The organism is Simplicispira metamorpha, assembly GCF_004341365.1.
GTDB classification, from domain to species: domain Bacteria; phylum Pseudomonadota; class Gammaproteobacteria; order Burkholderiales; family Burkholderiaceae_C; genus Simplicispira; species Simplicispira metamorpha.
In genome coordinates this window covers 110695-168365 of sequence record NZ_SLXH01000004.1, presented here as the reverse complement: position 1 = coordinate 168365, position 57671 = coordinate 110695, and the positions used below count along the sequence as shown (strand labels likewise).

Sequence of the window (57671 nt, the reverse complement as noted above, 5' to 3'; positions counted from 1 at the left end):
AAGTTGTTGAGTTTTGAAGATGGGGAGGTGGAGTGGAAGACGCTGGGGGATCTGTGCAGCATTGGCGTGGGGCAGGCTCCGGTTGAAAATGAGCCAGGCGAATACGCTTTTGTTAATGCAGGAACAACACCATCAGGTTATGTGTCCGCGTACAACACCGAGCCGAATACGATTACAACACCTTCACGTGGGCAAGGCGGCATTGGATATGTTGGATATCAAACTGATCGTTTTTGGTGTGGCCCCCTCTGCTACAGAATCCGCAGCACGAGTGAGACGCTTTCGACCCGCTTTCTGTATCACGTCATGGCCAATGCAACGCAGGAGATCGTAGGGCTTGCGAATATGACGGGAGTGCCAGCATTAAACAAAAAGGATTTGGTTGGGTTTCCCGTGCCCGTTCCTTCCTACGCGGAACAAGCCCGCATCGTCGCCATCCTCGACAAATTTGACGCCCTGACCAACTCAATTACGGAAGGCTTGCCCCGCGAAATGGAGTTGCGTCAGAAGCAATACGAGCATTACCGCGATCTTCTGCTGAGCTTCCCGAAGCCTGAAGAGGTAGCCTCCTGACATGAACAAAACGCTGTCCGCCATTGCCGAGCAGCTCAGAGATGCCAACAAGAAGGTGCAACTGATTTACGCCTTCAACGGCACGGGCAAGACGCGCCTGTCGCGGGCCTTCAAGGAGTTGATGGCACCAAAGGCGGGGGGCGAAGAAGCTCAGGCCTCTGATTTGGCAGACAAGAGGGTTCTCTACTACAGCGCCTTCACGGAAGATTTGTTCTATTGGCAGAACGATCTGGAGCGGGATGTTGAACCCAAGTTGATCATCCAGCCCAACGCCTTCACCCGGTGGGTGCTAGAAGAACAAGGCCAAGACCAGAGCATCACCACCACCTTTCAGGGCTACACCAGCGACAAGTTGATGCCGCATTTCAGCAACGACTTTTCGTCAGTCAGTTTTTCATTTGAACGCGGCAACGAACAGCCGGAGCCGCACATCAAAATCTCTAAAGGCGAAGAAAGCAATTTCATCTGGAGCGTTTTCAATGCGCTATTAGAGCAGTTGATTTCTGAACTGAACATCGTCGAAACCGAAAACCGCTCCACGGATGACTTCAACAAGCTGGAGTACGTTTTCATTGATGACCCGGTCAGTTCACTGGATGAAAACCACTTGATCGAGCTGGCTGTCAACCTGGCGGGGTTGATCAAATCCAGCCAGTCCACGGATCTCAAGTTCATCATCACCACGCACAGCCCGCTGTTCTACAACGTGCTGTTCAACGAGTTCAGCAACAAAGCCTGCTACATGCTGGAACGCCTGGAAGACGGCAGCTTCACGCTGACGGAAAAGTCCGGCGACTCCAACAAGAGCTTTTCCCACCATCTGCACCTATTGCAGACTATCGAGCAGGCGATTGCCGATCAGAAGGTGGAACGCTACCACTTCACGCTGCTGCGCAACCTCTACGAGAAGACCGCCAGCTTCTTGGGCTACCCGAAGTGGTCAGAGCTGTTGCCAAATGACAAGCAGCTTTACTACAGCCGCATCATCAATTTCACCAGCCACAGCACGCTGTCCAACGAGGCCGTTGCACAGCCCACGCCAGCGGAGCAAGCCACGGTCAAACTGTTGCTTGATCACTTGAAGAGTAAGTATGGTTACTCGCATCAGAAATCATAAAATGGAAAAAATCAACAAAGTACAGCAGTTGGTCAGTGAAATCAATCGTTTGCACCACGAATTTTCACTTGATTATTTTGAAACTGGGAGAATAGAAAAAATCAACCTTTCCAGAACTATTGCACATGTGCCTGCCCCGCACATTTATCGCTACCGCTTGACCCTGCACGAGTGCATTAACGATTATTTGATGACCGCAGACATTGACATCAAATACTTCTATCGTGTTAAAACCCGCGAAAGCATTGACGACAAAATAGAGCGCTACGCCAGCCGCGAAGACCAATATCCCGTCAACAATTGGTTAAACGATGTTTTTGGTGCCCGCATTATTTTGACCGCCGCTGAAATTGATGTCGTCATGAGCCTGCTGGACGACTGGCAAGATGAATTAAGCCTAAAAAACTGGTATCTGCGCGACAAGGCCGGTTATCGCGGTTTGCATGTGTATTTTAAAAACAGAAGCAATTTTTATTTTCCGTGGGAGCTGCAAATCTGGGATGTGGCAGATATGCACAACAACATCGAAAACCACGAAAAATTCAAGCGAAATTTTTTGTGAGGCTACATCCAGAGAACGCCCATGCCAGACTACAAGACCATTGCGGAATCCAACAACTTCATTGTTCTCGACAAGTACACCCCCGAGTGGAAATCGGCAGAGGGCTACCAAAGCGAAGATGCCCTTGAGCGCGAGCTGATTCAAGATTTGGTAAACCAGGGCTATGAGTTTTCCCCCAGTCTGAACACGCCAGAGAAGCTGCTGGCCAATGTGCGTGTGCAGTTGCAGCTGCTCAACCACATGCAGTTTGCCGATGCCGAGTGGGATCGCTTTGTGAAGACTTGGCTGGATACCTCCAGCGAAGGCATCGTGGACAAGACGCGCAAGGTGCATGACGACTATGTTCATGACTTTGTGTTTGACGATGGTCACATCCAGAACATTTACCTGTTCGACAAAAAGCACATTGCCCGCAACAAGGTGCAGGTGATCAAGCAGTTTGAGCAAAAAGGCAGCCACGCCAACCGCTATGACGTGACGATTTTGGTCAACGGTTTACCGATGGTGCAGGTGGAGTTGAAGAAACGCGGCGTAGCCATTCGCGAAGCCTTCAACCAGGTACACCGCTACAGCAAGGAGAGCTTTAACAGCGATAACTCCCTGTTCAAGTACCTACAGCTGTTTGTGATTTCCAATGGCACGGACAGCCGCTACTTTGCCAACACCACCAAGCGCAATAAGAACAGCTTTGACTTCACCATGAACTGGGCGAAGTCGGACAACAGCCTGATCAAGGACTTAAAGGACTTCACCGCGACGTTCTTCCAAAAGCACACCTTGCTCAATGTGCTGCTGCATTACGCGGTGTTCGATGTCAGTGACACGCTGCTGGTGATGCGTCCCTACCAAATTGCCGCTACCGAACGCATTTTGTGGAAGATCAAAAGCAGCTATGAGGGTAAGAGCTGTAGCACCACGGAAAGCGGTGGCTTTATTTGGCACACCACAGGCTCAGGTAAGACACTGACCAGCTTCAAGGCGGCACGGCTGGCGACCGAGCTGGAGTTCATCGACAAGGTGTTTTTTGTGGTGGATCGCAAGGATCTGGATTACCAGACCATGAAGGAGTACCAGCGGTTTTCTCCCGACAGCGTCAATGGCTCTGACAGCACAGCAGGACTCAAGCGCAACTTGGAAAAGGATGACAACAAGATCATTGTCACCACCATCCAAAAGCTCAACAACCTGATCAAGGGTGAAACCGACCTGCCCATTTATAGCAAGCAGGTAGTGTTTATTTTTGATGAGTGCCACCGCAGCCAGTTTGGTGAAGCACAGAAAAATTTGAAGAAGAAGTTCAAGAAGTTCTATCAGTTTGGTTTTACTGGCACGCCTATTTTTGGCGATGTGATTGAGAACGGTCAACTCATTCGCAAGGGCAATGCCCTGGGGGCAGAAACCACGGCCAGCGTGTTTGGCCGTGAGCTGCACTCTTATGTCATCACCGATGCGATCCGTGATGAGAAGGTGCTGAAGTTCAAGGTGGACTACAACGATGTGCGCCCCAAGTTCAAGGCGATAGAAAGCGAGCAGGATGAGAAAAAGCTCAGTGCTGCCGAGAACAAGCAAGCCCTGCTGCACCCCGACCGCATCAGCGAGATAACGCAATACATCCTGAACCACTACCGCCAAAAAACCCACCGCCTGCTGCCTGGTGCCAAGGGTTTCAACGCCATGTTTGCGGTCAGCAGCGTGGATGCAGCCAAGCTGTACTACGAGTGCTTCAAAGCGCTGCAAAAGGACAGTGATAAGCCGCTGCGCGTGGCGACCATCTTCTCGTTTGCTGCCAACGAAGAGCAGGATGCGATTGGCGACATTCAAGACGAGAGCTTTGAAGTGTCGGCCATGAACACCAGCGCCAAGGAGTTTTTGGATGCAGCGATTGCGGACTACAACGCGCTGTTCAAAACTAACTTCAGCGTGGACAGCAACGGCTTTCAGAATTACTACCGCGATCTGGCCAAGCAGGTCAAAGCCAAAGAGATCGACTTGCTGATTGTGGTGGGCATGTTCTTGACGGGCTTTGATGCCCCCACGCTCAACACTTTGTTTGTGGACAAGAACCTGCGCTTTCACGGCTTGATGCAGGCGTACTCACGCACCAACCGCATTTACGACGCCACCAAGACCTTTGGCAACATCGTCACCTTCCGTGACCTGGAACAGGCCACGGTGGATGCCATCACGCTGTTTGGTGACAAGAACACCAAGAACGTCGTGCTGGAGAAGAGCTACAAGGAGTACATGGAGGGCTTTACCGACGTGGCGACCGGTGCTGCAAGGCGTGGCTTTGTGGAGGTGGTTAAAGAGCTGGAAGAGCGCTTTCCTGACCCTGCCGCCATCGAGAAAGAGGCTGACAAAAAAGCCTTTGCCAAGCTGTTTGGCGAGTATCTGCGCATAGAAAACGTGCTGCAAAACTACGATGAGTTTGCCAGCCTGAAGGCTTTACAGGAGGTGGATCTGAACGATCCTGCTGCGGTAGAAGCGTTCCAGACCAAGCACCACCTGGGCGATGAGGATTTGCAAGCGCTGCAAGCCGTCACCCTCCCGCCTGAGCGCAAGGTGCAGGACTACCGCTCCACCTACAACGACGTGCGCGACTGGCTGCGCGGGCAGAAGCAGGGCGAAGACAAGGCTGCCTCTACCGTTGACTGGAGCGATGTGGTGTTTGAGGTGGATTTGCTCAAATCCCAAGAGATTAATCTGGACTACATCCTGGGATTGATTTTTGAGAACCACAAAAAGCTCAAAGACAAAGCGACCCTGGTGGAGGACGTACGCCGCGTGATCCGTGCCAGTTTGGGCAACCGTGCCAAAGAAGGGCTGGTGGTGGACTTTATCCACCAGACCAACCTGGATCAAATTGGTGACAAGGCCAGTGTGATTGAAGCGTTTTTTCAGTTTGCTCAGGCCGAGCTACAGCGCGAAGCACAAGCCTTGATTGATGAGGAAAAGCTCAATGCCGATGCGGCTAAACGCTACATCACCAGCTCCCTCAAGCGAGATTTTGCCAGCGACAACGGTACGGAGTTGAACGCCGTGCTGCCAAAGATGAGTCCGCTGAACCCGCAGTACCTCACCAAAAAGCAGACCGTTTTTCAAAAAATTGCTGCGTTTGTGGAGAAGTTCAAGGGTGTGGGAGGACTGCTTTGAGTTCAGCTAAGCTGCGCTGAAGGCTGCGGCGCAGCAACGTCAATCATCCAACCTTTGATTCCCACCTTACATGAGCCTGTTACTTAGCTACGTGACACTGGAAGAATTAGCGCAGGAATTGGGTCTCAGCAGCGCTGCACAGGTGCTGCAAAAAATGCTCAAGGCCCGAATCTTCCCAGTGTTACCTTTGCGCCGTGATTGGCATGTGTTTGTCACGCCTCACTTTCCCGACACGAGATACCAGGTTATCAAGAGTACGGTAGTACATCGGCCCGATGTGCAGGGGATCGAACTGGACGAGGCCATCTGCATAGAACTGCTTGCATGTCCGGTTAGTAAAACGCCGCTTACATCAGCTGATGCGGCGTGGGTCTTGCCTCATAAGCCCGGACAAGAATCAGTAGCTGCATCGTCGTCTCATCTCCACAGGCAAACGCTCCCCGTGTTGTTGCAACACGATAAGGATGCGCGTGATTGGTCAATGCCAGATCAATGCTTCATCGCTCTACCACGCTTTACAGTCTTCGATGTATCGAATCACCCGGTTAGCGAGGTACAAAAGTGGCGCTTTTCTGAAGACATCCAGTGCTCACCGGGTGTGCTGATTAAGCTCAGCGAACTGCGGGTGAGGCCTGAGGATGAGGCCAAACTCAGGCAATCGCTGACCCAGCCAAAGCCAACCCCCAAGCATTTACCAACTTCGGGGCAGCACATTTCCGTGCAACTGGGACAGCTTTTGGATGTGTTCAATGAGCACCGTGATGACATAAAGCAAGTCCTGACAAAAAACACTCCCAGCGCACAGCGAGAGCAGTTGAGCCGGGATTTGCACAACGCCTTGCAAACAAAAGACCCGGCCAGGTGGCAGGGCGAAACTTTGCGCGGGTATGCCGTTGGGCTGATTTTTCCCACGCCTTCATATGGACGGCGATCCAAAAAGCCTGCCCTATACACAGGCGATGGTATTCCGAAGAAGTTAGCCACCTTGTTGGAAAACTTGGCAAACCAGCTACAAGAGGTGAGGACGTTTGAGACTGGGCAGTGGAAGGACTGGCTGATTGCGCAATTGGGCATGTCAGAAAAAGAGGCCAGCAACGTCACCACCATCGTGCGCTTGACGCTCCCGCCTCGCGGTGGGAACCGCCTGCCAGTTCAGTCCAGCCCTAAAGTGCAGTAGCAACTGCCGTCTCCAACTGCTCCCCAGTAAGCACCTCGTGCGTACCTTGATGGCTCCAACATAGGCATGTCGGAGCCGCTCAAAAATTAATCTTTACCCCTTGCTACTTGGCTACGCTGGCTACGCTAGCCAGCGTAGCCAGGCTACACGTCAAGGTGATTTCACTGCAATCCTTGGCAGTGCCTTCCGAACCCACCTTTTTCCGTACTCTGGATCACACAGGGACTGGTTTGCTTGCTCAAGTCTCTCGGGCGGAGTTTTGCTTTCCAGCAGCGCAGGTGAGAGAAAGCAAAAAGTCGTTGTAAATCAACTGCTTGAAAAAGAAGTTTGCAGTGCAAAAAGCACCAGAAAGCAAATTCTGCGTTTGATCGGGTGGAGGGCTTACGAGACGATCGGGGCATCAGCAATCAACGGAGTGCAAAAAATGCTCGCAACAATTTCACCAAACACCACCTCGCCCCAGGCGATCTGCCGTCTGCCTCAGCTTCTGCAATTGGTCGGCCTGGGCAGGTCGAGCATCTACGCGCGCTTCAACCCGCGCAGTCGATATTTTGACCCGAGCTTTCCCCGGCCCGTGCCGCTTCATGGCCCGTGCCAGATGCGTGGTGCCGTGGGCTGGCGTCTGGGTGAGGTTTTGGCATGGCTGGACGCACAAGCTGGGAAGCGCACACAACAGGGGGCACACCATGGCTGATGGCGTGTTCATCCTCCATGAGGACGACTACCCTCTGGACGCGCTCCCTGCCGCCATGCGCGCGGCGGTCGAAGACGTCAAGGCTATCACCCAAGCCCCCCTCGCACTGATCGTGGCGTCGGCATTGGCCAGCGCAGCAACGGCTTGCCAGGGGCTTGCAGATGTGCAACGTCCCACCATCCCAGGTGCCGTGCCGCTTTCGCTCAATTTTGTGACAGTGGCCGAATCGGGAGAAAGAAAGTCGGCTGCCGATCACTTTTTCTTCGCACCTGTGGCGCAATTCGATCGCGATCAGCGGGCTGAGTTTGAGTTGAATCTGCGGAAATTTCAAACCGACGAGCGGGTGTGGCGCGTCAAGCTGAAGGGCATGGAGCGCAACCTGCAAAAGGCTACAGCGATGGGCGACCCGACCGACGACCTTGAGGAACTGCTGCGCGCACACCATGATGCGGCCCCCAAGCCGCCTCAGCGCTTGCGCATCGCGCTGTCCGACATCACCCCTGCTGCCCTTTGCGGGGAATTGGAAGTCAACATTTGCACGGCGGTGCTGCACTCCAACGAGGCGGCAGACCTGATGCGAGGCCGCACCATGGGCAATTTGCCGCTGCTCAACCGTTGTTGGGACGGCCAGGTTATCGAAGTAGACAGGCGCGACAAGACCAAAAGTGCGTTCATCTCCGGTGCGCGGCTCTCGATTTCGTTGGCCGTGCAACCAGACTCGTTCGAGGCAATGAGCCAAGGCAGGGACGAACACGCCCGCCACAGTGGCTTTCTGGCGCGCGCGTTGCTGTCGTTTCCGACGTCCACGGCGGGCAAGCGGGCGGTGTCTGAGTGGGGCCACGCAAGTGATTTGTCTGCTGCGATTGTGGAATTTCAAAATCGCATTCGCACCCTGCTGGAGTTTTCTTTTGATCGTCACAGCCAGGGCGTTGCGCGGCAGGTTCTCACTTTCGATGACGACGCGCGCCGCTATTGGGTGCAATTTTTCAATCAGGTGGAAGCCGAGCTGAAGCCTGATACAGGTGCCTGGTGCTCGATCAAGGACTTCGCCGCCAAGGCAGCCGAGCATGCGGCGCGTCTGGCCGCCGTGTTCGAGGTTTTCCAAGATCCTGAGGCCTGCAAGATTTCGTTGAAATCCATCCAGCATGCTGTGGGGATAGTGCGCTGGCACCTGTATGCGTTTGATCGCCATCTGGGCAAAGGTGCCTCAGCGCTTCGGGTGAAAGAAAACGCCAGTGCGCTTTTGCAATGGATGCAAACCAAGGCGCAGAGCCAACTAGGGGGAGGCTGCCGCAAGTACACGCGGCGCGAGCTGCTGCAATTTGGGCCACGCGCTATCCGTAACGCGGCAAGCCTGGAGCTAGCGATCGAAATGCTGGTGAACGAACGCAAGCTCATCTGCGAAAACACGAAACGCGGACTACTGGTGCATTTTCCTTTTGATCTGAGAGCGAATATTTTCGGTGCTCCCGCAAGCACTCCCTGGAGCAAAGAAATGAATGGATTCACCCCCTGTCTGAGTGGGCTGGATGGCAGTCGCGGGTTATCCTCTGATGATGTAAGAAGTTTTATTGAAGTTGATCATACTGGAAAACAAGATTTTTATAATTGATATTTTCACAGAGTGATTATTTTTATTGAGGAGGTGTTGCTTTATATAGATTGAATTTATTTTCAATAGAAATATATGAAATTGGCTGCATGTTTAAGTAATATATATATAATATATTTAACACTATAAAATAAATAGGTCAGATATGAAATAAATACACTAAATAAGTTTAAATAAACATCAATTGATAAAATTATGAGTAGCGAAGTTGTTTTGTTTGCAACGCTAGTCATCTCAATAATTTATAAGTTGCTCATTGAAATAAAATAGTTAAATTTTAAAATGAAGAGAAATCCATACAACACCAATCAAAAGCTTCACTCAGGTGGCCATTTTCAGAACTTCAAGGTTCAAGAAGAACATGGCCCCCTCATCGCCAACTACTTGAACAAGACATTGAACTGCTTTGTCAGGTCGTTGCAGCACTACCCGAGAGTATGCATGATGCGTTTTGACTTGCACGTACCAGATAACTACGCAATGTCAGCGCTTACTGATAATTCTCTGATGGCTCGTTTCTTTGCATCGCTGAAGAGCAAAATTACCTGCTCTCAGGTTCACAGCATCCGTGCAGGCAACCGAGTCAATGAAACCGAATTGCGCTACATCTGGTGCAGAGAGTCCAGCGCTGTTGGACGTACACATTTTCACGTTGCTATTTTGGTGAATCAAGACGCCTACGCTTTTATCGGTAAATTTGATCTGAACAGCAACAATATGTTCACCAGAATCCACGAAGCTTGGGCGAGTGCTTTAGGTGTTTATGTCGATGATACGTTGGGCTTGGTCAATATACCTTCCAATCCGGTGTACTCCATTCATCGAAGTGATAAACAGTCTATACAGGAAGCATTTTATCGTGTCAGCTATTTATCCAAATTAAACACGAAACAATTTGGAGAAGGAATTCACTCCTTTGGAACGAGTCGAATTTAGCTGGTGTTCTACTGTTGGTCGCTTGCTTTGTATTGAGGCAAGCGACTAAAAAAGAGTGGTTACAGCAGTAGTGTATAAAGAGCGCCACAAAATCGCTTGTGAGCGCTTTTTTGCATATGAGGCTACCTACCCATTAACCCCATGCCGAAGTCTTCTCTATAGGGCTTTTGGTAGCTTTGTTGATATAAATTCTTTGATATTTTCTTGTGATTTTTAAAACAAGAAGAAAATAATGTCAAGTATCCTTGCAATACTGGGGCTGGTGTTGTCAGGAAAACAGCTCAGGAACTCAAAGGCAAGAGTTCCAAGTGCTTCTTCAGCACTGAAAAAATAGACATCCACTGCAAGCCTACTTGTCATGCCCTACGGGCAAGGTGCTCCATTGTCTTGCCCAGGTGGAATGATCAAGGCACAGGGTGTTCTGGCTGGCAGGAATGTGTAAACACCAGGGGGCGCAACATGTACTTTCATGTGTACGACCCTGTCCGTTTGATAGAGCAGGTTGTTGATCAACGTCTGGATCGGTACGTTGGTTTTTTTGTACTGTCGCCGTCTTGGGCTTGGCATAGCGTTATCTGGTAAGACACATGCCGGTGAGTCGATCAGCCGCAGCAAGGGCTGAGAGTGCGCTAGCAAGGCGCTTGCGGCCTATCTATTGGACTATGACGACCAACCGCAGGAGAAATGTGTGGCTGTGGTCATTGGTCTGCATAGCGCGTGAGTTGTGCCGCTGTGGTGGCAAACCTGTAGATTAAGAGGTGCGTGAGTGCGTTGGATACGTTGAGGTCGTCAGTCTGTTGAGCGGTAACGCTTCCAGGCTTGTCCAAAAACGTCTAGTCCAAGCCAGCATGCCATGGCATACCAGATGGCATACCGAACAAGGTACAAAAGAAAAAACCCCAAGTAAATCAATTACTTAGGGCTGAATGCTGGCGGAGACTGTGAGATTCGAACTCACGGACGGTTGCCCGTCGGCAGTTTTCAAGACTGCTGGTTTAAACCACTCACCCAAGTCTCCGGGGTTGGAAGCTGCGTATTTTAGCTGGTTGCGCGCGCGATTTTGACGAGCCTGTAGCGCGTTTCGATGAACTGGGCCACTTCAGTTGGTTGTCCAGGGTGTTGAGGTAGATCATGGTGAAGGGTCTGAGCCCCTGGCCCTTGGTATGCATGGGGCACTTCCAGGTTGGAACCTGCATGGGAGCTGCCGACTGGGTGCCAAGAAGTGAAGTTGGACTTGCCTGATTTGCCGCGTGAGACGCACGGGTTCAGCAATGCCTTGAATCGCCGCGCTCACGCTGTCCTAAAATAAGCACTCTATCGAAAGAACCGTCATGGCCGCAGCCATGAAAGGCTTTCATTCTTGCAGCCAAATGTGGTGAAGATGACCAAGCCTTTCATATCTCTGTGTCCCGAGATCACTCGGGCAGACGCATTCAATCTCATGGACTGGTTGGAAGACGAGCACGTGACCCGCTACCTGAGCGATTCGCGCCACGTCTCGCGCTTCATTGAGCAGGTCATTGGGCGGGTTCAGTTGCCTATCCTGACGCATCTGTTCAACCAAGGTGGCCGGTTCTTTATGGCCTACGACCGGGATGATGTGCCGGTCGGCTTTGTGCGTCTCGTCAAGGCAGGTACGGACTGCGAGATGGTCTTGGTCATCGGCAACCGCGACAACTGGGGCCGCAAGCTCGGGGCCAGCGCCATACGCGAAGGCATGAAGCTCGCGTTCTTCGACATGCGGGCCGAGAAACTCATCGCCAAAATCCACGCGGACAACGAGCGCTCGCTGAAAGCCTTTGAACGCTGCGGTTTCCTGCTGGAAAGCCAGACGCCTGCCCTGCATTCCTTTGCCATGACCTCGGATCGGTATCTCCGGCTGTTGCGCGAAAGCCCCGCAGATTACGTCACCGATATCCACATTACCGAAGTCGATAAAGCGCGGCTCAGGAGCCTGCTTGCGTTCGAGCACACCTCCACTGTGTTCGAGCTGGAGCACGAGATTGAGCGGGCCATCGTCGTTGATCCGCACCAAGTGGCGCAGGATGTTGTCACGATGAATTCCAGGGCCTTGGTGCAGCTGGACGATGAAAAAGTAGAAGTGGCGCTGGTTTATCCAGAAGATGCGGACGGTAGTGCGGGGAAGCTGTCGGTTTGCTCCGGCATTGGCACCGCGATCCTGGGCTACAAAGAGGGTGATGCCTTCGACTGGCGCATGACGAACCGAACCCGCCACATCCGGATTGAGAAGGTGCTGTACCAACCGGAAGCCGCAGGCGATTTCCACCTGTAGGTTTGCACGCTGCGCTACAGCCGCTAGCGGCGCCTGAGCGCCCGGGGCGACCAGGAGCAGGTGGTCAAGCTGACTTCGTCCAGCGCGGACAAGTCACTTACCCTGCGCTTCGTCGCTGAAGACGAGTATTTCATGCAACTGCCGGGGCCTGTTGGGCCTTGCTGGCATGCGTTGGTTGCGCTTTTTTGTCTTTGAACCCCCATCGCCAGGCCGGTGACTTGTGTGTAATTGTGTAGAAGACCCAGGGGGGGATACGGCACAAGAATTGCGCAGGCAGTGTGCTGTCGCATAGACTCGCACCACTGTATGCACAGTGATTCATAACCGACAGCTTTTGGAGACAACGATGCAGGATCGCCCGCACACCCCCTCTCGCCGCAGTTTTTTTGCTGGAGCCGCTGCTGCCGGTGCCGCTGCCACTGCGGTGGTGGCTCTGCCACGTGCAGTGGGTGAGCCCGCTGCTGCGCCTTCTTTGCCTGCCCGTGAGATGCCTGAGCGTGGTGGTGGTTACCACCTGTCTGAGCACGTGAAGCACTACTACAAGACCACACAAATCTGACAGGAGGGCAGCGCCATGTTGCTGACCAAAAAAACTTCTTCTGCGGCGCCGGTATCAGGCGCTTCGCCTTTTGTTCACAGCTTGCGCAGAGGCTTGGCACAAGCGCTGCCAACAATGGACCGCCGCGCGTTTTTGCGCCGCTCGGGTTTGGGTGTGGGCGTGGGCCTGGCAGCTACCCAGTTGACGCTGGTGAAAAAATCCAATGCCGCCGAAGGCGCCAAGGTGGCTGTTGGCAGCAGCAAAATCGAGGTGCGTCGCACGGTGTGTACCCATTGCTCGGTGGGCTGCGCGGTGGATGCGGTGGTCGAAAATGGCGTTTGGGTTCGTCAAGAGCCTGTGTTCGACTCCCCCATCAATTTGGGGGCGCACTGTGCCAAGGGCGCGTCGCTGCGTGAGCATGGCCATGGCGAATACCGCCTGCGCTACCCGATGAAGCTGGTCAACGGCAAGTACGAGCGCATCAGCTGGGATGTGGCCCTCAACGAAATTTCGGCCAAGATGCTGGAGCTGCGCAAGGCCAGCGGGCCTGATTCGCTGTATGTGGTCGGTTCGTCCAAGCACAACAACGAGCAGGCCTATTTGCTGCGCAAGTGGATGAGCTTCTGGGGCAGCAACAACTGCGATCACCAGGCGCGCATCTGCCACAGCACCACGGTGGCTGGTGTGGCCAACACCTGGGGTTATGGCGCCATGACCAATTCGTACAACGACATGCAAAACAGCAAGGTCGCTTTGTACATCGGCTCCAATGCTGCCGAAGCCCACCCGGTGAGCATGCTGCACATGCTGCACGCCAAAGAAACCGGCTGCAAGATGATTGTGGTGGACCCGCGCTTTACCCGTACCGCTGCCAAGGCCGACGAGTACGTGCGCATTCGCTCCGGCACCGATATTCCTTTCCTGTTTGGTCTGCTGTACCACATCTTCAAAAATGGTTGGGAAGACAAAAAGTACCTCCACGACCGTGTCTATGGCATGGAGAAGGTGCGCGAAGAAGTCCTGGCCAAGTGGACGCCCGACAAAGTGGAAGAGGCCTGCGGTGTGCCCGAGGCGCAGGTGCTCAAGGTAGCGACCATCCTGAACGCAAATCGGCCAGGCACGATTGTCTGGTGCATGGGCCAGACGCAGCACAGTATTGGCAATGCGATTGTGCGGGCCTCGTGCCTGTTGCAGCTGGCGTTGGGCAACGTGGGCAAGAGCGGCGGCGGCACCAACATTTTCCGGGGCCACGACAACGTGCAGGGCGCTACCGACGTGGGCCCTAACCCCGACTCCTTGCCCGGTTACTACGGCCTGGCAGAAGGTGCCTGGAAGCACTTTGCCAAAGCCTGGGGCGTCGACTTTGAGTGGATCAAGGGCCGCTATGCCAGCCCGGCCATGATGACCAAAAGCGGCATCACGGTATCGCGCTGGATCGATGGTGTGCTGGAGAAAAACGAGCTGATCGACCAGGACTCCAACCTGCGCGGTGTGTTCTTCTGGGGCCATGCGCCCAACTCGCAGACGCGCGGCTTGGAGATGAAGCGCGCCATGGACAAGCTCGACTTGCTGGTGGTGGTAGATCCTTACCCATCGGCCACCGCTGCCATGGCCGCCATGCCCGGCAAGCCCGAAGACCTCAATCCCAACCGTGCCGTGTACCTGTTGCCTGCGGCCACGCAGTTTGAGACCAGCGGTTCCTGCACGGCCTCCAACCGCTCTCTCCAGTGGCGTGAGAAAGTGATTGAGCCACTCTGGGAGAGCCGCACTGACCACATGATCATGTACCAGTTCGCACAGAAACTGGGCTTTGACAAAGAGCTGATCAAGAACGTGAAGCTGCACAAGGTCAAGGGCATGGATGAGCCCGTGGTCGAGGACATCCTGCGCGAAATCAACCAGAGCTTGTGGACCATTGGCTACACCGGCCAGAGCCCTGAGCGCCTCAAGGCCCACATGAAGAACATGCATGTGTTCGACGTGAAAACCCTCAAGGCCAAGGGTGGCAAAGACCCTGAAACCGGCTACGACTTTGCGGGTGACTACTTCGGCCTGCCTTGGCCTTGCTATGGCACGCCCGAGCTCAAGCACCCTGGCTCGCCCAACCTGTACGACACCTCCAAGCACGTGATGGATGGTGGTGGCAATTTCCGCGCCAACTTTGGTGTGGAGCGCGATGGTCAAACGCTGCTGGCCGAAGACGGTTCCCACTCTTTGGGTGCCGACATCACCACCGGCTACCCCGAGTTTGACCATGTGCTGCTGAAAAAGCTGGGCTGGTGGGATGACCTCACCGCCGCGGAAAAAACCGCCGCTGAGGGCAAGAACTGGAAAACCGACATGTCTGGCGGCATACAGCGCGTGGTCATGAAGGTGCATGGTTGCCACCCGTTTGGCAACGCCAAGGCGCGTGCGGTGGTCTGGAACTTTCCCGACCCGATCCCGCAGCACCGCGAACCTTTGTACGGTACGCGCCCGGACATGGTGGCCAAGTACCCCACCCACGACGACAAAAAAGCCTTCTGGCGCCTGCCCACGCTCTACAAGTCCATCCAGGACAAGAACGTGGCGGACAAGGTTTATGAAAAATTCCCGCTCATCCTGACCTCGGGCCGGTTGGTCGAGTACGAAGGCGGTGGCGAGGAAACCCGCTCCAATCCCTGGCTGGCCGAGTTGCAGCAAGAGGCCTTTGTGGAAATCAACCCCAAGGCGGCAGCTGACCGGGGCATCCGCAACGGCGAGCGTGTGTGGCTCAGCTCGCCCACCGGCGCACGGCTCAATGTGCAGGCGCTGGTCACGGAGCGGGTGGGCCCGGACACGGTCTGGATGCCGTTTCACTTCTCGGGCCGCTGGCAGGGCGTGGATATGTTGGCGCACTACCCCAAGGGCGCAGCACCCATCGTGCGCGGGGAGGCCGTTAACACCGCCACGACCTACGGCTACGACAGCGTGACCATGATGCAGGAAACCAAGACCACGGTCTGCAACATCGAAAAAGCCTAAAGCCACCACCGATTGGAGACCGACATGGCACGAATGAAATTTATCTGCGACGCCGAGCGTTGCATCGAATGCAATGGCTGCGTGACTGCCTGCAAGAACGAGCACGAGGTGCCCTGGGGCGTGAACCGCCGCCGCGTGGTCACGCTCAACGACGGTGTGCCGGGCGAGAAGTCCATCTCGGTGGCCTGCATGCATTGCAGCGACGCGCCTTGCATGGCCGTTTGCCCGGTCAACTGTTTCTACCGCACCGATGAAGGTGTGGTGCTGCACGACAAGGATGTCTGCATCGGCTGCGGCTATTGCAGCTATGCCTGCCCGTTTGGCGCGCCGCAGTTTCCGTCGCAAGGCACTTTTGGCATGCGCGGCAAGATGGACAAATGCACGTTCTGCGCCGGTGGCCCCGAGGCCAACGGCAGCCAGGCAGAGTTTGAGAAATACGGTCGCAACCGCCTGGCCGAAGGCAAATTGCCCGCTTGCGCGGAAATGTGCTCCACCAAGGCCTTGCTGGCCGGTGATGGCGATGTGGTTGCCGATATTTTCCGCAGCCGTGTGGTGCAGCGCGGTAAAGGTGCCGAGGTATGGGGCTGGGGAACAGCGTACGGCTCCAAACAAGCCGGTCAGCCGCCCGTGCAGGCCACCGAAGGAGCCAAGCCATGAAACGCACTGTAGTCATTGGGAGCGCCATGGCCGCTGTGCTGGCGCTGGCAGCTTGTGGCGAGCGACCACAAACAGCCACCGGCTCGAAAAAAGACACGGCGTCTTATCAGGGCACGGGCAGCAATTTTGTGCAGCAGGGCTGGACGCCTGGCGACAAAACCAGCTGGGAGCAGCACCTGCGCGCACGCCAGCAGCGTGGTCAGAACGATTACTCCCGCATGCCTTGATTGCGAGGTTCGCCATGAAACCCATGAAACACCTTGTGTGCGCTTTGCTGGTGGCCAGCGGCGCGGCACTTGCGCCAGCCGCCTGGGCGCAGGCGCCCGCGAGTCCGGCGGTCACACCATCGCCACCAGCGGTTGTTGCGGCGCCTGTCATCGCTGGCATCCAGAGTCAGAGCATTTTTGAGGTCAAGCCAGACGCCAGCCAGGACAGTGGCTATGCCAGCCAGACCAATGCCGAGCGTGCCCAGGTGCAGCCCGGTAACAACGCGCCGATGTGGCGCCAGGTAGGGCAGGGCGTGACCGGCTACAGCAGCCTGCCTAAAACGCAGGCCCCCGAGGCGGGCAACCTGATCCAGCCGTTTGTGCAGTACCCTGGCTCGCGCTTGACGAATGCGGGTGAGGCTTGGCGTCAGGTGCGCAACCAGTGGATCATTCCTTATGGCGCCGCCTTGCTGGGCATCGTCGTGTTGGCCCTGTCCATCTTTTACTTTGCCAAGGGCACCATGGGCCACGAGCACCCCGACACGGGGCGCCGCATCGAGCGTTTCACGCCGTTTGAGCGCGCCGCACACTGGGCCAATGCGTTCGCCTTCATTGCGCTGGCGCTGTCGGGCATCGTGATGGCGTTTGGCAAGTTCTTCCTGCTGCCGCTGATGGGCAGTGCGCTGTTTGGCTGGCTCACTTTTGCCTTGAAGAACGTGCATAACTTCATGGGCCCGTTGTTTGCCGTGTCGTTGCTGGTCATCATCGTGACCTTTGTCAAAGACAACATTGCCAACCGCGCTGATTTTGTCTGGCTCAGCAAGGCGGGCGGCATGCTGGGTGGCCACGATCAGGTGCCTTCGCACCGATTCAATGCGGGTGAAAAAGGCTTGTTCTGGTGGGGTGTCACCATCCCCGGCATCGTGGTGGTAGGCACGGGCCTGGTGCTGGATAAGCTCATCCCCGGCGTGGGTGAGTTGCGCGGGCAGATGCAGATTGCCCACATGCTGCACGCTGCGTTGGCCATCTGGATGATGGCGCTGGTTCTGGGCCATATCTACATGGGCACCGTCGGCATGCGTGGTGCTTACAAGGCCATGAAAACGGGCTATGTTTCTGAAGGCTGGGCGCAAGAGCACCACGCGCTGTGGGCCGAAGATGTGCGCACGGGCAAGATTCCTGCCCAGCGCAGTGGCCCGGTGGCTGTTTCTCCTGATGCTGGCCGTACGGCGCAGGTCTGAGGTAAACCATGACTATGAATATGCGTAACCCATTGCTGGCGGTACTGGCCGCCACTGTTTCTTGTATGGCCTTGGCCAAATTGCCAGCCGCCACCCCAGAGGCACAGGCCAAAGCCGCTGAAGCGGCTGCCAAGTCCGCCTGGAGCGGCAAGGTAGATGCTTACCAGTTGTGCTTGGCGCAGGACAAGGTGGCCGCGCGCTTTCGCCAGAAAGCGGCCGAAGGGGCCAGCACTGCTGCTTGCGTGAATCCGGGGCCTTTTGTGTACACGCCACCGGCAGAGCAGCCCGCAGCAACCACAGCGGGTGCGCCCGCTACCGGGGCTGCGCCTGCCGCACCGGCAACCCCCGCTTCGGCACCGGCAGCGCCTGCGCCCAAATCCTGAGTAGCGCTTGCGCTGCCACGCGGCCCCTGCGAGATCGTCCACACGCTCGCTGGGGCCGTTTTCTTTTGCCTGTACGCTGGCGCCATGCAAAACGATACCCACTGCACACCCTCTGGCCTTTTCAGGCTGCCCCGCCTCACGCAGGCGCAAGCCCCGCTGACCCAGGCGGTCGAGGTGGTCAACGAGCGCGGCGAGCGCGAGCGCATCCACATCCCCGCCGAGCGAGCCTTGACCGTGTACGTGGACAAGCGCGAGCTGGTCACGCTGATGACGCTGGGCGCCCATCCCGAGTGGCTGGTGCTGGGCTACTTGCGCAACCAGCGGCTGCTGGCATCGGTGCACGACATTGACTCCATCACCGTGGACTGGTCGGTCAACGCCGCCGCCGTCAAAACGCGCAGCGGCATAGACCACATTGAAGAGCGCACCGCCAGCAAGGTGGTGACCACCGGCTGCGGCCAAGGCAGCGTTTTTGGCGGCCTGATGGACGAGGTCGATCGCATCCACCTGCCTCCTGCGCAACTGACACAGGCGCAGCTCTACGGCATCGTGAACGCCATTCGGGTCAAAGAAAGCACCTACAAATCGGCAGGCTCGGTACACGGCTGCGCGCTGTTCCAGGGAGAAGAGTTGCTGATTTTTGTCGAAGACGTGGGCCGCCACAACGCCATCGACACCATTGCCGGCTGGATGTGGATGCAGCCCGGTGCGGGTGACGCCGGGCTGCCGGGGGCCGACAAGGTGTTCTACACCACAGGCCGCCTGACCAGCGAGATGGTCATCAAATCGGCACAGATGGGAGTACCCATTGTCGTCTCGCGCAGCGGCATGACGCAGATGGGCCACGCGCTGGCGCAGCAGCTGGGCCTGTGCGCCATTGGCCGCGCGACCAACCGGCGCTTTCTGTGCTACAGCGCCCCTGAGCGGCTGCGGCTACAGCCCGCGCTGGCCGAGCCCGCCGCGCTGCCAGGATCAGACTAACCCCGCACGGGCGCTGCCTGAGCGCCCGCACCTGCTTTGAAGCGCCTGGCACCGGTACCCCTGAAGCCCGGCAGGGCGGGTGATTTGCGCTAAGGTGCCGCTCCCATGAACCTCACTTTTCTCCGACTGGGCTGGCGCACGCTGTGGCGCGACCTGCGCGCGGGCGAGCTGCGCCTGCTGATGGTGGCTGTGACCCTGGCCGTGGCAGCGCTCTCCTCGGTGGGCTTTTTTGCCGACCGGCTGCAGGGCGGTTTGCAGCGCGATGCGCGCCAGCTGCTGGGCGGCGATGCCGTCGTCGCCAGCGACCAGCCCACGCCCGCTGCGTTTGTCGAGCGCGCCCAAGCGCTGGGCCTGCAAAGCGTCACCACCCTGGGGTTTCCGACCATGGCCCGCGCCAGCGATGCGCAGGGTGGCGCGGCCAAGCTGGTGGCGCTCAAAAGCGTGCAGCCGGGCTACCCCCTGCGTGGCAGCCTGACCGTGTCGGCTGGCCCCGGTATGGTGGGTCAGGCTACCCGTGACATTCCCACGCCCGGCGAGGTTTGGGTGGACGAGCCCTTGCTGCAAGCCCTGGAGCTGCGCGTGGGCGATGTGCTGCTGCTGGGCGACGCGCAACTGCGCATTGCCCGCACCATCGTCATTGAGCCCGACCGGGGATCGGGCTTCATGAGCTTTGCGCCACGCGCCATGCTCAATGCGGCCGACCTGCCCGCCACCGGCCTGGTGCAGCCTGCCAGCCGCCTGACCTACCGCTTTGCCGTGGCTGGCCCCGAAGCAGCCGTGCAGCAGTTCAGCCAATGGGCCGCGGTGGAAGCACAAAAGCCCGCCATCCACGGCGTGCGCATCGAATCCCTGGAGAGTGGCCGCCCGGAAATGACGCAAACGCTGGACCGCGCGCAAAAGTTCCTCAACCTGGTGGCCCTGCTGGCCGCACTGCTGTCGGCGGTGGCCGTGGCGCTGGCGGCGCGCGGTTTTGCCGCCAGCCACCTGGACGCGTCAGCCCTGCTGCGCGTACTGGGCCAGAGCCAGGCCACCATCGCCTGGAGCTACACCTTCGAATTTGCCTTGGTGGGCCTGTGTGCCAGCGCCCTGGGCGTGGTGCTGGGTTTTGGCGTGCATTACGTGTTTGTGCTCCTGCTGGCGGGCTTGGTGGAGTCGGCACTGCCCGCTGCCAGCCTGTGGCCCGCGCTGCTGGGCCTGGGCGTGGGCCTGACCTTGCTGCTGGCCTTTGGCCTGCCGCCGGTGTTGCAGTTGGCGCAGGTGCCGCCGCTGCGCGTCATCCGGCGCGATGTGGGGGCGTTGCGCCCGGCATCGCTGGCGGTGCTGGCGCTGGGCGTGCTGGGTTTTGCGGCATTGCTGTTGGTGGTCAGCCGCGATCTGAAGCTGGGCCTGATCGCCGTGGGTGGCTTTGCCGCTGCCGTGGTGCTGTTTGCTGCCATGGCCTGGGTAGTGGTCAAGCTGCTGCGCCGCACGGTGAATGAGGCCACGGCGCCGCGCTGGCTGGTGCTGGCCACGCGCCAGATCAGCGCCCGTCCGGCTTACGCCGTGGTGCAAGTCAGTAGCCTGGCCGTGGGCCTCTTGGCGCTGGTGCTGCTGGTGCTGCTGCGCACCGACCTGATTGCCAGCTGGCGCCAGGCCACGCCACCCGACGCACCCAACCGCTTCGTCATCAACGTGCAGCCCGACCAGGCCGACGCCTTTCAGCAGGCGCTGCAAGCTGCGGGCGTGCGCCAGTACGACTGGTATCCGATGATCCGTGGCCGCCTGGTGGCCGTGAACGATCGCCCCGTGGGCCCGGACGACTACACCGAAGACCGTGCCAAGCGCCTGGTGGACCGCGAGTTCAACCTCTCCAATGCCGCGCAGGCACCCGCACACAACCAGGTGGTGGCGGGCCGCTGGACGCCACAAGAAAAAGGCGCCATCAGCGTGGAAGAGGGCCTGGCCGACACCCTGGGACTGCGCCTGGGCGACCGGCTGCGTTTTGACATTGGCGGTGTGCAAACCGATGCGCGCATCACCTCGCTGCGCAAGGTGGACTGGGGCTCAATGCGGGCCAACTTTTTTGCCATGTACCCCGTCGATCACCTCGATGGCGTGGCCGTGACGTACCTGGCCGCCTACCGCGCCCCCAACGCGCCGGGGTTTGACAACGCGCTGGTGCGCCAGTTTCCCAACATCACCAACGTGGACATGGGCGCCACGCTGGCGCAGGTGCAGCGCGTGCTGGACCAGGTGATCCGGGCGGTGGAGTTTTTGTTTGCCTTCACGCTGGCGGCCGGGCTGGTGGTGCTGTTTGCCGCCGTCACCGCCACGCGCGAGGAGCGCGCCCGCGAGTTCGCCATCATGCGGGCGCTGGGTGCGCGCGCCAGCCTGCTGCGCCAGGTGCAGCGCGCCGAGCTGGCTGGTGTCGGCTTGCTGGCGGGCTTTCTGGCCAGCAGCGTGGCCGTGGCGGTGGGCTGGGCGCTGGCGCGTTACGTGTTCGATTTCCACTGGACGGCATCGCTGTGGGTGCCCTTGGCGGGCAGTGCCGCAGGCGCCGTGCTGGCCCTGCTGGCTGGCTGGTGGGGCCTGCGCGAGGTGCTGCAACGCCCGGTGGTGGATATGCTGCGCCGCACTGCCGAATAAAATTCACTCATTTTTTGATAGCTGGTAGCGCTCACCACCAGGGCGATAGAGGCACTTTTGACTATGAAAACAGACGACACCGAGACATCTGCCCCTGCACCAACCGAACAGGCCGAACCAGCGGTACAAACCGCAGCGCCTGCGCCGCAAATCACCGCTTTTGAACTGATAGGCGGTGAGCCCCAGTTGCAGGCCCTGACCGAGCGCTTTTACGCCCTGATGGACTTGGAGCCCGCCTACGCCGAGTTGCGCGCCACCCACGGCAGCACGCTGGACGAGGCACAGCAAAAACTGTTCTGGTTTTTGTGTGGCTGGCTGGGCGGGCCGGATTATTTCGTCGAGCGCTTTGGCCACCCGCGCCTGCGCGCACGCCACATGCCGTTCTCGATTGGCATCAAGGAGCGCGACCAGTGGGTGGCCTGCATGAACCAGGCCATGCTGGAAACCGGCATCCCCGGGCCCCTGCGCGAGCGCCTGCACGAGAGTTTTCTCAACACCGCCGACTGGATGCGCAACCGCCAGGGCGCCTGAAGCGCCGTACGTGCTGTGCCCGGGGGCGGGCCAGCAAACCGGCAGATTCTGGCAGGCGCCAAGGGTCAGGCAGCAGGTCTTGTCAGCGCGTCAGCGCCTCGCGCACCGCTGCCACCTGCCGGCGCGATACCGCCAGCAACTCACCCAGCCCTTGCAGGCGCACCGCCCAGCCTTCGCCCTCTTCGGGGTCGTAGTGCTTTTCCAGTGCCCGCACGGCGCGCTGCGCTACCAGGGCGTTGCGGTGGATGCGCAAAAAGTGCGGTGCGTGGCGCGCCTCCAGTTCATTGAGCGAGGCGTCCAGGATGTAGCTGCGTGCGGCGGTGCGCACCGTCACGTATTTCTGTTCGGCTTTGAAGTACAGCACCTGCGCCAGCGGCAAGCGCTCGGTGCGGCCCCGGTCTTGGATCAGCAGCACCTCGCCGTCGTGGGGTGCGGGGGCTGCGGGCTGTGTGGCGCTGGCGCGCTGCGCTTTGGCCAGTGCCTGCTGCAAGCGCTCGCGGCGCACGGGTTTGGTCAGGTAGTCCACCGCGTCCAGCTCAAAAGCGCTCACGGCGTGCTCGGTGTGGGCCGTGACAAAGACCAGTGCGGGCGGGTAGGCCAGCGTTTGCAAGGTGTGCGCCAGGCCCAAGCCGTCTTGCCCGGGCATGTGAATGTCCAGCAGCACCACGTCAAAGGCACGTCCGCTGGTGGGTGCCAGCAGGGCCAGGGCATCAGCTGCAGTGGCTGCCTCGCTCAGTTGGTGGGGCAGGCCCGGCGGGGCGATGTCGGCCAGCAGGGTGCGCAGGCGGCTGCGCGCCAGCGCCTCGTCGTCAACGATCAGGATGTTCATGGGGCAGGGCGCGCGGCTGCGCGGCGGCGTGGGGCTGGTGGAGCGGCAGTGCCGGGCAGGCGGGACGGTGTGGTTGCGGTGGTGGGGGCTGTGGTGGGGGCTGTGGTGGCGCGGGGTGCGGGCAGGGTGATGCGCACCTGGTACAGCCCTTCTTGCACGCCGGCGCTGAAGTCGCACTGCATGTCGTGCAGCAGCGCCAGGCGGGCGCGCACGTTGGCCAGTGCAATGCCGTGCCCCTGCGAGGGCGAGCCCGCCGCCCCCGGTTTTTCGGTAGGCAGCGTGTTGGTGATGCGCACCACCACCCGGCTGCCGCGCAGCTCGGTTTGCACACGCAGCTTGCCGCCGCGCGCGCTGGGCTCTACGCCGTGCTTGACGGCGTTTTCCACCAGCGGTTGCAGCAGCAGCGGTGGCAACTGGGCCTGGCTTGCGCGCGCATCCAGTTGCCACTGCACTTGCAGCCTATCGCCAAAGCGCACTTGCTCAATCGCCAGATAGCGCTGGGCCAGCTGGATTTCCTGCGCCAGCGTGACGGCCTCGCCTTGCTCGATGAGGGCGTGGCGGAACAGGTCGCTGAGGTCTTCCAGAAGCGACTCGGCGCGGGCGGGCTCTTCGCGTACCAGGGCGATGGCGCTGTTGAGGGTGTTGAACAAAAAGTGCGGTCGGATGCGCGATTGCAGCTCGGTCAGGCGCGCTGTGGTGGCCGCAGGTGTTCTGCCGCGTGCGCGCAGCACCAGCGCCACCACCAACAGCGCGGCCAGCAGCGCGCCGCTGGCACCGCTGGCCAGCCACGGCGGCTGCACTGCCATGCCCACCAGGGTCAGCATGGCGCAGGCGCACAGGCCCGCCAGCGTCCCCAGCAGCACGCCCGCTGCCAGCTGGCCGCTGGTGCTGCGCCGTTGCAGCAGGGTTTTCAGGCTGCACGCTGCCAGCAGCCATGCCAGCGTAGCGGGCAGGGCGCCGCCCGTGAGCAGCGCCAACTGCGCCAGCCACTGCACCAGCGTATCGGTACCGTACATGGCGCCCACGCCCAGCACGGTTTCGACGAACAACACCGTGCGCAGCACCACGCCCACATGACAGGCATCGAACACCAGCGCACGTCCCGCAGGCGGGTGCCGGTGCGCCTTGGGGCGATTGCCATCGGGCGGTGGGGGCGGGGTCGATAAAATTTGCGGCTTCTGCATTGCGGCATCCGGGCGTTCCGGGTGTCTGTTTCACCGGATTATTGCCCTCCCATGCCCACCAGCCAAACCACCCAGCCCTCCCACAACCAGCTCGACACCAAGGCCCAGGCCTGGTCGGCCCTGTTCTCCGAGCCCATGAGCGATCTGGTCAAGCGCTACACCTCCAGCGTGTTTTTTGACAAGCGCCTGTGGCAAGCCGACATCGCGGGCAGCCTGGCCCACGCCGACATGCTGGCCGCGCAGGGCATCATCGCCGCGCAAGACCTGGCCGATATCCAGCGCGGCATGGCCCAGATCACGGCCGAGATCGAATCCGGCGCATTCGAATGGAAGCTCGACCTCGAAGACGTTCACCTGAACATCGAGGCGCGCCTGACGCAATTGGTGGGCGACGCGGGCAAGCGCCTGCACACGGGCCGCAGCCGCAACGACCAGGTGGCCACCGACGTGCGCCTGTGGCTGCGCGGCGAGATCGACCTGATTGGCGACCTGCTGACCGGGCTGCAGCAAGCGCTGGTTGAAGTGGCTGCCAAGAATGTGGAGGTGATCCTGCCCGGCTTTACCCACCTGCAAGTGGCCCAGCCCGTGAGCTTTGCCCACCACCTGCTGGCCTACGTGGAAATGTTTGCCCGCGATGCCGAGCGCATGCAGGACGTGCGCAAGCGCGTCAACACGCTGCCGCTGGGCAGCGCCGCCCTGGCTGGCACCACCTACCCGCTGGACCGTGAGCGCGTGGCCCGCACCCTGGGCATGGTGGACGCCAGCGGCCAGCCCGTGGTCTGCCAGAACAGCCTGGATGCCGTGAGCGACCGCGACTTTGCCATCGAGTTCACCGCCGCTGCCAGCCTGTGCATGGTGCACATCAGCCGCTTGAGCGAAGAACTCATCATCTGGATGAGCCAGAACTTTGCTTTCATCAAGATTGCCGACCGCTTTACCACCGGCTCGTCGATCATGCCGCAGAAGAAAAACCCCGACGTGCCCGAGCTGGCGCGCGGCAAAACAGGCCGCGTGGTGGGCCATCTCATGGGCCTGATCACCCTGATGAAGGGCCAGCCCCTGGCCTACAACAAGGACAACCAGGAAGACAAAGAGCCTTTGTTCGACACCGTGGACACGCTCAAAGACACGCTGCGCATCTTTGCCGAGATGGTCGGTGGCCAGGTGAACCCGGCCACGGGCGCCAAAGAAGGTGGCATTACCGTCAATGCCCAGGCCATGGAAGACGCCGCCAAGAAGGGCTACGCCACTGCCACCGATCTGGCCGACTACCTGGTCAAGAAGGGCTTGCCCTTCCGCGATGCGCACGAAACCGTGGCCCACGCCGTCAAGGCAGCGCAATCGCACGCCTGCGATTTGTCGGAACTGCCGCTGGCGGTGCTGCAAGGCTTTCACCCGCAGATCGAAAAAGACGTGTATGACTGCCTGAGCCTGCGCGGGTCGCTGGACGCCCGCAACACCCTGGGTGGCACGGCCCCGGTGCAGGTGCGTGCGCAAATCGCCCGCCACCAGGCGCGGCTGGGCCAGCCGTTGGCTGCCAGCGTTTGACGCGGCAGGCACGCCATGAGCTTGATTGTTCACGTTCAGGAGCAAGCGTTTCAGGCGATGCTGATTTCCAGCATTGAAACCTTTCCCAGCAGTTACCTGCCGCCAGAGCAGGGCCAGTCCCGCCGCCGCAAAGACAGGCCCCAAGACGGCGAGGCCATGGGCTTGCTGTTTGGCCAGCGGGTGTACAAGGACGATTACGAGGTGTTCAACGTCAGCCTGGCGGTGACCATGCAGGCCACGGAGCGCAACTCCGATGAGGTCAGCTACAGCGACTTTCACTTTGAGCGCATCCGGGAGGTGACCGAATCCTTCCCGCACCTGGAGTTTCTGGGCGCATTCCACAGCCATCCGTGGAAAAAAGAAGACTTCGGTGCCGAGGCCACCGAGCCTTCGGAAGCGGACGAAGAAAGCGCCATGGAGGCTGCGGGTGAATATGGCGAGGAGCTGATTGAAATCATCCTCGGCATCACCGCCCTGAGCCGCAACAGCTACCGCGACGCCACCCAAGATGGGCATTCCATCGACAGCTTTTGCGGGCGCTACAAATACCGGCTCTCGGCTTACTGCACCGTCGGTGCAGTGGAGGAAGACTCTGACGAGAGCGAGGAGGACGAGGAAGACGCGGAAGACGAAGCAGACGAGGACATCGAAACCGGGCTGCTGCCCGTCGATCAACTCATCTGCCCGGTGGCCGCGCACGGGGGCAGAATTTTCACCTGAACGCTGCCGTTGCCGTCCGCCGCCGCCAGCGGCCAAAAGCAAACGCCGGGGCGGCCGATATTCTGGTTAGCATAGGCAGCTTGTCCTTTCACACAGAGTCCAACCCGTGTCTGTCTTGCTGCTCTTGATCCCCGTTGCGGTCGCTATTGCCGCTGTGCTCTGGTGGAAGTTGCGCCGTCCAGCGGACAGCACGCCACCGTCGTCATTGCCCCACCACGCTGCCAGCGGCATGCCTGCGGCGCGCTCACCTGCGGTCAATCCGCCTGCGGCGTCTGCGCGCCAGGCTGTCGTGCCCGTCCTCAGCGCCCGCGCCAGCGCTGCGCTGGCCGAGCCCATGCCCCCCGTGCTGGAAGACTTTGTTCTGGTGCGTGAGAGCGCGCTGCCCGCCGCCCAGCACGAGGCGCTGATGACGGTGATTGGCGGTATTCCGCGCCCGCCCATGTCGCTGCACCAGCTGCTAGCTCCTGACTTTTTTGACCGCGCCGACTCCCTCATGCTCAGTGAGCTGCTGATGGGCGAGCCCCTGATTGCCGCCAAGGTGCTGGCCACTGTCAACTCGCCGTTTTACGGGCTGCACCAGTCCGTTACCAGCATTGAGCCAGCCATCACGTTCCTGGGCATGGACACCGTGCGCAACATTTGCGTGCAGTACATGCTGGCCCAGGCCTTCAAGCCCGAGCTGCGCGCCGCCCAGCGCTCGTTTGACACCATCTGGCGCTCCAGCGCCATTGCCAGCGAGCTGTGCCTGCGCCTGGCCCAGGCGCTGGGCCTGCCCGACCACGGCGCGCTGGCCACCAAGGTGGTGATGGTGTTTGTGGGCCACCTGGCTGCTGCCTCGCTGCTGCCGCACAACACCGTCGAAGAATGGCTGGTGCTGGACCGACTGCACCGCGCCAAGCTGGAGCAAGAGGTGATTGGCCTGAGCGCTGGCGAGATCGGCACCCTGGTCTTGCGCACCTGGGAGCTGCCGCAAGAGCTGGTGGGCGATGTGGCCGCCACCAGCCGCGTGCTGGTCACGCCCGCCAGCGCCGCCGACGCGCAGCGCGTACCGCAGTTGGCACTGGCCTATTTGTGCGTGGGCCTGGGCGAGCGGCTGGCGCTGGGCCAGTTGTCGTCGCTGGGTGATGTGGACTTGTGGGGGCACGTTGGCCCCGATGCCTTTCATTTGCGCTCTTACCTCACGCACCCGGCGCTGGCCGCGTTGCCCGAACTGCTGCGCTCCCCGGCCCTGGAAGAGGCCGTGCAGCAAATGCTGGGCAAAAGCCAGGTGCTGGTGTAGTCGTGCTGCCACGCACCATGCGCACCGCCCACGGCAGCCATGCCTGCTCCTGCGCACGCAGACGTTGAGACCTGTTTTTTCTTTTTTCGGAACCACGCCATGTTCGCTCTCCGCCGCCATTTTCTGAACCGCGCTGTGCGCGCCGCCTGCGCCCTGGCTACCGTGTGCGCCACGGGCTGGGCACTGGCCCAGCCGCCCAAGCCGGTGCATATTTTGGTGGGTTTTCCGCCCGGCGGTGGCTCGGACGCCATTGCCCGGCTGCTGGCCGACAAGCTCAAAGAACCCCTGGCCACCAGCGTGGTGGTGGACAACCGCCCTGGCGCCGGTGGGCAGATTGCGGCGCAAGTGCTCAAAGCGGCCCCTGCCGATGGCACCACGCTGTTTTTGTCGCACGACCACACCATCTCCATCTTGCCGCTGGTGGTCAAAAACCCCGGTTACGACCCGGTGCGTGACTTTGTTCCAGTGGCTGGCATTGCCACTTTTGTCAACGCCCTGGCCGTCTCGGGTGGCACGCCAGCGCAGGGCTTTGGTGACTATGTGGAGTGGGTCAAGGCCCAGGGGGGCAAGGGTGCGGTGGGCATTCCGGCGCCCGCATCCACGCCCGAATTTCTGGTCAAGCTGATCGGCCAGAAGTACCAGCTTGACCTGGTGGCCGCCCCTTACCGTGGCAGCGCGCCCATGCTGGCCGACATGCTGGGCAACCAGATTGCTGCGGGCGTGGGCTCGGTGCAGGACTTCATGGAGAACCACAAGGCGGGCAAGATCCGCGTGGTGGGCGTGCTGGGCGGCAAGCGCCAAGCGGCCTTGCCCGATGTGCCCACCTTCGATGAGCTGGGCCTCAAGGGCTTTGACGACCTGCCGTACTACGGCATTTACGCCCCCAAGGGCACGCCCGAGCGCGAGATCAAGCGCCTGTCCGCCGCCGTCGCCCAGGTGCTGGCTTTGCCCGAGGTGCGCGACCAGCTCACCGCGCTGGGCCTGACGGTGGGCTACATGGCCCCGCAGCAACTGGCCCAGCGCGAGCGCGCTTACACCCAGGTTTGGCGCAAGATCATCCAGGACAGCGGTTTTCAGCCGCAGTAAAGCGCGTTAGCCTGCCCTTGCAACGGCCTGCCTGTGTGCAGGCCGTTTTGTTCTCTCACCCCTTTGGAGCCACTGCGTGAATCCTCTCTCCACCTTGCTCGCCGCCAGCCTGATGCTGGCCACCAGTGGCGCCCAGGCCTTGCAGATCACCCGCTTTTCGCCCCAGGGCGATGTGGCCCCGGTGCGCCAGGTGCGGGCCCAGTTCGATGGCGCAGCGGTGCGCTTTGGCGACCCCAAGGCCCCGGCGCCCCTGGAGGTGCGTTGCAGCGATGCCCAGGCCAGTGCGGGCACAGGCCGCTGGACGAGCGAGCGCGAGTGGGTGTTCGACTTTGCCCGCGACCTGCCGCCCGGCGTGGCCTGCACGGTGCAGGCAAAAACAGGGTTCAAATCGGCCTCTGGGGCAGCGCTGACGGGCGCTACCAGCTATCAATTCAATAGTGGCGGCCCGGTGGTGCAGGACGTGCGCCCCGACACCTGGGAAGAGATCGACGAAGAACAGTTCTTTGTGCTGCAACTCAACGGCGCAGCCAGCCTCGCCAGCGTGCAGCAGAACGCCTGGTGCGCTGCCGAGGGCATGGGTGAGCGCATTCCTGTGCGCCTGATCGAAGGCAAAGAGCGCACCGAGCTGCTGCAAACCCAGCGCCTGCAACAGCGCGCAGCCAAAGACCCGCTGGCCTGGGTCACGCTGGCGTGCAACCGGCGCCTGACGCCCTCAGCCAAAGTGCAGCTGGTATGGGGCGCGGGCGTGGCCACGCCCAGCGGTGTGGCCAACCGCGTGGAAAAACGCTTCGCCTACACGGTGCGCGCCCCGTTCACCGCCCAATGGCGCTGCGAGCGCGAAAATGCCCAGGCCGCCTGCCTGCCGATCCGGCCCATGGCGCTGGCCTTCAGTGCGCCGGTGCCTGCCAAGCTGGCGGCAGCCATCCGGTTGAAGTCGAAAAACGAAACCATCCAACCCCGGCTGGGCGATACCGATGGCAGTGGTGATGGCGAAAAAGTCGCCCCCGATACCCTGGTCGATCGCATCACTTTTGCCGCCCCGCTGGCCGAGAACACCGCCTTCACGCTGGAGCTGCCCAAAGATTTTCAGGACGCCGCAGGGCGCACCCTGGCCAATGCCGCCAGCTTTCCGCTGAAGGTGGCCACGGGCAGCATGCCGCCGCTGGCCAAGTTTGCCGCCGCGCCGTTCGGCATCGTGGAGCGATTTGCCGAGGCGCCTGGTCAGCCCGCGCTGCTGCCGGTCACGCTGCGCAAGGTCGAGCCTGCCCTGCGCGTGCAGGGCCTGCAAGCCGGTGCCAGTGCGCCCGCACCGGCCGCTGGCAAAGTCAGCACCCTGCAACCGGCCACCGATGCCGACACCATCGCCTGGTACCGCCGGGTGCAGCGCTACCACGAAGGCAGTGTCGATCGCGCCCAGGCCCGTCGCGATGTGCAGGCGCCGCTGCCTGCGCCGGTGTCCGATGACGACAAAGACGTGGTGCAGTCGCGCATGGTGTCGCTGTTGCAGGGGCGCAGCGGCGTGCGCGCGCTGGATTTGCCAGCCAGTGCCAGCACCGACCCGCGCCCGTTCGAGGTGGTGGGCATTCCGCTGGCGCCGGGCTTTCATGTGGTGGAAATTGCCTCGCCCGCGCTGGGCGCCTCGCTGCTGGATGCGCGCCACGGCGCCACGCGCACCATGGTCGTGCGCACGTCGGCGCTGGTGACCAATCTGGGTGTGCATTTCAAGCTGGGGAGCGAGAACGCCCTGGCCTGGGTCACATCGCTGGACAAAGGCGTGCCCGTGGCGGGTGCGCGCGTGGCGGTGTCCGATTGCCGGGGCAAGCTGCTGGCCAGCGCCACCACCGACGCCCAGGGCCGCGCGCAGTTCGAGGGCCTCTCGCCCGAGGCACCCACCTGCTACGACGACGGCGGCGGCTCCGAGGGCTACTTTGTCAGCGCCCGCCACCAGGGTGACGACGGCGTACAGGACATGGCTTTCACCTGGAGCGAATGGCAGCGCGGCATCGAGTCCTGGCGCTTCAACGTGCCCACCCGCAGCGATGCGCAGGCCAGCGAGCGCGCCCACACCATCTTCGACCGCACGCTGCTGCGCGCGGGCGATACCCTGTCGATGAAACACCTGCTGCGCACCGAGACGCTGGGTGGCTTTGGCCTGCCCGCGCAGTGGCCCGACACCCTGGTCATCACCCACGTGGGCAGTGGCCAGCAATACACACAGCCGCTGGATTGGCGCAACACCGCCACCGGCGGGCGCAGCGCACACAGCCGCTTTGCCGTGCCCACTGCGGCCAAACTGGGCGTGTATGCGGTGGAGCTGCGCACGGGCGAGGGCGGCGGACGCAGCCTGGCCTCGGGGCAGTTTCGCGTCGAGGAGTTTCGCCTGCCGGTGTTCTCCGGCCGTGTCGGCCCGGCCGACAGCAAAGCGCTGGTCAACGTGCGCGCGGTGCCTGCCAGTGTGCAGGTCAACTATGTTTCGGGCGGGCCCGCAGCGCAGTTGCCGGTGCGCGTGTCGGCCCTGGTGCGCAGCAAGGAGTTGGCGTTTGCCGATTACGACGCCTTCAGTTTCAGAGCGCCGCGTGCGCGCGAGCAAACCACCGCGCAGGGCGAGGAAGAGGCCGCTGCCGCCCAGGATGAGCGCGTGGTGGCCGACAAGCTGCCCCTGACGCTGGACCGCCAGGGCCAGGGCCGCGTCACGCTGGAGAACCTGCCGCGCGCCAACACCGCCCAGCAGCTGGCCATCGAGGCCACCTATGCCGACCCCAGCGGTGAGGTGCAAACCCTCAGCAGCCAGCACACCCTGTGGCCCGCCGCCGTGGTGGCCGGGATCAAGACGGAGGGCTGGGTGTCGGCGCGCCAGAAAATCCGCTTCCAGGCGCTGGCCCTGACGCCCGCTGGCAAGGCCGCCGAGGGCGTGCCGTTGCAAGTGCAGGCCATTGCCCGCACCACCACCACCAGCCGCAAGCGCATGGTGGGGGGCTTCTACAGCTACGACAGCCACACCGAAACCAAAGACCTGGGCACCGTCTGCACCGGCCACAGCGACGCGCGCGGCCTGCTGCTGTGCGAAACCACCATCGCCGAGCCCGGTGAAGTCGAACTGATTGCCACCGCGCGCGACAAGGATGGCAACACCTTCGATGCTGCGTCCTCCGTCTGGGTGACGCGCCAGGGCGAGCTGTGGTTTGGCGGCGACAACCACGACCGCATCGAACTGCTGCCCGGAAAGACCAACTACCAGCCCGGTGAGACGGCCCAATTCCAGGTGCGCATGCCGTTCCGCTTTGCCACCGCGTTGGTGGCCGTGGAGCGCGAGGGCATCATCGAGACGCAGGTGGTGCAACTCAACGGCCAAGACCCTACCGTGCGCCTGAAGGTGCAGGAGGGCTGGGGCCCCAACGTGTACGTCAGCGTGCTGGCGCTGCGCGGGCGCCTGCGCGAGGTGCCCTGGTACAGCCTGTTCACCTGGGGCTATAAAGCGCCGCGCGAGTGGTGGACGGCCTTCTGGTACGAGGGCAAGCAGTACACCGCGCCCACGGCGCTGGTCGATTTGAGCAAGCCCGCCTTCCGCCTGGGTGTGGCCGAGATCAAGGTGGGCACGCACGCACATCAGTTGGGCGTGAAGGTGCTGGCTGACAAGGCCAGCTACCCGGTGCGCGGCAAGGCCCAGGTCACGGTGCAGGTCAAACTGCCCAATGGCAAACCTGCCGCCCATGCCGAGGTGGCGCTGGCTGCTGTAGACCAGGCCCTGCTGGAGCTGATGCCCAACCAGAGCTGGGATGTGCTGGGTGCCATGTTGCAGCGGCGCAGCTGGGGCGTGCAGACCTCGACGGCGCAGATGGAAATCATTGGCCGGCGCCACTACGGCAAAAAAGCCGTGCCTGCGGGCGGCGGCGGCGGGCGTGCGCCCACGCGCGAGCTGCTCGATACCCTGCTGCTGTGGCAAGGCGCCGTGCAGCTTGACGCCAACGGCCAGGCCCAGGTGACGGTGCCGCTCAACGATGCGCTGACCAGCTTCCACATCGTGGCCGTGGCCGATGCGGGCGTAGGCCTGTTCGGCACCGGCAGCACGCAGATCCGTAGCGCGCAAGACCTGCAAATCATCAGTGGCCTGCCGCCGCTGGTGCGCAGCGGCGACCAGTTCCGTGCCCAGTTCACGCTGCGCAACACCACCAAGGCGGCCATGCAGGTGGAGCTGGCGCCACGCGCCGCGCCGCTGCAATTGCCACCGCAAACGGTGCAAATCCCGGCAGGCGAAGCGCGCGAAGTGGTGTGGGACGTGACTGCGCCCGCGCAGCCCGCAGTGGGCCGCACCGATTCCATTGCGTGGGAGATCAGCGCCAAAGACAGCGCCAGCGGCGCCCGCGATGCCCTGAAAGTGACGCAGCGCCTCATCCCCGCCGTGCCGCTGGCGGTGCAGCAGGCCACGCTGGTGCAGCTCGATGGCAGTCTGAGCCTGCCCGTAGGCCCGCCCGCAGACGCCTTGCCCGGGCGCGGTGGCCTCCAACTGGCCTTGCAACCCACCCTGGCCGAGGGCCTGCCCGGCGTGCGTGACTGGTGGGCGCGCTACCCCTTCACCTGTCTGGAGCAAAAAACCAGCAAAGCCATTGGCCTGCGCGATGCCGCGCTGTGGCACACCATCGTGGCGCAACTGCCCACTTATCTCGACAACGACGGGCTGGCCACGTACTTCCCGCCGCGCGATGGCGATGCCAACCGGGGCAGCGACACGCTCAGCGCCTACCTGCTGGCGGCGGCGCACGAGGCCGCCGCGCTGAACCCCGCGTTTGCTTTGCCGGATGAGGTGCGTGCGCCACTGGAGCGCGGTCTGACCGCTTTTGTGGAAGGCCGCATTGAGCGCGACTTCTGGAGCCCGCGCAAAGACCTAGATGCACGCAAGCTCGCTGCCATCGAGGCCCTGTCGCGCTACGGCAAAGCCCAGGGCCGCATGCTGGCCAGCATCACCATCGCCCCCCAGCAGTGGCCCACGCACAGCGTGATCGACTGGCTGAACATCCTGAAACGCGTGCAGGATGTGCCCGAGCGCCGCCAGCGCCTGGCCCAGGCCCAGCAAATTCTGCAAAGCCGCCTGAGCTACCAGGGCACCAAGCTCCTCTTCAGCACCGAGCAGGACGACCACTGGTGGTGGCTGATGCAAAACGGCGACGTCAACACCGCCCGCCTGCTGCTGGCCGTGATGGACGACCCGGCCTGGCAGGGCGACCTGGGCCGACTGGCCAGCGGCTTTATCGCCCGCCAGCAGGGCGGCGCCTGGCAGACCACCACGGCCAACCTGTGGGGCGCGCTGGCACTGGAGAAGTTCAGCGCCCAATTCGAGGCCACGCCCGTCACCGGCACCACCCGCGCCAGCCTGGCCAGCCAGAGCGCCAGCGTGGACTGGGCCAAAGTCACGCGCGCCACCGCGCAAGACGCCAGCGGCGCGGCGCACCAGAGCAGCACGTTCGGCGCCCCCGCTGCACCCGGCATGTGGCGCGGCAATACCGCGTTTTTGCCTTGGGCCGCTGCACCCACCACGGCACCGGCCAAAGAGGCGCTCACCGTCACCCACCAGGGCAGCGGCAAGCCCTGGCTCACGCTGCAAGCGCTGGCCGCTGTGCCGCTGAAAGCACCGTTCAGCGCGGGCTACCGCATCCGCAAAACCATCACCCCGGTCGACCAGGCCAACAAGGCGCTGCCACCGGGCCAGTACACGCGCGGCGACGTGCTGCGCGTGGCCCTGGAAGTGACCAGCCAGGCCGACATGACCTGGGTGGCCATCACCGACCCCATCCCCGCAGGCGCCACCATTTTGGGCAGCGGCCTGGGGCGCGACGCGGGCATCGCCACCCAGGGCGAGCAGCGCGGGGGTCTGTTCGGCAGTGCGGGCTGGCCTGCGTTTGAAGAGCGCAGCTTTGAGTCCTTCCGTAGCTACTACGAGTACCTGCCCAAGGGCACCGTGAAGATGGAATACACCGTGCGCCTGAACAACGTGGGCGACTTTGCCCTGCCCCCCAGCCGCGCCGAGGCCCTGTACGCGCCCGAGATGTTTGGCGAGGCACCCAACACCCGCGTGCGCGTAGTGGCCGCCCCGTAGAGCCTGGGTCAGGCTGTTGCCATGGTGGCGGCGGCTACCCAGTCCTGCCGGGGGGCGACAAGAATTGGCTTATCCCGGCATGGCACTTTTGCATGCTATGTTGCAGTGCCTGCGTCGGCGCCTGCGCCGCAATCAAGCGAATCTGCCTGCAGTGGGCCAATGGTTTGGGCTACGAGGCATTATTGATCCGTAAGTCGAGGTTTGCGAATGAAAAAGACCGACCAATCCTTGCTTGAGCAAATGCGGATTACTGATTTTGAGATCAGTAGCCGAAAGGCGCTTTTCTCTATTCTGGATACAGATGAGATCGCGCTCAAGGGCGCAAAGCCATACATCGAGGCCCGCATCAGCGCGCTGGTGGATCAGTTTTATGACATGCAAACAGCTGTGCCGGAGATTGCATTGCTGATTGGTGACTCGGAAACACTGGGGCGGCTGTGCAGTGCGCAAATCAGGTACGTGATGGATCTGTTCAGTGGGTATTACGACATGGAGTATGTCAATAACCGGCTGCGCATCGGACTGGTTCACAAGCGCATTGGTGTCGAGCCAAAGTTGTATCTCACTGCGGTGCAGACATTGATGAAACTGTTGTTTCAGCTAATTCAGGAAATCATCCCCGAGGCCGACGAAAAATTGCGGGTGACAGAGGCGCTGCAAAAACTGATCATGTTCGATATATCGCTTGTTTTTGATACTTATATTCGGAGTCTGATTTCCGAAATAGAGATTTCAAAAGACAAGTCTGAGCAATATGCCCGTGTGCTGGAAGAAAAAGTCCGGGAGCGCACCATGCAGCTTGAAGAACTTTCCAGAACCGATCCATTGACAGGGTTATTGAACAGGCGGCATTTGATTGAGACATTGACGCGTGTGTTGCGTGCTGCCCAGCGGCGCAACGAGCATGTGACCATGGTTTATATAGATGTCAATGATTTTAAAGCCATCAACGATACCCAGGGACACCAGCGTGGGGATGAGGTTTTGCAGATGGTTGCCAAAGCCTTGAAAATGGCCACCCGGCTGGATGATTACTGCTTTCGTTATGGGGGTGACGAGTTCTGCGTCATTATGTCCAACTGCCAAATGGCCCAGGCCCGAAATAGCTGGGAAGGGCAGCTTCTGGGGTTGATTGCGCAGCAGCCAGACAGCCCGAAGTTGAGCATCGGCTATGCGCAAACCGGGCCCCACGAATTTGTCTCTGCCGAGGCGCTTATCCGTCAGGCCGATGAGCACATGTATGCCGTGAAAAAAACGATGAAAAGTGTTTGACATGCCACAGCGGTGTGGGAAGCGTACCAGCCTGGGCAGTGGCAAAGCAGTGGCCATGCAGTGGCCCAAGCTTGCTATTTTTTTGATAGCTTTTAGCGCAGGCCCTGTCTGGGCTTTGCCCTCTTTTGACGAGGTAAAGCGCGATTTTCGCCCCTCTGAGGTGCTGGTGCTCTCGCGCGAGGGCGAGGTGTTGCAGCGCCTGCGCCAGGACGCCAGCGTGCGCCGGGGCCAGTGGCTGGCGTTGGCCGATGTGTCACCGGCGCTGCGCCAGGCCATGGTGCTGTCGGAAGACAAGCGCTTTTACGAGCACAGCGGCGTGGACTGGCGCGGCGTGTCGGCAGCGGCCTGGGGCAATCTGTGGAACCAGCGCACGCGCGGCGCCAGCACCATCACCATGCAGCTGGCGGGCCTGCTCGATAGCCCGGAGATGGGTGATTTGCGCCAGCGACCGGGCGGGCGCACGGTGGTGCAAAAGCTGGGCCAGACCGTGGCCGCGCAGGTGCTGGAGCGGCGCTGGCGCAAAGACCAGATTCTGGAGGCCTACCTGAACCTGGTGCCGTTTCGCGGCGAGATCGTCGGCCTGGATGCCCTGAGCCGCACGCTGTTTGGCAAAGCCGCCCATGGCCTGGACGCGCGCGAGGCGGCCGTGGCCGCCGCCCTGGTGCGTGCGCCCAACGCCCGGCCTGCGCTGGTGGCCCAGCGTGCCTGCGGTGTGCTGCGCGAGATGCAGGCAGTGGGCGTGGGCGCGCCAGCCGTGCAAGCCTCGCCGGGCGGGCAGGGCAGGGCTGCCGCTGCGCCAGTGCAGGCCACGCGCGTCGAGTGCGATGCGCTGGCGCTGTTCACTGAGGGCGCGTTGCAGCGCCGCGCCTGGGCCGCCAGCGAGGGCGTGGCGCCGCACTTTGCCCGCCGCCTGCTGGCGCAGCAGGCGCAGGCCGGGCTGCCCCCGCGCATGGCCTCCACCCTGAGCGCGCCGCTACAGCGCTTTGCCGTGCAAACGCTTACCCAGCACCTGCGCGAGCTGCACGGGCGCAACGTCGAAGACGGCGCGCTGGTGGTGCTGGACAACGCCAGCGGCCAGGTGCTGGCCTGGGTGGGCTCGTCGGGCAGCCTGAGCCAGGCCGCCGAGGTCGATGGCGTGCTGGCGCTGCGCCAGCCCGGCTCCACGCTCAAGCCGTTTTTGTACGCGCAGGCCATGGCCCAGCGGCGGCTCACGGCGGCGTCGCTGATCGAGGATTCGAGCGCGCACATCCCCACCGCCAGCGGGCTGTACATCCCGCAGAACTACGACCGCCAGTTCAAGGGCTGGGTGTCGGTGCGCACGGCGCTGGCCGCGTCGCTCAATGTGCCTGCCGTGCGGGCGCTGGTCATGGTGTCGCCCGATGCGTTTTTTGACCAGCTGCGCGCGCTGGGCCTGCCGCTGCGCGAGAGCGGTGGCTACTTTGGCTACAGCCTGGCGCTGGGCAGCAGCGAGGTGCCGCTGTTGCACCTGACCAATGCCTACCGCGTGCTGGCCAATGGCGGGCGTTTCAGCCCGGTGGCACCGGCGCTGCTGCCGGTGGCCGGGGCGGCGCCAGCGCCCGCTTTCACCCCTGCGCTGGATGCGGGGGCCGCCTTCATCGTGGGCGACATCCTGTCGGACGGCAACGCCCGCGCCCGCACTTTCGGCTTGAGCAGTGTGCTGGCCACGCGCTTTTGGACGGCGGTGAAAACCGGCACCAGCAAAGACATGCGCGATAACTGGGCCGTGGGCTGGTCACAGCGCTACACCGTGGGCGTGTGGGTGGGCAATGCCAGCGGCGCGGCCATGCACGATGTCAGCGGCAGCAGTGGCGCCGCCCCCATCTGGGCCAGCGTGATGGCGTATTTGCACGCACGCCAGCCCAGCCACGCGCCCCAGCCGCCGTCCACGCTGGTGCGCACGGCGGTGCGCTTTGGCCCGGCGCCGGGCGGCAGCCCGCTGGAGGCACCGCGCCCGGAGTGGTTTCTGCCCGGCACATCACAGGCGTTGTTTGCTATGGATTTTGGAGCTGTAAGCGCTTATCCGGCGGGCGCTACAGGCCAAAAAAGCTTTCAACCCAGTGCGCGCACGCCCGACCTGTCTGCCGTGCGCATCAGTGCGCCCGCCAGCGGCACCATCGTGGCGCTGGACCCCGACATCCCGCCCCTGCGCCAGCGCCTGCACTTGGCCGCATCGGCCAGCGCGGCGGGGGCGGGCGATGCGCTGCGCTGGCGGCTCAATGGCAAGGCGCTGGGGCGGGGTGCGCAGCTGGCCTGGCCACCCTGGCCCGGGCGCCATGTGCTGCAACTGACCGATGCCCAGGGCACTGTGCTGGACGAGGTGCGCATCGAAGTGCGCGGCGCCGGGCTGCGCGCGGCGCCGTAGCACGTCAGGCCCCACCAAGGCTTGCCTTTTACAATTTGCAAATTGTTTCAAAACCTGCTTGCCGTGCGCATCTCCATCGCCCATCGCCTGATCCTGTTGGCCGTGCTGCTCTCTCTGGGCATCGGTGGCTTGTTTGCGCATGCGATCTGGACGATGCGCGAAAACCAGTGGCACTTTGCCACCCGCAACAACGTCAACCTTGCCCACACCCTCAGCCAGGCCATTGCCACCACCGTAGAGGCGTTTGACCACTCCTTGCAAGGCGTGGTCACTGGTCTGGGCGATGCGCAGACCATGGCGTTGGCGCCAGCGCTGCGCCAGCGCGTGCTGTTTGACTATTCACTGGAGATGCACGGCATTGAAGGCATCTGGGTGCTGGATGCCAAGGGCCGGGTGGTGCTGGAGTCTGGCCCCAACGCCACCGCTGCAACACAGTTGCACCCTTGGCCCTACACGGAGTCATTGCAAGCGTTTCAGCAGGGCAGCCACACCGGATTGCACGTGGGCCAGCCCGTGCGCAGCCCCATCACCGGCCAGTTTGTTCTGCCCCTGAGCCGCGCTTACTACCACGCCGATGGCCGTCTGGCCGGGGTGGTGGTAGGCGCACTGCGGGTGGCGTATTTCAACAAGCTGTTTGCCTCGGCCCAGTTGGGGCTGCAAAGCGGCCTCAACCTGTTGCGTGCCGATGGCATCGTGGTGGCGCGCTTTCCTTACGGCGATGAGGACGTGGGCAAATCCCTGGCGGGCACGGCCAACATGCGCACTTTGCAGTCAGCGCCCAGCGGCACCTTCAACAGCTTTGCCGTGCTCGATGGGGTCGAGCGCATGTACGCCTTCCAGCACATCAACAACTACCCGCTGGTGGTCAATGTGGCCCGGGCGGTCGATTCCGTCATGGCCGACTGGCGCCACAGCGCCGCCTTGCTGGGCGTGTTTGCGCTGGTGCTGATGGCCGCCTGCATGGGGCTGGCCGTGCTGTTTGCGCGCGAGTTGCAGCGGCGCCAGCATGTCAGTGCCCAGCTGCAACAGACCCAGCACGACCTGCAAACCATTCTGGACAACCTGCCCTCCATGGTCAGCTACTGGGATCGGGAGCTGTGCAACCGCTTTGCCAACCGCGTGAGCGACACCTGGTTTGGCATATCGCCCGAAGAAATGCGCGGCATGCCCGCCGCCGACATGCTGGGCGCAGAAGACTTCGCCCTGGTGCTGCCCTACCTGCAAAAAGCCTTGCAGGGTCAGAAACAGCTGTTCGAGCGCACCCTGAACAGCCCCGATGGCCAGGTGCGCCACACCTACGTCTCCTATACCCCCGACCTCGATGGTGAGACGGGCCAGGTGCGCGGCATTTTTGCGCAGATCACCGACATCACCGAGCGCAAGCGCATGGAAGACGAGCTGTTCCGCGAGAAAGAGCGCATGCGCCTGACGTTGCAGTCCATTGGCGACGCCGTGGTCTGCACCGACGCCGAGGGCCACATCACCTACCTCAACCCCGTGGCCGAGCGCATGACCGGCTGGCAGGCGTTTGATGCCGCAGGCCGCGACATCGACACCGTAGCGCCGCTGTACCTGACCAACGGCGCCCAGACCCAGCCCAGCCCGCTGCGCCTGGCGCTGCAAGCGCGCATTGCCTGCGGGCCCACGCGCGGCGTGGTGCTGCACCGCAAGGATGGGCGCCGTTTTCAGGTGGAGGAATCTGCCAGCCCCATCATCGACCGCCACGGCCAGCTCACTGGCGCGGTGATGGTGCTGCACGACGTGACCGAAACCATGGCCATGGCCGAGCGCATGGCCCACCTTGCACAGTACGACGCGCTCACCGACCTGCCCAACCGCGTGCTGCTGCAAGACCGCGCCCGCCACGCGCTGGCGCAGGCGCAGCGCGACGGCAAGATACTGGCCGTGCTGTACCTCGATCTCGATGGCTTCAAGCAGGTCAACGACCAGCTCGGCCACGACGTGGGCGACCAGCTGCTGGTGGAGTTTGCGCGGCGCCTGCGCGCCGCCGTGCGCCAGTCCGACACCGTGTGCCGCCAGGGCGGTGATGAGTTTGTGGTGCTGCTGCCGGGCCTGCTGAACACTCACCAGGTGGGCGTGGTGGCCGACAAAATCCTGGCCACTTGCGTGCCCGACTTTGTGCTGTCAGCGCACACCGTGCGGGTGGGCGTCAGTGGCGGCATTGCGCTGTTTCCGCAGCACGGCAAAGACTTTGAAGCGCTCTCGCGCCACGCCGATGCCGCCATGTACGCCGCCAAACGCGGCGGGCGCGGGCATTTTCGCCTGTATGCCATCGATGGCGAAGAGCACCAGCGCGTGGCCCCGGCATCGCTCTGAGGCAGATGATTTGCTCCTGAAAACGTAGCTGCTGGCGCAATACCAGAGCGCGATACGGCCATTTTTGGCATCAAATAAACCCGCGCCATCTGGCAGCGCCTGGAAATTTGTTGCATCCCGGCAGAAATTATTTTGATGGCCGCGCCGCCCACGGCTGCCTACCATGGCCGCCAAGCTCACCCCCTTGCCAAGGAATTCTCTGTGACCGATCTGTCCAAAATCACCTGCATCGAAGACCTGCGCGTTGTGGCCCAGCGCCGCGTGCCGCGCATGTTCTACGACTACGCCGACTCGGGTTCCTACACCCAGGGCACCTACCGCGCCAACGAGGCCGACTTTGCCCCCATCCAGCTGCGCCAGCGCGTGGCCGTGAACATGACCGGGCGCAGCACACGCACCACCCTGGTCGGCCAGGATGTGGCCATGCCGGTGGCCATTGCGCCCACCGGCCTCACGGGCATGCAGCACGCCGACGGCGAAATCCTGGCCGCCCGCGCTGCCCGTGCCTTTGGCGTGCCCTTCACGCTCTCGACCATGAGCATTTGCTCGATTGAGGACGTGGCCCAGCACGCCGGGCCGGGCTTCTGGTTCCAGCTCTACGTGATGCGCGACCGCGATTTCATCGAGCGCCTGATCGACCGCGCCAAAGCCGCTGGCTGCACCGCGCTGCAACTGACGCTGGATTTGCAAATCCTGGGCCAGCGCCACAAGGACATCAAAAACGGCCTCTCCACGCCGCCTAAGCCCACGCTGGCCAACCTCATCAACCTGGCCACCAAGCCGCGCTGGTGCCTCGGGATGCTGGGCACCCGGCGGCGCAGCTTTGGCAACATCGTCGGCCATGCCAAGGGCGTGGGCGATTTGTCGTCGCTGTCGTCGTGGACGGCCGAGCAGTTCGACCCCGAACTCAACTGGGGCGACGTGGAGTGGATCAAAAAGCGCTGGGGCGGCAAGCTCATCCTCAAGGGCATCATGGACGCGGAAGACGCGCGCCTGGCTGCTGACAGCGGCGCTGATGCGCTGGTGGTCAGCAACCACGGCGGGCGCCAGCTCGATGGCGCGCCGTCGTCCATCCGGGCGCTGCCCGACATCGTTCAGGCCGTGGGCCGCGATATTGAAGTGTGGATGGATGGCGGCATCCGCAGCGGCCAGGACGTGCTCAAGGCACGGGCGCTGGGCGCACGCGGCACGCTGATCGGGCGCAGCTTTTTGTACGGCCTGGGTGCGTTTGGCGAGGCGGGCGTGACCCGCGCGCTGCAAATCATCCACAAGGAGCTGGATACGACCATGGCGTTTTGTGGCCGTACCGATATCAACACGGTGGACGCCTCTATCTTGCTGCCGGGGACGTATCCGGTGCCTGTGTTGGGGTGATGCGTGGGCTCTTGCCTTTGCTCAGGGCAGGAGCCACCAGAGCCCATTGGAATCCAGACCCCGATTTAAGCCCTAATCTGCCTCTGGGCTTTATCTGGTAAGCGCCAGTAGCTATCTTTTTTGAAGCATCTGCGCCGCTGGCTCAGGCAGCCATCGCCGACCACGCACGCACGCGCAGGGGCCTGGCGCTATGCTGGCGCCCCGCCGCGCACGTTGGCTGCCGGCGGTTTCTGGATTGTTCCCCCCATGTCTCTTCCCCTGAATGAACCCGGCTGGCTGTGGGTGCCGGTGGTGCTGTTTGCCGCTGCTGCGCAAACCGTGCGCAACACGGCCCAGCGCTCTTTGACCACTGAACTTGGCACCCTGCCTGCCACGCTGGTGCGTTTTTTGTACGGCTTGCCGTTTGCGCTGGTGTACCTGGCGCTGCTGTGCCTGTGGCTGCCCGCCGCGCGGGTGTTGCCCGACTTCAGCCTGGTCTATGTGGGCTGGATTGCGCTGGGCGCGCTGTTCCAGATTGCCGCCACGGCCGCGCTGCTGGTGGCCATGCAGGAGCGCAACTTTGCCGTGGCCGTCACGCTGGCCAAAACCGAGGTATTGCAGGTGGCGCTGTTCGCTGCCCTGTTTTTGCACGAGCTGCCCACGCCGCTGGCGCTGCTGGCCATGGTGCTGGCCACGCTGGGCGTGGTGGTGTTGTCGCTGCCCGCCGACCGGACGCAGTGGCTATCGGCCTCGGCCTGGCTGAGTCGTCCGGCGCTGTACGGGCTGGCCGGTGGCGCCTGTTTTGCGATTGCTACCGTGTGCTTTCGTGGTGGAGCGCTGGCACTGGGGGCTGCATCGCCCTGGGTGTCGGGCGCCTGGGGCGTGCTGCTGGCGCAGAGTTTGCAGTCGATAGGATTGGGCGCTTGGGTGGCACGGCGCACGCCCCAGGGCTTGGCGCCGCTGTGGCGTGCCTGGCGGGTGTCGCTGCTGACGGGGGCCATGGGCGCTGCGGCATCACTGGCCTGGTTCACCGCCTACGCGCTGCAAAGCGTGGGGCCGGTGCGCACGCTGGGCATGATCGAAGTGGTGTTCAGCTACTTTGTCTCGCGCCGCATCCTGAGCGAGAACCTGCTGTGGCAAGAAAAAGCCGGCATGCTCATGGTGGTGGCCGGCTTGCTGCTGGTGTGCTTGCAATAAACCTGTGCCTGTTGAACAGCGGCACCGCGCTGGTGATGCCGAGTTGTAAGTAAAGTTGCGCTTTTGTGGCACTAAATGTTACATTCAAATGAATGTTTACAGATCGGGCCATAAATTCGGCCATTTTTTGTTTTATCCCTATGGTCTGGGGGAATTTTTTCGGCTAAAGGGGCCTGCCTATGCGAATCAACCTGCCTGTGACGGACGATGAATACGATTACCCCGCGCAGAGCATGTTGGTTTCCAGCACGGACACCAAGGGCGTCATCACCCACTGCAATACAGCGTTCATGGACGCCAGCGGCTATGCCTATGACGAGCTGATTGGCCAGCCCCACAACCTGATTCGCCACCCCGACATGCCGCCCCAGGCCTACAAGGACATGTGGGCCACCATCGGGCGCGGCCACGCCTGGACGGGGCTGGTGAAAAACCGGCGCAAAAACGGCGGCTTTTACTGGGTGCGTGCCAACGTCACGCCCATCATGGACGGCGGTAAGCCGCGTGGCTATATGTCGGTGCGCACCAAGCCCGGGCGCGCTGAGGTGCAGCAGGCTGAGGCGTTGTATGCGCAGTTGCGCGCCGACCATGCTGCGCAGCGCCAAACCCTGCGTTTGCACCATGGCCGGGTGGTGTACCCGGGGCTGCGTGGCCTGTGGCAGCGTGTGGAGGGCATTTCTGCCACGCAGAATCTGGCGCTGATGCTGCTGGGCGTGGTCATCGTGGGCATGGTGCCGCGCTGGCTGGGTTGGCAAGGTGCCCTGGCCTGGGGAGCCGAGCTGGGTTTGATGCTGGCGGGCATTGCAGGCGTGCTGGCCTGGTTCCATGGGCGCATCGTGCGCGGTATGCGTGATGCCGGGCAATTTGCCCGCGACATTGCAGCCTGCAACCTGACCACCCAGCTCCAGAGCGAGCATTTCGCCCCCTCCTTGCGGTCATTGGCGGGCAATTTGCAACAAATTCAGGTCAATCTGCGTGCCGTGGTGGGCGATGTGCGCTCTGAAATTGCAGGCTTCATGGGCTCTGCCGATGACATTGCCCAGGGCGGCCACGATCTGTATGCGCGCACCGAAGCCCAGGCCGTGAGCCTGGAGAAAACCGCCTCTGCCATGGAAGAGCTGTCCAGCACCGTGCGCCAGACCGCCGATACCGCAGAGCGGGTCTCTGGTGACAGCGCCCAAAGCGCCGAAGTGGCGCGCCGGGGTGGGCAGGCCGTGCAGCAGGTGGGCCAGGCCATGCAGGCCATCGAACGTTCTTCAAGCCAGGTCAGCGAGATCATTTCGGTGATTGAGGGCATTGCGTTCCAGACCAACCTGCTGGCGCTCAATGCCGCCGTGGAGGCTGCGCGTGCGGGTGAACAGGGCCGGGGTTTTGCCGTGGTGGCTGGTGAAGTGCGGGCGCTGGCCCAGCGCAGTGCCAGCGCTGCCAAAGAGATTCGCACGCTGATTGGTGCCTCGGCAGCGCAGGTGGCCGACGGTTCGCGCCAGATGGCAGAAGCGGGCAAAACCATTGCCGAAGTCGTGGCCTCGGTTTCGCGCGTCAGTGAGCTGGTGCACCAGATCAGCCTGGCCACCACCGAGCAGTCCGTGGGCATTGGCCAGGCCAACGAGGCCGTCACCCAGCTGGAGGCTGTCACCCAGCAAAACGCCGCGCTGGTGGAGCAAACCGCTGCCTCGGCGGATGCGCTCAAAAGTAACTCCACGGCGCTGTCGCGTTCGGTGCAGGTGTTCCTCCTGAACTGATGCGCGGGGGAGTGTGCTGCTGCCTGTCGTTTATTTGCAACAAACTGTATAAAAGAGACCAGTGCATGCGGTGTATAGGGGTGCTGATGTGCCCGATTCCTATACTTGCGCGCACCTCACCATAGAGCCCGCAGCATGCGTACCAATTTGCCAGTCACGCCCCACGAATTTGATTTTCCCGGAGACGAATTGTTGATGTCCACCACGGACGCCAAGGGCATCATCACCCACTGTAACGCCGCCTTTGTCCGGGTCAGCGGCTATGCGATGGGCGAGCTGATGGGCCAGCCGCACAACATGGTGCGCCACCCCGATATGCCCCCCGAAGCGTTCAAGGACATGTGGAACACCATCGGCAATGGCCGCAGTTGGGTGGGTGTCGTCAAGAACCGGCGCAAGGATGGCAGCTTTTACTGGGTGCGCGCCCACGTCACGCCACTGATGGAAAACGGCAAGCCCAAGGGCTATATGTCGGTGCGGGTCAAGCCCACGCGCGAGGAGGTGCGCGAGGCCGAAGTCCTCTACCAGCGTGTGCGCCAGGAGCGTGAGTCGGGTAAGCGCACTTTCTACCTGCACGCAGGCCATGTCCGCCCCACGGGCTGGCGCGACCGCCTGGGGCGCCTGCAACGCGCCACCTTCACCGAGCGCTTGGTGGCCCTGATGCTGCCGCTGTGGGCGGCAGCGCTGGTACCGCAGGCCATGGGCTGGATCCATAGCCCCCTGGCGCTGATGTTGCAGGCGGCACTGGTCATGGGCATCTCGGCCTTCATTTTGTGGCGCTTTCACCGCCGCATCACCCGGGCGCTGGCCGATGCCAACCAGGTGGCCATCGCCATCGCCGGGTGCAGCATTTCAGGTGACGAGCGCCGTATCCGCGAGCGCCATCCCATGGCCTTGCTGATGGAGCGTTTGCAGCAAATCCAGGTCAACCTGCGCGCCGTGGTGGGCGATGCCCGCAGCGAAATCGGCGCCTTTGGCCGCATTTCCGCAGAGATTGCCCAGGGCTCCCACGACCTGTCGGCGCGCACCGAGTCGCAGGCGAGCAGCTTGCAACAGACCGCAGCGTCCATGGAAGAACTCTCCAGCACGGTGTGCCAATCGGTGGACACCACCGACCAGGTGCTCAAAGAAAGCGCGCACAGTGCCGAGCTGGCCCGCCGTGGCGGCGCTGCGGTGGCCCAGGTCAGTGAGGTGGTACAGGCGATCGAGCAATCCTCACGCAAGATGGGCCAGATCATTGCCACCATTGAGGGCATTGCCTTCCAGACCAACATCCTGGCGCTCAACGCCGCCGTAGAAGCCGCCCGCGCCGGGGAACAAGGCCGTGGTTTTGCCGTGGTGGCCGCCGAGGTGCGTGCGCTGGCCCAGCGCAGCGCCAAGGCAGCTGGCGAGATTCGTACCCTGATTGGTGAGTCAAGCGCCCACACCGAGCGCGGTGCGGTGCAGATGCAATCGGCCCGCCAGACGATTGAAGAGGTGGTGCAGTCGGTGGCCCACGTCAATGCGCTGATGGGGCAGATCGGCATGGCCACGCGCGAGCAGTCGCAAGGCATTGCCCAGGTCAACGAGGCCGTCATCGACCTGGACCGCGTGACGCAGCAGAACGCTGCTTTGGTCGATGCCTCGGCACAATCGGCCAACGCCATGAGCCACAACGCTGCCGTTTTGGGGCGCACTCTGGCCGTTTTCCGGCTGCCTTGAGTCCGGCCAGGTGCGGCTGTGCCCGCGCGTTACTGGCGGGCCGTCCGGATGTTGCGCGGCAGCGCCTGCGGGTGGCTGGTGCGCAGCGGGTTGATGTCCAGGCCGCCGCGGCGGGTGTAGCGCGCGTACACCGTCAGCTTGATGGGTTTGCAGCGCGTCCAGATGTCCATGAAGATGCGCTCCACGCACTGCTCATGGAATTCGTTGTGGTTGCGAAAACTCACGATGTATTGCAGCAGCCCTTCCTGGTCGATCTGCGGGCCGCTGTAGGCAATTTGCACGCTGCCCCAGTCGGGCTGGCCCGTGACCAGGCAATTGCTTTTGAGCAGGTGGCTGACCAGCACCTCATTGACCGGGGCTTCATTGAATTGCGCCGTGAGCAGCTCGGGGGCGGGCTGGTACTGCGTGCATTCCACATCCAGCCGGTCGAGGTTCAGGCCATCGAGTTCGTGCACCGGCTCGCGGTCAAACATGTCGGGCAGCAGCAGTTTCACGCCCACCGTGGCCGGGTGCGCTGCGCCGCGCCAGGCGGCTTCGCTCACATCGGCACGGATGCGCGCCTGTACTTCGGCAGCATCGGCAAAGCGCGTGTTGTTGAAGCTGTTGAGGTAGAGCTTGAAGGATTTGCTCTCGATGATGTTGGGGGTTTCGCAGGGCACGGTGATGTGCGCCAGCGCCACCTGCGGCTTGCCACGCAGGTTCAGCCACGACAGCTCGAAAGCCGTCCACAGGTCAGCACCAAAAAATGCGGGCGCTGCGGTGATGCCTATTTCGGCACGCTTGCCCGCGCGCGCCAGCGGAAAGAGCAGGCTGGCATCGTACTGGTCGGCATAGGCCGATGCCTTGCCCAGCTGGGATTGTTCGGGCGTGTGGGGTGTCATGGCAGAGGAAGGTTAATTTGCTATTGATATGATAGCTGCCAGCGCTTATTGCAAAAGCGCTGGCAGCCATTTTTATCATTATCTTTCGAGTGGCTTAAAAGCTCTCCCAGTCGTCGTCCTTGCCGGGGCTTTGGGGGGCTTTGGCGGGGGTATTGGCCAGGGTGGGTGCTGCGGTGCGCGCCGTGCTGCTGCGTACCGGCATGGGGCGCGCTGGTGCCGGGCGCGGTGCGGGCATGGCCACACGCGCCGGGGTGGGCGCGGGTGCTGGCCGTGGCGCTGCGGTGGGGGTGGCCCGCGCCGCGCCGGTGCCTGCACCGAGCTGGAATACGGCCACGGTTTGCACCAGGTCTTGGGCCTGGTTTTGCAGGCTGGTGGCGGCGGCGGCCATTTCTTCGACCAGGGCCGCGTTTTGCTGCGTGACCTGGTCCATCTGCGTGATGGCTTCACCGATTTGCCCGACGCCCGCGCTTTGCTCAGCACTGGCCGCGCTGATATCGCCCATGATGTCCGTGACCCGCTGGATGGCCTGCACCACCTCGGTCATGGTCTGGCCGGCCTGATCGACCTGGGTTGCACCCACCTCGACACGGCCCACGCTGGCACCAATCAGGGCCTTGATTTCTTTGGCGGCCTCGGCGCTGCGCCCGGCCAGGCTGCGCACTTCGGCGGCTACCACGGCAAAGCCGCGGCCTTGTTCCCCGGCGCGGGCGGCTTCTACGGCAGCGTTGAGCGCCAGGATGTTGGTCTGGAAGGCAATGCCGTCGATCACGCCGATGATGTCGGCAATCTTGCGCGAGCTGTCGTTGATGTCCTTCATGGTGGCGATCACCCGCGCCACGGCTTCGCCGCCCTGGACGGCCACGCTGGAGGCACTGCGCGCCAGCTCATTGGCGTGGCGTGCGTTGTCGGCGTTCTGGGTGACGGTGCTGCCCAGTTGCTCCATGGAGGCTGCTGTTTGTTCCAGCGCGCTGGCCTGGCTCTCGGTGCGCCCGGACAGATCGTGGTTGCCCTGGGAGATTTGGGCGCTGGCGGTGGCCACGCTCTCGGCGCCCTGGCGCACATTGGCCACCACGCTGGCCAGGCTGTTTTGCATGTGTTGCAACTGCGCCATCAGGCTGGTGGTGTCTTGGGGGCGCACGGCAATGGGCTGGCTCAGGTCGCCATGTGCCACCCGCGCAGTGATGCCCGCAGCATCGTCAGGCTCGCCCCCAATGGGCCGCAGCACCAGGCGATCAAGCGCAAAAGCCAGTCCCAGAGAGACCAGCAGAATGCTCAAAACCCCCAGCCCGATGGCGGTCAGACGCTGTTGCTGCACTTCGCTGAGGATGGTGTCGTTGGGCACGGTGACGGCAAAAGACCAGGGCGTCTTGGTCATGCCGATCTGGATGGGGACGAACACCCGGGTGACGTCGGTCTCCAGGCGCTGGCTGAAGAAATTGGTCTGCAAGATGCTGCCCTGCGCGATGGCCTGTTTGGCCTGCTCCAGGCCATCGCCCAGATCTTTGCCCACGTTTTCTGCATCGCGGTCGCCCACGTAGATGCCTTTGTTCGACAGCAGACTGGCGTAGCCGGTGTCGTAGACGCGGATCTTTTCCACGGTTTGCTGCAAATTGGCCAGGGCCATATCAATGCCTGCCACACCCATAAAACGGCCATCGATCAAGATGGGAGCGACCAGGGTGGTCATCAGTACGGATTTGCCTGCCACCGTGTAGCTGTAGGGTTCCAGCACGGTCTCCTGGCCACTGGCCTTGGCCAGCTGGTAGAAGTCGCCCGCGCCGGGCTTGTCGTAATCGGCCAGGGGTTCGACGCTGATGGTGCCGCTGCCACGGTTCCAGTAAGGAACGTAGCGGCCACTGGCGTCATGCCCGGGCTGGTTGGCGTATTCACTGTCTTTGCCGTCGAAGGCGTTGGGTTCCCAGCCCGTCCAGACGCCCAGAAAAGACGGGTTGCCCGCCAGCACGCCTTTGAGCAAGGCGTCGGCGCTGGCCCGGTCGGTCAGACCGGCGGTTTTCAGGCTGCCCAGGGCGTGTGCCAGGGTGCGCGCGGAGTCCAGTGCCTGCTCTATGTTGGCGGTGGCCTTGGCGCCTTCGTTGGCGGCCAGTTGGGTGGTGTATTGCAGCGCTGTCTTGTGTTGCAGATTGCCAGCCTGGCGGGTCAGCACTGTCAGCGTGATGGCGTAGCCTGCCAGAACGATGAGCACGACCAGCAGCAGTCTGGTGCGCAGGGATATTTTTTTGCGGGTTGTCATGGTGGGGTTTGCAGGAGGGAAAAGCGCTTCAAGTGAATTCTCGTTCGCGCAGCCACTTGGTGGCCACCCACTTTTCGCCTGCCAGCACGGGCGCACCACCATGCAGGGTGCGTGTGCTGGGGTGGGGGCGTTCGTAGCTGAAGAACACGGCGTTGCCACGCTGGGGGGCCACTTCCAAGTGAACGTCGGGGAAGGTGGTGCCCCCGCCCTGGGCTGGTGTGTTGAGGTACATCACCAAGGTGGCTACGCGCTGGCCACCCCGGCGCAAGATGCGGGTCGTGCTGGGCTCTGTGGGGTCGAAATAGTCGTAGTGCGGCTTGTACTGGGCGCCGGGCAGGTAGCGCAGCACTTGCAGACCTTCGCCGTTCTCAATAGGCCAGTGCAGCAGTTGCGCAATCCGTTCTTCCAGGGCTTGCACCAAGGGGATTTCGCCGCGCTCAAAGAACATGCCGTCGCTGGTGCGGTCGTCATTGACTTCTTCTGTGGCGCTGTTGGAGGCTACGGTGAGCGAGCGCGCCATGCGCGGGCGCGCAGCAGCAATCAGCGCCTCGCATTCATCGCCCGAGAGCAGGTTGCCAAACACCGCCAGCCGTGGGTTGGCCATGGACAGCAGCACGTCGATGGAGCGGTCAGCGACCGCCAGGCGTGTGGGTGAATCGTGCAGGGCGGGCATGGGTACGGGCACAGCGGGCGGCATGCCGCGCTGCGCAGCCACTTCGTCCAGGTGCTCGCGCAGGGTGGTTTGCAGGGCGGTCAGGGCCACGTCTTCGTCCCAGCCCGCTGCCTGCATGGACTGCAGCAAGGCGGGTGCAGCCACGTTGGCTTGTGCCTGGGCAATGATCCAGGCGCGCAGTTCAGGGGTGATGGCCGGCGCCGCAGCAACTGCGCCAGCGCCACGGGTGGTGGGGATGTGGTGGCTGTGGGTCATGGCCGTATTTTGTGCCTGATTCAATCGCGGCGGCGCCGAAATACCAGCCTGTCGGGCGTGGAGGCAGCGCTGTCAAAGGCGTAGCCTTCGGCATCAAAGTGCTGCAACTGCTCTGGCCGGGTGCAGCGCTGGCGGATGGCGTAGCGCGCCATCAGGCCGCGCGCGCGCTTGGCATGGAAGCTGACGATCTGGTAGCGGCTGCCTTTCCATTCTTCAAACACGCACTCCACCACGCGCGCCTGCAGCGCTTTGCAATCGACGGCTTTGAAGTACTCCTGTGATGCCAGGTTGAGCACGACCGGCGCGGTGGTAGGGGCCTTTGCTGGCATACCTGGCGCGTTGCTGCTGGTGGCTGCCAGTTGTTGGTTCAGGCACTGCGCGATGTGCGCGCCCCAGAACTGGTAGAGCGTGTTGCCCGCACTGGTGCGCAGGCGCGTGCCCATCTCCAGCCGGTAGGGCTGCATCCAGTCCAGCGGGCGCAGCACGCCGTACAAGCCGCTGAGGATGGCCAGGTGCGCCTGCGCCCAGTCCAGCTCGGCATGGCTGAGGGTGCGCGCATCCAGGCCCTCGTACACATCGCCATTGAAAGCCAGTACGGCCTGGCGGGCGTTGTCGGCGCTGAACTGCGGCGTCCAGCTGGCGTAGCGCGCCACGTTCAGTGCCGCCAGCGCATCACTGATTTTCATCAGCGAGGCGACCTCTTGCGGTGATTGCTGGCGCAGCAGTGCTATCAGCTGGCTGGATTGCGGAATAAAGCGTGGCAGGGTGTGGGCCAGCCCTGCGGGCACGGGCGTGTCGTAGTCCAGGGATTTGGCGGGAGACAGCAGGATCAGCATGGCATGGGTGCAGGCGAAAGGGCACAAAAAGAAGCGCCGACCCGTGGTGAGCAGGTCGGCGCGTGGGGAATGGTTGCAGGGGCGCGCGCAGCGCGCAGCCCCTGGGATGCGCCGGGCCTCAGGCCTGGGGCGGCTGCTCAAACGGCAGTTGCAGGTCACGCAGGTCGCGGCGGGTTTCCACCAGCACCAGCGGGCCTTCGTCGATCACGACGGGCGCTGGCCGTGGACGCGGCACATGCACGGGGCGGGGTTCTGCGGCAATGGCTGCCTGTACTGCGGCCACCTTGTCCGCATCCGAGTTGACCCACTGCAAGCCGCAGCTTTGTGCAATCTCCTGCATCTGCACTATGGGCAATACATAGGGCTGCACGCGCGGCATGGTGCCGGTGTTGGCTGCGGTCTGTGCAGGCGCAGCTACCGGCGCGGGTGCTACAGGGGCCGGAGCCGCTGCGGGCGCAGCTGCTGCTGGCGCGGCGGTTGCGGCGGGCGCTGGGGCGGGTGCGTCGGCAGACACCGTGGCAGCGTTGGCCTGATCAGCGCCAGCCTGCACGGGCTGGGGCGCTTCAGCTGGCGCAGGTGCCGGTACGGTCACGGGCGCTGCCTGCGCCTCAGACGGTGCGGCTGCTGCGGGCACGGGCATGTCCGACTGTGCAGCCGCTGGCGCAAAGTAGCTGCGGCGCGCTGGTTCAGTGGCGGCCTGCTCCACCGTGCTGTCGGCAGGCAGGGCGCCACTGTCCGGGGCGGCTGCTGCCTCCTGGCGCTCACCACGTTCACCGCGCTGGCGGTCGCGGCCATAGCGGTCGCGTGAGCGGCGTTCGCGGCGCTCTTCGGTGGCGGGCGTTGCCGCTGGCGGGGCTGTGCCATCACCGCTCAAGTCCAGGTCAGGCAAGGCCGACTGGGGTGCTGTGTCGACAAAGTCGGCCACTGCAGCCTGGTGGGTGGCGGACTCCGGTGCGCGTGGTGCGCGCTCACGGCCTTCGCTGCGTGGGCTGCGCTCGCGGCGGGGGGTGCCGCTTGCGCCTTCACTGCGCTCACGGCGCGGCGCACGTTCGGGGCGCTGCTCTTGGGCTGCGCTGTCTGCTCCGGCGCTTGGCGTGGGCATGGCCGTGCTGTCCAGTGCGGTGGCATCGTCCAGCGGGCGGGCCTCGGCGTCGCGGCGGCTGCGGCTTCCTTCGCGGTTTTCACGACCTTCGCGGCGTTCGCCTTCCGGGCGGTCATTGCGGCGCTCGGCGTCGCGCGCTGGGCGGGCTTCGGCGGGGCGTGTGCTTTCCGCAGGGCGCTCGGTGCGTTCGTTGCGGCGACCGCCCCGGCCTTCATTGGCGTTGCTGGCATCGCGCGGGGCATCTCTGCCTGCATCGCGGCTGGTGTTGCCATTGCGGTCGGTGCGCTCGTTGCGGCGGCCCCGGCCTTCGCTGGCACCACGGCCATCCCGGCGCGGCTCACGGGCCGACGGCTCTGCGGGTGCGGGGGGCGGTGCAACGATGGGCGCGGGAGGGCTGCCAAAGCCGAACAGGTTTTTGAGCCAGGCAAAAAAGCCCTTTTCCTGGGGCGCGGGCCGGTGGGCAGGGCGCTGTGGCGCTGTGGGTGCAGCCGCTGGTGCTGCGGTGCGCTGGCCGTTGGCAGGGCGGGGTGGGCGGGTTTCGCCCTCAGCGCGCGGTGCGGCCTGGGGTGCCGGTGCATCGGGCAGCACGCCCTTGATGACCGGGGTTTGCTTGTTGGTGGGCTCTTGCGAGCGGCGTGTCACGGCGGTGGGGTCTTCCACTTCTTCGGCCAGTTTGTAGCTGGCGTCGAGGTGGTCCAGGCGTGGGTCGTCGTGCTTGAGGCGCTCCAGACGGTAGTTGGGCGTTTCCAGCGTCTTGTTGGGCACCATCAGCACGCTCACGCGCTGCTTCAACTCGATCTTGGCGATCTCGGTGCGTTTTTCGTTGAGCAGGAACGAGGCCACTTCCACCGGCACCTGGCAGTGCACGGCAGCCGTGTTGTCCTTCATCGACTCTTCTTGAATGATCCGCAAAATTTGCAGTGCCGAGCTTTCCGTGTCGCGGATGTGGCCCGAACCACCGCAGCGCGGGCAGGGGATGGACGAGCCTTCGGAGAGCGCAGGCTTGAGGCGCTGGCGGCTCATTTCCATGAGGCCGAACTTGCTGATGGTGCCGAACTGCACGCGGGCGCGGTCTTGGCGCAGCGCGTCGCGCAGGCGGTTTTCCACTTCGCGGCGGTTCTTGCTCTCCTCCATGTCGATGAAGTCGATCACGATCAGGCCGCCCAGGTCGCGCAGGCGCATCTGGCGGGCCACTTCGTCGGCGGCTTCCAGGTTGGTGCGCGTGGCGGTTTCCTCGATGTCACCGCCCTTGATGGCGCGGGCCGAGTTCACGTCCACCGATACCAGCGCTTCGGTGTGGTCGATCACGATGGCGCCGCCGGACGGCAGTTGCACAGTGCGGGCGTAGGCCGATTCGATCTGGTGCTCGATCTGGAAGCGGCTGAACAGGGCGGCGTCGTCGCGGTAGCGCTTCACACGCGCAGCGTGCTCGGGCATGACGTGTGCCATGAACTGCTGCGCTTGCTCGTAAATATCGTCGGTGTCGATGAGGATGTCACCGATGTCGTTGTTGAAGTAGTCGCGGATCGCGCGGATAACGAGCGAGGATTCCTGGTAGATCAGGAAGGCGCCCTTGCCACCCTTGGCGGCGCCGTCGATGGCGTTCCACAGTTTGAGCAGGTAGTTCAAGTCCCACTGCAGCTCGGGGGCGGTGCGGCCAATGCCGGCGGTGCGGGCGATGATGCTCATGCCGTTGGGGTATTCCAACTGGTCCATGGCTTCTTTCAGCTCGGCGCGGTCTTCACCCTCGATGCGGCGCGAGACGCCACCGCCGCGCGGGTTGTTGGGCATCAGCACCACGTAGCGGCCCGCCAGGCTGATGAAGGTGGTCAGGGCAGCGCCCTTGTTGCCGCGCTCTTCTTTTTCTACCTGGATCAGCAGCTCCTGGCCCTCGCGGATCACATCGTTGATGCGCGCCTGGCTGGGCGAGACGCCCGGGGCAAAGTACTGCTTGGAGATTTCCTTGAAGGGCAGGAAACCGTGGCGGTCTTCGCCGTAATCAACAAAACAGGCTTCCAGCGAGGGTTCGACGCGCGTGACAACGGCTTTGTAGATGTTGCCCTTGCGTTGCTCGCGCCCTTCGATTTCGATTTCGTAGTCGAGGAGTTTTTGTCCATCCACAATGGCCAGACGGCGTTCTTCGGGCTGGGTGGCGTTGATCAGCATCCGCTTCATGATGCGTTTCCTTTACGTGTGCGGGGTCGGCAGCGCCGCAGCACTGTGGCTGCCGGGCTGCGGCCCGTGATTCCAAACAAACAACAGGCTCGGTAGGAGCCAACAATGCCTGGACTGACGCCTTGAAACGAAGGGAATTGCCGGGTATGCCAAGTGCCGCCGAGCTTTAGCTCTGCGGGGGTGGCAAGGGCGCGTGGATGGGAGCGAGCCTGGAGAAGTGCAGATTTGCTATCGAATAAATAGCTGGTTGCGCAGGCAGGATGTGCGTTGGCGTGCTTTTCAATGCCCATAGCGGCAGCCAGCGCCGCCGCCACAGGGTTTGAACCATCATCACCAGCACCAACATGTTCGCTTTGATCCGCTGGCAGTCGCGGCCCGGGGTGGGTGGACTGCCAGCTGGGGTATTCCGTATTCAGTATTTCAATTGCGTCAGCCTGCCGTGCGCCGTGCAGGCCAAGGCAGGCAACTGGCCTGCTATCTGCGTGCGCGACACCCGCTGGCATCGACCTGCCTGCGCGGGGGAAATGGCTGTGTGGACTAAACTCCAGACAAATCAACCACTTACAAAACACTGCGCAGGTGAAACAGATTATAGGCGGCAAAACACCGCAACCCCCCGCCCTCCAGGCCGCTGTGGCCCCCGCTGCCCCGGCGGCACGGTTCATTGAAGTCGATGCCGAATCCGAGGGTCAGCGCCTCGACAATTTCCTCATGCGCCAGCTCAAGGGCGTGCCCAAAACGCACGTCTATCGCATCATCCGCAGCGGTGAAGTGCGCATCAACAAAGGCCGCGTCAGTGCCGACACCCGCGTGCACAGTGGCGATCAGGTGCGCCTGCCGCCCGTGCGCGTGTCGGAAAAAATGGCCGAGAAAGCCGCGCACCCCGCGCCCGCCCGCGAGTTTCCGGCTTTGCTGGAAGACGAGCACCTGATGGCCATCGACAAACCCGCTGGCGTGGCCGTGCATGGCGGCAGCGGCGTCAGTTTTGGCGTGATCGAGCAACTGCGCCAGGCCCGCCCGCAGGCGAAATTTCTGGAACTGGTACACCGGCTCGATCGCGAAACCTCGGGCATCTTGCTGGTGGCCAAAAAGCGCAGTGCGCTCACGCACCTGCAAGACCAGTTCCGCGAGCGTGAAACCGGCAAAACCTACCTGGCGCTGGTCAGCGGCAGCTGGCCCGCCAACAAAAAGGTGATTGACACCCCGTTGCACAAATACCTGCAGCCCGATGGCGAGCGCCGCGTGCGCGTCACCACGGCAGACGACCCCGACGGCATGCGCTCGATCACGCTGGTTAAGGTGCGCGCCACGGCCCCGGCCCAGACTGCCCAGGGCCTGCCCGCCATGAGTTTGCTGGAAGTGACCATCAAGACCGGGCGCACACACCAAATTCGCGTGCACCTGGCCAGCAGCGGCTACCCGATTGCGGGCGATGACAAATACGGCGATTTCGAGCTGAACAAGCGCTTGCAAAAGGCGGGCCTCAAACGCATGTTTCTGCATGCCTGGCGCCTGCAATTTACCCACCCCGCCAGCGGCGCACGCACCGAACTGCATGCCGAGCTGCCCCCCGAGCTGGCCGCTTTTGCCCCCTCGCTATGACTTTGCACCTGACCCCTTCGCGCCGCTTTGACCTGATCGCCTTCGATTGGGATGGCACCTTGTTCGACTCCACGCAGATCATCGTGCGCTGCATCCAGGCGGCGGTGCAGGATGTGGGCGGCGCCGTGCCCAGCCAAGAGGCCGCTGCCTACGTGATCGGCATGGCGCTGACGCAGGCGCTGGCCCACGCCGCCCCCGACGTGCCGCCCGAGAAATACCCCGAACTGGGCAACCGCTACCGCTACCACTACCTGCGCTTGCAGGACGAAGTGAGCCTGTTCGAAGGCGTCTTGCCCCTGCTGGACGACCTGCGCGCCCGGGGCCACCTGCTGGCCGTGGCCACCGGCAAGAGCCGCCGGGGCCTGAACGAAGCGCTGCAATCGGCCCAGCTCAAGGGCGTGTTCGATGGTTCGCGCACCGCCGATGAAACCGCTGGCAAGCCGCATCCGCTGATGCTGCACGAGCTGATGGCCGAGTTTGGCGTGCCGCCCGAGCGCGTGCTGATGGTGGGCGACACCACGCACGACCTGCAAATGGCGCTCAACGCCGGTTGCCCCAGCGTGGGCGTGGCCTACGGCGCCCACGACCACACCACCTTTGCCCCCTTGCAGCCCCTGAGCGTGGCCCACACCGTGCGCGAGTTGCACGACTGGCTCCTGCGCCAGGGCTGAGTGCGGCCGGGTGCGCTGGCATACTGCACAACACCTCCAGCCCATTGAGTTCTGACATGACCGAGCCCCAGCAACCCCCTTCCAGCGGATTTGAGCCAAAACAGCCCGCAGCGCCCGATCTGTGGGCGCAAGCAGCTACTGATTCAGGAGCGAATTCGCCCCCCGCCAACGCCCCCGGCTGGGAGCGCGACGTGCTGGAGAAACTGGCCTTTGCCACCCTG

The 57671-nt window shown here is 62.6% G+C and carries 40 protein-coding genes and 1 tRNA gene (2 of these 41 only partly in view); 33 read left to right on the top strand and 8 right to left on the bottom strand.

Features of this window, described 5'->3' with window-relative positions; genetic code table 11:
• The 8 genes from EV674_RS03695 to EV674_RS03660 all read left to right on the top strand — a co-directional run.
• Positions 1–573, top strand: partial view of a restriction endonuclease subunit S gene (locus EV674_RS03695; protein WP_119012030.1) — the 3' portion only. It extends 576 nt beyond the left edge of the window; the window shows 573 of its 1149 coding nt (coding positions 577–1149); its start codon lies beyond the left edge, outside the window; it ends in the stop codon at positions 571–573.
• A 1-nt stretch (position 574) separates the two neighbouring features.
• Entirely contained in the window at positions 575–1690 is a 1116-nt protein-coding gene (locus EV674_RS03690) for an ATP-binding protein (protein WP_119012029.1), read from the top strand.
• A 1-nt stretch (position 1691) separates the two neighbouring features.
• Complete coding sequence (locus EV674_RS03685; protein ID WP_119012028.1) at positions 1692–2252, top strand: nucleotidyltransferase family protein; 561 nt, start codon at positions 1692–1694, stop codon at positions 2250–2252.
• Between the two features lie 21 nt (positions 2253–2273).
• A complete protein-coding gene (locus tag EV674_RS03680) occupies positions 2274–5405 on the top strand; it encodes a type I restriction endonuclease subunit R (protein ID WP_119012027.1) in 3132 nt (1043 codons plus the stop codon).
• A 70-nt stretch (positions 5406–5475) separates the two neighbouring features.
• Complete coding sequence (locus EV674_RS03675; RefSeq protein ID WP_132750357.1) at positions 5476–6582, top strand: hypothetical protein; 1107 nt, start codon at positions 5476–5478, stop codon at positions 6580–6582.
• A gap of 259 nt (positions 6583–6841) precedes the next feature.
• Positions 6842–7276, top strand: a complete 435-nt coding sequence (locus EV674_RS17690) for a helix-turn-helix transcriptional regulator (RefSeq protein ID WP_119012025.1) — start codon at positions 6842–6844, stop codon at positions 7274–7276.
• Positions 7269–8888, top strand: a complete 1620-nt coding sequence (locus EV674_RS03665) for a DUF3987 domain-containing protein (protein WP_157983660.1) — start codon at positions 7269–7271, stop codon at positions 8886–8888. The genes EV674_RS17690 and EV674_RS03665 overlap by 8 nt, the downstream gene beginning before the upstream one ends.
• A gap of 282 nt (positions 8889–9170) precedes the next feature.
• Positions 9171–9824, top strand: coding sequence for an inovirus Gp2 family protein (locus EV674_RS03660; protein WP_119012023.1), 654 nt, complete (start codon positions 9171–9173; stop codon positions 9822–9824).
• Positions 9825–10754: 930 nt separating this feature from the next.
• On the opposite strand, the gene EV674_RS03655 is transcribed toward EV674_RS03660, so the two are convergent.
• A tRNA-Ser gene (locus EV674_RS03655) sits at positions 10755–10842 on the bottom strand.
• Positions 10843–11205: 363 nt separating this feature from the next.
• Here EV674_RS03655 and EV674_RS03650 point away from each other — a divergent pair.
• The 10 genes from EV674_RS03650 to EV674_RS03605 all read left to right on the top strand — a co-directional run bounded on the left by EV674_RS03650 (position 11206) and on the right by EV674_RS03605 (position 22282).
• The gene (locus tag EV674_RS03650) at positions 11206–12117 is read left to right on the top strand and encodes a bifunctional GNAT family N-acetyltransferase/nucleoside diphosphate kinase regulator (RefSeq protein WP_119012022.1); all 912 of its coding nucleotides are present in this window, start codon (positions 11206–11208) and stop codon (positions 12115–12117) included.
• Positions 12118–12463: 346 nt separating this feature from the next.
• Entirely contained in the window at positions 12464–12676 is a 213-nt protein-coding gene (locus EV674_RS17685) for a formate dehydrogenase (RefSeq protein ID WP_119012021.1), read from the top strand.
• Between the two features lie 15 nt (positions 12677–12691).
• On the top strand, positions 12692–15658 hold the full coding sequence (locus tag EV674_RS03640; RefSeq protein WP_119012020.1) for a formate dehydrogenase subunit alpha: 2967 nt from the start codon (positions 12692–12694) through the stop codon (positions 15656–15658).
• A gap of 24 nt (positions 15659–15682) precedes the next feature.
• Positions 15683–16315: a formate dehydrogenase FDH3 subunit beta gene (gene fdh3B / locus EV674_RS03635; RefSeq protein WP_119012019.1), complete on the top strand. Its 633-nt coding sequence runs from the start codon at positions 15683–15685 to the stop codon at positions 16313–16315.
• On the top strand, positions 16312–16542 hold the full coding sequence (locus EV674_RS03630; RefSeq protein ID WP_119012018.1) for a hypothetical protein: 231 nt from the start codon (positions 16312–16314) through the stop codon (positions 16540–16542). Before fdh3B ends, EV674_RS03630 begins: the two co-directional genes overlap by 4 nt.
• A 23-nt stretch (positions 16543–16565) precedes the next feature.
• Positions 16566–17762: a formate dehydrogenase subunit gamma gene (locus EV674_RS03625; protein WP_119012060.1), complete on the top strand. Its 1197-nt coding sequence runs from the start codon at positions 16566–16568 to the stop codon at positions 17760–17762.
• 14 nt (positions 17763–17776) lie between these two features.
• A complete protein-coding gene (locus EV674_RS03620) occupies positions 17777–18145 on the top strand; it encodes a hypothetical protein (RefSeq protein ID WP_241524860.1) in 369 nt (122 codons plus the stop codon).
• A gap of 84 nt (positions 18146–18229) precedes the next feature.
• The gene (locus EV674_RS03615) at positions 18230–19126 is read left to right on the top strand and encodes a formate dehydrogenase accessory sulfurtransferase FdhD (protein ID WP_119012016.1); all 897 of its coding nucleotides are present in this window, start codon (positions 18230–18232) and stop codon (positions 19124–19126) included.
• Between the two features lie 105 nt (positions 19127–19231).
• A complete protein-coding gene (locus EV674_RS03610) occupies positions 19232–21751 on the top strand; it encodes an ABC transporter permease (RefSeq protein WP_119012015.1) in 2520 nt (839 codons plus the stop codon).
• Between the two features lie 63 nt (positions 21752–21814).
• The gene (locus tag EV674_RS03605) at positions 21815–22282 is read left to right on the top strand and encodes a group II truncated hemoglobin (protein WP_119012014.1); all 468 of its coding nucleotides are present in this window, start codon (positions 21815–21817) and stop codon (positions 22280–22282) included.
• Between the two features lie 82 nt (positions 22283–22364).
• On the opposite strand, the gene EV674_RS03600 is transcribed toward EV674_RS03605, so the two are convergent.
• On the bottom strand, positions 22365–23111 hold the full coding sequence (locus EV674_RS03600; protein ID WP_119012013.1) for a LytR/AlgR family response regulator transcription factor: 747 nt from the start codon (positions 23109–23111) through the stop codon (positions 22365–22367).
• Positions 23108–24295 carry a sensor histidine kinase gene (locus EV674_RS03595; RefSeq protein ID WP_119012012.1) on the bottom strand — a complete coding sequence of 396 codons (1188 nt, stop codon included), beginning with the start codon at positions 24293–24295 and terminating at the stop codon, positions 23108–23110. The genes EV674_RS03600 and EV674_RS03595 overlap by 4 nt, the downstream gene beginning before the upstream one ends.
• A 51-nt stretch (positions 24296–24346) precedes the next feature.
• Between EV674_RS03595 and argH the strand changes: the two genes are divergently transcribed.
• From argH to EV674_RS03535, 12 genes are all read left to right on the top strand, one after another.
• Positions 24347–25843: an argininosuccinate lyase gene (gene argH, locus EV674_RS03590; RefSeq protein ID WP_119012011.1), complete on the top strand. Its 1497-nt coding sequence runs from the start codon at positions 24347–24349 to the stop codon at positions 25841–25843.
• 15 nt (positions 25844–25858) lie between these two features.
• The gene (locus EV674_RS03585) at positions 25859–26563 is read left to right on the top strand and encodes a hypothetical protein (RefSeq protein ID WP_132750356.1); all 705 of its coding nucleotides are present in this window, start codon (positions 25859–25861) and stop codon (positions 26561–26563) included.
• Positions 26564–26669: 106 nt separating this feature from the next.
• Positions 26670–27842: an HDOD domain-containing protein gene (locus EV674_RS03580; RefSeq protein WP_132750355.1), complete on the top strand. Its 1173-nt coding sequence runs from the start codon at positions 26670–26672 to the stop codon at positions 27840–27842.
• 99 nt (positions 27843–27941) lie between these two features.
• Positions 27942–28928, top strand: coding sequence for a Bug family tripartite tricarboxylate transporter substrate binding protein (locus tag EV674_RS03575; protein WP_119012008.1), 987 nt, complete (start codon positions 27942–27944; stop codon positions 28926–28928).
• A gap of 112 nt (positions 28929–29040) precedes the next feature.
• Positions 29041–35019 carry an Ig-like domain-containing alpha-2-macroglobulin family protein gene (locus tag EV674_RS03570; protein WP_119012059.1) on the top strand — a complete coding sequence of 1993 codons (5979 nt, stop codon included), beginning with the start codon at positions 29041–29043 and terminating at the stop codon, positions 35017–35019.
• Between the two features lie 207 nt (positions 35020–35226).
• Positions 35227–36291 (top strand): GGDEF domain-containing protein, encoded by a 1065-nt coding sequence (locus EV674_RS03565; protein WP_119012007.1) that lies wholly within the window; start codon positions 35227–35229, stop codon positions 36289–36291.
• A gap of 55 nt (positions 36292–36346) precedes the next feature.
• A complete protein-coding gene (gene pbpC, locus EV674_RS03560) occupies positions 36347–38674 on the top strand; it encodes a penicillin-binding protein 1C (protein WP_119012058.1) in 2328 nt (775 codons plus the stop codon).
• A 42-nt stretch (positions 38675–38716) separates the two neighbouring features.
• Positions 38717–41011: a diguanylate cyclase domain-containing protein gene (locus tag EV674_RS03555; protein WP_241524859.1), complete on the top strand. Its 2295-nt coding sequence runs from the start codon at positions 38717–38719 to the stop codon at positions 41009–41011.
• A 201-nt stretch (positions 41012–41212) separates the two neighbouring features.
• Complete coding sequence (locus EV674_RS03550) at positions 41213–42385, top strand: alpha-hydroxy acid oxidase (RefSeq protein WP_119012056.1); 1173 nt, start codon at positions 41213–41215, stop codon at positions 42383–42385.
• A 246-nt stretch (positions 42386–42631) separates the two neighbouring features.
• Positions 42632–43561 (top strand): DMT family transporter, encoded by a 930-nt coding sequence (locus tag EV674_RS03545; protein ID WP_119012055.1) that lies wholly within the window; start codon positions 42632–42634, stop codon positions 43559–43561.
• A gap of 179 nt (positions 43562–43740) precedes the next feature.
• Positions 43741–45303, top strand: coding sequence for a methyl-accepting chemotaxis protein (locus tag EV674_RS03540; RefSeq protein ID WP_119012006.1), 1563 nt, complete (start codon positions 43741–43743; stop codon positions 45301–45303).
• Positions 45304–45438: 135 nt separating this feature from the next.
• Positions 45439–47004, top strand: a complete 1566-nt coding sequence (locus EV674_RS03535; RefSeq protein WP_132750354.1) for a methyl-accepting chemotaxis protein — start codon at positions 45439–45441, stop codon at positions 47002–47004.
• A 29-nt stretch (positions 47005–47033) separates the two neighbouring features.
• On the opposite strand, the gene queF is transcribed toward EV674_RS03535, so the two are convergent.
• From queF to EV674_RS03510, 5 genes are all read right to left on the bottom strand, one after another.
• Positions 47034–47885, bottom strand: coding sequence for an NADPH-dependent 7-cyano-7-deazaguanine reductase QueF (gene queF, locus EV674_RS03530; protein ID WP_119012004.1), 852 nt, complete (start codon positions 47883–47885; stop codon positions 47034–47036).
• Between the two features lie 94 nt (positions 47886–47979).
• On the bottom strand, positions 47980–50136 hold the full coding sequence (locus tag EV674_RS17890) for a methyl-accepting chemotaxis protein (protein ID WP_165887066.1): 2157 nt from the start codon (positions 50134–50136) through the stop codon (positions 47980–47982).
• A 28-nt stretch (positions 50137–50164) separates the two neighbouring features.
• Positions 50165–51064: a 2OG-Fe(II) oxygenase gene (locus EV674_RS03520; protein ID WP_119012054.1), complete on the bottom strand. Its 900-nt coding sequence runs from the start codon at positions 51062–51064 to the stop codon at positions 50165–50167.
• A gap of 20 nt (positions 51065–51084) precedes the next feature.
• The gene (gene yaaA / locus EV674_RS03515) at positions 51085–51900 is read right to left on the bottom strand and encodes a peroxide stress protein YaaA (RefSeq protein WP_119012002.1); all 816 of its coding nucleotides are present in this window, start codon (positions 51898–51900) and stop codon (positions 51085–51087) included.
• A gap of 118 nt (positions 51901–52018) precedes the next feature.
• Positions 52019–55177: an Rne/Rng family ribonuclease gene (locus EV674_RS03510; protein ID WP_119012001.1), complete on the bottom strand. Its 3159-nt coding sequence runs from the start codon at positions 55175–55177 to the stop codon at positions 52019–52021.
• A 579-nt stretch (positions 55178–55756) separates the two neighbouring features.
• Between EV674_RS03510 and EV674_RS03505 the strand changes: the two genes are divergently transcribed.
• The 3 genes in view from EV674_RS03505 to EV674_RS03495 are tightly spaced (at most 56 nt apart) and all read left to right on the top strand, a layout consistent with a single transcriptional unit that may run on beyond the window.
• Positions 55757–56779 (top strand): RluA family pseudouridine synthase, encoded by a 1023-nt coding sequence (locus EV674_RS03505; protein WP_374761659.1) that lies wholly within the window; start codon positions 55757–55759, stop codon positions 56777–56779.
• Entirely contained in the window at positions 56776–57450 is a 675-nt protein-coding gene (locus EV674_RS03500) for an HAD family hydrolase (protein WP_119012000.1), read from the top strand. The genes EV674_RS03505 and EV674_RS03500 overlap by 4 nt, the downstream gene beginning before the upstream one ends.
• Positions 57451–57506: 56 nt before the next feature.
• A protein-coding gene (locus EV674_RS03495; RefSeq protein WP_119011999.1) for a S49 family peptidase crosses the window boundary here: on the top strand, positions 57507–57671 show its 5' portion. 879 nt of this gene lie beyond the right edge of the window; 165 of the gene's 1044 nt are visible here — the first part of the coding sequence; its start codon is at positions 57507–57509; its stop codon lies off the right edge, out of view.

Excerpts from the sequence above, each read along its gene's own strand:
- EV674_RS03690 (WP_119012029.1), top strand. The coding sequence starts at position 575 with ATGAACAAAACGCTGTCCGCCATTGCCGAGCAGCTCAGAGATGCCAAC.
- EV674_RS03685 (WP_119012028.1), top strand. The coding sequence starts at position 1,692 with ATGGAAAAAATCAACAAAGTACAGCAGTTGGTCAGTGAAATCAATCGT.
- EV674_RS03680 (WP_119012027.1), top strand. The coding sequence starts at position 2,274 with ATGCCAGACTACAAGACCATTGCGGAATCCAACAACTTCATTGTTCTC.
- EV674_RS03675 (WP_132750357.1), top strand. The coding sequence starts at position 5,476 with ATGAGCCTGTTACTTAGCTACGTGACACTGGAAGAATTAGCGCAGGAA.
- EV674_RS03665 (WP_157983660.1), top strand. The coding sequence starts at position 7,269 with ATGGCTGATGGCGTGTTCATCCTCCATGAGGACGACTACCCTCTGGAC.
- EV674_RS03660 (WP_119012023.1), top strand. The coding sequence starts at position 9,171 with ATGAAGAGAAATCCATACAACACCAATCAAAAGCTTCACTCAGGTGGC.
- EV674_RS03650 (WP_119012022.1), top strand. The coding sequence starts at position 11,206 with ATGACCAAGCCTTTCATATCTCTGTGTCCCGAGATCACTCGGGCAGAC.
- EV674_RS17685 (WP_119012021.1), top strand. The coding sequence starts at position 12,464 with ATGCAGGATCGCCCGCACACCCCCTCTCGCCGCAGTTTTTTTGCTGGA.
- EV674_RS03640 (WP_119012020.1), top strand. The coding sequence starts at position 12,692 with ATGTTGCTGACCAAAAAAACTTCTTCTGCGGCGCCGGTATCAGGCGCT.
- fdh3B (WP_119012019.1), top strand. The coding sequence starts at position 15,683 with ATGGCACGAATGAAATTTATCTGCGACGCCGAGCGTTGCATCGAATGC.
- EV674_RS03630 (WP_119012018.1), top strand. The coding sequence starts at position 16,312 with ATGAAACGCACTGTAGTCATTGGGAGCGCCATGGCCGCTGTGCTGGCG.
- EV674_RS03625 (WP_119012060.1), top strand. The coding sequence starts at position 16,566 with ATGAAACACCTTGTGTGCGCTTTGCTGGTGGCCAGCGGCGCGGCACTT.
- EV674_RS03620 (WP_241524860.1), top strand. The coding sequence starts at position 17,777 with ATGAATATGCGTAACCCATTGCTGGCGGTACTGGCCGCCACTGTTTCT.
- EV674_RS03615 (WP_119012016.1), top strand. The coding sequence starts at position 18,230 with ATGCAAAACGATACCCACTGCACACCCTCTGGCCTTTTCAGGCTGCCC.
- EV674_RS03610 (WP_119012015.1), top strand. The coding sequence starts at position 19,232 with ATGAACCTCACTTTTCTCCGACTGGGCTGGCGCACGCTGTGGCGCGAC.
- EV674_RS03605 (WP_119012014.1), top strand. The coding sequence starts at position 21,815 with ATGAAAACAGACGACACCGAGACATCTGCCCCTGCACCAACCGAACAG.
- EV674_RS03600 (WP_119012013.1), bottom strand. The coding sequence starts at position 23,111 with ATGAACATCCTGATCGTTGACGACGAGGCGCTGGCGCGCAGCCGCCTG.
- EV674_RS03595 (WP_119012012.1), bottom strand. The coding sequence starts at position 24,295 with ATGCAGAAGCCGCAAATTTTATCGACCCCGCCCCCACCGCCCGATGGC.
- argH (WP_119012011.1), top strand. The coding sequence starts at position 24,347 with ATGCCCACCAGCCAAACCACCCAGCCCTCCCACAACCAGCTCGACACC.
- EV674_RS03585 (WP_132750356.1), top strand. The coding sequence starts at position 25,859 with ATGAGCTTGATTGTTCACGTTCAGGAGCAAGCGTTTCAGGCGATGCTG.
- EV674_RS03575 (WP_119012008.1), top strand. The coding sequence starts at position 27,942 with ATGTTCGCTCTCCGCCGCCATTTTCTGAACCGCGCTGTGCGCGCCGCC.
- EV674_RS03570 (WP_119012059.1), top strand. The coding sequence starts at position 29,041 with ATGCTGGCCACCAGTGGCGCCCAGGCCTTGCAGATCACCCGCTTTTCG.
- EV674_RS03565 (WP_119012007.1), top strand. The coding sequence starts at position 35,227 with ATGAAAAAGACCGACCAATCCTTGCTTGAGCAAATGCGGATTACTGAT.
- pbpC (WP_119012058.1), top strand. The coding sequence starts at position 36,347 with ATGCAGTGGCCCAAGCTTGCTATTTTTTTGATAGCTTTTAGCGCAGGC.
- EV674_RS03545 (WP_119012055.1), top strand. The coding sequence starts at position 42,632 with ATGTCTCTTCCCCTGAATGAACCCGGCTGGCTGTGGGTGCCGGTGGTG.
- EV674_RS03540 (WP_119012006.1), top strand. The coding sequence starts at position 43,741 with ATGCGAATCAACCTGCCTGTGACGGACGATGAATACGATTACCCCGCG.
- EV674_RS03535 (WP_132750354.1), top strand. The coding sequence starts at position 45,439 with ATGCGTACCAATTTGCCAGTCACGCCCCACGAATTTGATTTTCCCGGA.
- queF (WP_119012004.1), bottom strand. The coding sequence starts at position 47,885 with ATGACACCCCACACGCCCGAACAATCCCAGCTGGGCAAGGCATCGGCC.
- EV674_RS17890 (WP_165887066.1), bottom strand. The coding sequence starts at position 50,136 with ATGACAACCCGCAAAAAAATATCCCTGCGCACCAGACTGCTGCTGGTC.
- EV674_RS03520 (WP_119012054.1), bottom strand. The coding sequence starts at position 51,064 with ATGACCCACAGCCACCACATCCCCACCACCCGTGGCGCTGGCGCAGTT.
- yaaA (WP_119012002.1), bottom strand. The coding sequence starts at position 51,900 with ATGCTGATCCTGCTGTCTCCCGCCAAATCCCTGGACTACGACACGCCC.
- EV674_RS03510 (WP_119012001.1), bottom strand. The coding sequence starts at position 55,177 with ATGAAGCGGATGCTGATCAACGCCACCCAGCCCGAAGAACGCCGTCTG.
- EV674_RS03500 (WP_119012000.1), top strand. The coding sequence starts at position 56,776 with ATGACTTTGCACCTGACCCCTTCGCGCCGCTTTGACCTGATCGCCTTC.